At 47.4% G+C, this 54,788-nt stretch carries 49 protein-coding genes and 8 pseudogenes; 25 read left to right on the plus strand and 32 right to left on the minus strand.

What is annotated here, in order from left to right:
* Positions 1-266 precede the first annotated feature (266 nt).
* Genes H6F51_10850 through H6F51_10865 form a run of 4 tightly spaced genes read left to right on the plus strand, consistent with a single transcriptional unit; the run spans position 267 to position 2,768 of the window.
* Positions 267-818, plus strand: a complete 552-nt coding sequence (locus H6F51_10850; protein MBD1822983.1) for a Uma2 family endonuclease — start codon at positions 267-269, stop codon at positions 816-818.
* A 24-nt stretch (positions 819-842) separates the two neighbouring features.
* The gene (locus tag H6F51_10855) at positions 843-1,430 is read left to right on the plus strand and encodes a Uma2 family endonuclease (protein ID MBD1822984.1); all 588 of its coding nucleotides are present in this window, start codon (positions 843-845) and stop codon (positions 1,428-1,430) included.
* Positions 1,431-1,464: 34 nt separating this feature from the next.
* Positions 1,465-2,001 carry a hypothetical protein gene (locus tag H6F51_10860; protein MBD1822985.1) on the plus strand — a complete coding sequence of 179 codons (537 nt, stop codon included), beginning with the start codon at positions 1,465-1,467 and terminating at the stop codon, positions 1,999-2,001.
* The gene (locus H6F51_10865) at positions 1,998-2,768 is read left to right on the plus strand and encodes a hypothetical protein (GenBank protein ID MBD1822986.1); all 771 of its coding nucleotides are present in this window, start codon (positions 1,998-2,000) and stop codon (positions 2,766-2,768) included. The genes H6F51_10860 and H6F51_10865 overlap by 4 nt, the downstream gene beginning before the upstream one ends.
* Before the next feature lie 96 nt (positions 2,769-2,864).
* Here H6F51_10865 and H6F51_10870 read toward each other — a convergent pair.
* The 3 genes and pseudogenes from H6F51_10870 to H6F51_10880 all read right to left on the minus strand — a co-directional run bounded on the left by H6F51_10870 (position 2,865) and on the right by H6F51_10880 (position 4,802).
* A pseudogene (locus H6F51_10870) lies at positions 2,865-3,314 on the minus strand (IS110 family transposase).
* A 197-nt stretch (positions 3,315-3,511) separates the two neighbouring features.
* Positions 3,512-4,378 (minus strand): annotated as a pseudogene (locus H6F51_10875) (transposase).
* 121 nt (positions 4,379-4,499) lie between these two features.
* Positions 4,500-4,802 carry a hypothetical protein gene (locus H6F51_10880; GenBank protein MBD1822987.1) on the minus strand — a complete coding sequence of 101 codons (303 nt, stop codon included), beginning with the start codon at positions 4,800-4,802 and terminating at the stop codon, positions 4,500-4,502.
* Positions 4,803-5,121: 319 nt separating this feature from the next.
* Between H6F51_10880 and H6F51_10885 the strand changes: the two genes are divergently transcribed.
* Positions 5,122-9,339 carry a PAS domain-containing protein gene (locus tag H6F51_10885; GenBank protein ID MBD1822988.1) on the plus strand — a complete coding sequence of 1,406 codons (4,218 nt, stop codon included), beginning with the start codon at positions 5,122-5,124 and terminating at the stop codon, positions 9,337-9,339.
* An 85-nt stretch (positions 9,340-9,424) separates the two neighbouring features.
* Positions 9,425-9,625, plus strand: coding sequence for a high light inducible protein (locus H6F51_10890; GenBank protein ID MBD1822989.1), 201 nt, complete (start codon positions 9,425-9,427; stop codon positions 9,623-9,625).
* A gap of 104 nt (positions 9,626-9,729) precedes the next feature.
* Here the strand turns inward: H6F51_10890 and H6F51_10895 are convergent, their stop codons facing one another.
* The 3 genes from H6F51_10895 to H6F51_10905 all read right to left on the minus strand — a co-directional run bounded on the left by H6F51_10895 (position 9,730) and on the right by H6F51_10905 (position 12,988).
* Positions 9,730-10,608, minus strand: coding sequence for an IS982 family transposase (locus H6F51_10895; protein ID MBD1822990.1), 879 nt, complete (start codon positions 10,606-10,608; stop codon positions 9,730-9,732).
* Positions 10,609-10,713: 105 nt separating this feature from the next.
* Complete coding sequence (locus tag H6F51_10900) at positions 10,714-12,597, minus strand: ATP-dependent metallopeptidase FtsH/Yme1/Tma family protein (protein MBD1822991.1); 1,884 nt, start codon at positions 12,595-12,597, stop codon at positions 10,714-10,716.
* 106 nt (positions 12,598-12,703) lie between these two features.
* Entirely contained in the window at positions 12,704-12,988 is a 285-nt protein-coding gene (locus H6F51_10905; GenBank protein MBD1822992.1) for a DUF1830 domain-containing protein, read from the minus strand.
* 100 nt (positions 12,989-13,088) lie between these two features.
* Here H6F51_10905 and H6F51_10910 point away from each other — a divergent pair, with 100 nt between their 5' ends.
* The 6 genes from H6F51_10910 to H6F51_10935 all read left to right on the plus strand — a co-directional run bounded on the left by H6F51_10910 (position 13,089) and on the right by H6F51_10935 (position 15,888).
* Positions 13,089-13,289: a hypothetical protein gene (locus tag H6F51_10910; GenBank protein ID MBD1822993.1), complete on the plus strand. Its 201-nt coding sequence runs from the start codon at positions 13,089-13,091 to the stop codon at positions 13,287-13,289.
* 275 nt (positions 13,290-13,564) lie between these two features.
* Positions 13,565-14,605, plus strand: a complete 1,041-nt coding sequence (locus tag H6F51_10915) for a chemotaxis protein CheB (GenBank protein MBD1822994.1) — start codon at positions 13,565-13,567, stop codon at positions 14,603-14,605.
* A gap of 242 nt (positions 14,606-14,847) precedes the next feature.
* Entirely contained in the window at positions 14,848-15,057 is a 210-nt protein-coding gene (locus H6F51_10920; protein ID MBD1822995.1) for a hypothetical protein, read from the plus strand.
* A gap of 52 nt (positions 15,058-15,109) precedes the next feature.
* The gene (locus tag H6F51_10925; protein MBD1822996.1) at positions 15,110-15,271 is read left to right on the plus strand and encodes a hypothetical protein; all 162 of its coding nucleotides are present in this window, start codon (positions 15,110-15,112) and stop codon (positions 15,269-15,271) included.
* A gap of 74 nt (positions 15,272-15,345) precedes the next feature.
* Positions 15,346-15,582, plus strand: a complete 237-nt coding sequence (locus tag H6F51_10930) for a hypothetical protein (protein ID MBD1822997.1) — start codon at positions 15,346-15,348, stop codon at positions 15,580-15,582.
* Positions 15,583-15,636: 54 nt separating this feature from the next.
* On the plus strand, positions 15,637-15,888 hold the full coding sequence (locus tag H6F51_10935; GenBank protein ID MBD1822998.1) for a hypothetical protein: 252 nt from the start codon (positions 15,637-15,639) through the stop codon (positions 15,886-15,888).
* A 5-nt stretch (positions 15,889-15,893) separates the two neighbouring features.
* On the opposite strand, the gene H6F51_10940 is transcribed toward H6F51_10935, so the two are convergent.
* Entirely contained in the window at positions 15,894-18,278 is a 2,385-nt protein-coding gene (locus H6F51_10940; protein MBD1822999.1) for an NACHT domain-containing NTPase, read from the minus strand.
* Positions 18,279-18,512: 234 nt separating this feature from the next.
* On the opposite strand from H6F51_10940, the gene H6F51_10945 reads away from it, so the two are divergent.
* Positions 18,513-18,938: a response regulator gene (locus H6F51_10945; GenBank protein MBD1823000.1), complete on the plus strand. Its 426-nt coding sequence runs from the start codon at positions 18,513-18,515 to the stop codon at positions 18,936-18,938.
* Between the two features lie 39 nt (positions 18,939-18,977).
* Here H6F51_10945 and H6F51_10950 read toward each other — a convergent pair whose 3' ends face one another.
* Both H6F51_10950 and H6F51_10955 read right to left on the minus strand, forming a co-directional pair.
* Entirely contained in the window at positions 18,978-19,184 is a 207-nt protein-coding gene (locus H6F51_10950) for a response regulator (protein MBD1823001.1), read from the minus strand.
* Positions 19,185-20,024, minus strand: coding sequence for a fatty acid desaturase (locus tag H6F51_10955; GenBank protein MBD1823002.1), 840 nt, complete (start codon positions 20,022-20,024; stop codon positions 19,185-19,187).
* Positions 20,025-20,338: 314 nt separating this feature from the next.
* Here H6F51_10955 and H6F51_10960 point away from each other — a divergent pair, with 314 nt between their 5' ends.
* On the plus strand, positions 20,339-20,443 hold the full coding sequence (locus H6F51_10960) for a DUF1830 domain-containing protein (GenBank protein MBD1823003.1): 105 nt from the start codon (positions 20,339-20,341) through the stop codon (positions 20,441-20,443).
* Positions 20,444-20,901: 458 nt separating this feature from the next.
* Here H6F51_10960 and H6F51_10965 read toward each other — a convergent pair whose 3' ends face one another.
* Positions 20,902-21,102, minus strand: a complete 201-nt coding sequence (locus tag H6F51_10965; protein ID MBD1823004.1) for a high light inducible protein — start codon at positions 21,100-21,102, stop codon at positions 20,902-20,904.
* A 292-nt stretch (positions 21,103-21,394) separates the two neighbouring features.
* Here H6F51_10965 and H6F51_10970 point away from each other — a divergent pair.
* A pseudogene (locus H6F51_10970) lies at positions 21,395-22,093 on the plus strand (glutathione S-transferase).
* 184 nt (positions 22,094-22,277) lie between these two features.
* On the opposite strand, the gene H6F51_10975 reads toward H6F51_10970, so the two are convergent.
* The 4 genes from H6F51_10975 to H6F51_10990 all read right to left on the minus strand — a co-directional run bounded on the left by H6F51_10975 (position 22,278) and on the right by H6F51_10990 (position 25,776).
* A complete protein-coding gene (locus H6F51_10975; protein MBD1823005.1) occupies positions 22,278-22,826 on the minus strand; it encodes an alpha/beta hydrolase in 549 nt (182 codons plus the stop codon).
* Positions 22,827-22,988: 162 nt separating this feature from the next.
* Positions 22,989-24,137: a transaldolase gene (gene tal, locus H6F51_10980; GenBank protein MBD1823006.1), complete on the minus strand. Its 1,149-nt coding sequence runs from the start codon at positions 24,135-24,137 to the stop codon at positions 22,989-22,991.
* Positions 24,138-24,174: 37 nt separating this feature from the next.
* Positions 24,175-24,864 (minus strand): HAD family hydrolase, encoded by a 690-nt coding sequence (locus tag H6F51_10985; protein MBD1823007.1) that lies wholly within the window; start codon positions 24,862-24,864, stop codon positions 24,175-24,177.
* Positions 24,865-24,972: 108 nt separating this feature from the next.
* Positions 24,973-25,776, minus strand: a complete 804-nt coding sequence (locus tag H6F51_10990) for a DUF2996 domain-containing protein (GenBank protein MBD1823008.1) — start codon at positions 25,774-25,776, stop codon at positions 24,973-24,975.
* Positions 25,777-25,991: 215 nt separating this feature from the next.
* On the opposite strand from H6F51_10990, the pseudogene H6F51_10995 reads away from it, so the two are divergent.
* Positions 25,992-26,618, plus strand: a pseudogene (locus H6F51_10995) (IS6 family transposase).
* A 378-nt stretch (positions 26,619-26,996) separates the two neighbouring features.
* Here H6F51_10995 and H6F51_11000 read toward each other — a convergent pair.
* From H6F51_11000 to H6F51_11010, 3 genes and pseudogenes are all read right to left on the minus strand, one after another.
* Positions 26,997-28,574 carry a B12-binding domain-containing radical SAM protein gene (locus H6F51_11000; protein MBD1823009.1) on the minus strand — a complete coding sequence of 526 codons (1,578 nt, stop codon included), beginning with the start codon at positions 28,572-28,574 and terminating at the stop codon, positions 26,997-26,999.
* A gap of 703 nt (positions 28,575-29,277) precedes the next feature.
* Positions 29,278-29,988, minus strand: a complete 711-nt coding sequence (locus H6F51_11005; protein MBD1823010.1) for an IS6 family transposase — start codon at positions 29,986-29,988, stop codon at positions 29,278-29,280.
* 497 nt (positions 29,989-30,485) lie between these two features.
* Positions 30,486-31,138 (minus strand): annotated as a pseudogene (locus tag H6F51_11010) (IS6 family transposase).
* Positions 31,139-31,425: 287 nt separating this feature from the next.
* Between H6F51_11010 and H6F51_11015 the strand changes: the two are divergent.
* A pseudogene (locus tag H6F51_11015) lies at positions 31,426-32,504 on the plus strand (IS110 family transposase).
* A 341-nt stretch (positions 32,505-32,845) separates the two neighbouring features.
* On the opposite strand, the gene ggt reads toward H6F51_11015, so the two are convergent.
* Both ggt and H6F51_11025 read right to left on the minus strand, forming a co-directional pair.
* Complete coding sequence (gene ggt / locus H6F51_11020; GenBank protein ID MBD1823011.1) at positions 32,846-34,411, minus strand: gamma-glutamyltransferase; 1,566 nt, start codon at positions 34,409-34,411, stop codon at positions 32,846-32,848.
* Between the two features lie 219 nt (positions 34,412-34,630).
* Positions 34,631-35,995, minus strand: a complete 1,365-nt coding sequence (locus tag H6F51_11025; protein ID MBD1823012.1) for an FAD-binding oxidoreductase — start codon at positions 35,993-35,995, stop codon at positions 34,631-34,633.
* Positions 35,996-36,216: 221 nt separating this feature from the next.
* On the opposite strand from H6F51_11025, the gene H6F51_11030 reads away from it, so the two are divergent.
* Positions 36,217-37,341 carry a site-2 protease family protein gene (locus H6F51_11030; GenBank protein ID MBD1823013.1) on the plus strand — a complete coding sequence of 375 codons (1,125 nt, stop codon included), beginning with the start codon at positions 36,217-36,219 and terminating at the stop codon, positions 37,339-37,341.
* Between the two features lie 143 nt (positions 37,342-37,484).
* Here H6F51_11030 and H6F51_11035 read toward each other — a convergent pair whose 3' ends face one another.
* The gene (locus H6F51_11035) at positions 37,485-39,767 is read right to left on the minus strand and encodes a molybdopterin-dependent oxidoreductase (protein ID MBD1823014.1); all 2,283 of its coding nucleotides are present in this window, start codon (positions 39,765-39,767) and stop codon (positions 37,485-37,487) included.
* A gap of 320 nt (positions 39,768-40,087) precedes the next feature.
* Here H6F51_11035 and H6F51_11040 point away from each other — a divergent pair, with 320 nt between their 5' ends.
* The 3 genes and pseudogenes from H6F51_11040 to H6F51_11050 all read left to right on the plus strand — a co-directional run bounded on the left by H6F51_11040 (position 40,088) and on the right by H6F51_11050 (position 43,522).
* The gene (locus H6F51_11040; GenBank protein MBD1823015.1) at positions 40,088-40,351 is read left to right on the plus strand and encodes a hypothetical protein; all 264 of its coding nucleotides are present in this window, start codon (positions 40,088-40,090) and stop codon (positions 40,349-40,351) included.
* 303 nt (positions 40,352-40,654) lie between these two features.
* Positions 40,655-42,436, plus strand: coding sequence for an AAA family ATPase (locus tag H6F51_11045; protein ID MBD1823016.1), 1,782 nt, complete (start codon positions 40,655-40,657; stop codon positions 42,434-42,436).
* 393 nt (positions 42,437-42,829) lie between these two features.
* Positions 42,830-43,522, plus strand: a pseudogene (locus H6F51_11050) (IS6 family transposase).
* 903 nt (positions 43,523-44,425) lie between these two features.
* On the opposite strand, the gene H6F51_11055 reads toward H6F51_11050, so the two are convergent.
* The 5 genes and pseudogenes from H6F51_11055 to H6F51_11075 form a co-directional block, all read right to left on the minus strand.
* Positions 44,426-44,521 carry a pentapeptide repeat-containing protein gene (locus tag H6F51_11055; GenBank protein MBD1823017.1) on the minus strand — a complete coding sequence of 32 codons (96 nt, stop codon included), beginning with the start codon at positions 44,519-44,521 and terminating at the stop codon, positions 44,426-44,428.
* A gap of 134 nt (positions 44,522-44,655) precedes the next feature.
* A pseudogene (locus H6F51_11060) lies at positions 44,656-45,115 on the minus strand (SRPBCC family protein).
* A 22-nt stretch (positions 45,116-45,137) separates the two neighbouring features.
* Positions 45,138-45,692: a pentapeptide repeat-containing protein gene (locus tag H6F51_11065; protein MBD1823018.1), complete on the minus strand. Its 555-nt coding sequence runs from the start codon at positions 45,690-45,692 to the stop codon at positions 45,138-45,140.
* A 15-nt stretch (positions 45,693-45,707) separates the two neighbouring features.
* Positions 45,708-45,905 carry an NblA/ycf18 family protein gene (locus H6F51_11070; protein ID MBD1823019.1) on the minus strand — a complete coding sequence of 66 codons (198 nt, stop codon included), beginning with the start codon at positions 45,903-45,905 and terminating at the stop codon, positions 45,708-45,710.
* Between the two features lie 188 nt (positions 45,906-46,093).
* Positions 46,094-46,495: a fasciclin domain-containing protein gene (locus H6F51_11075; GenBank protein MBD1823020.1), complete on the minus strand. Its 402-nt coding sequence runs from the start codon at positions 46,493-46,495 to the stop codon at positions 46,094-46,096.
* Here H6F51_11075 and H6F51_11080 point away from each other — a divergent pair.
* Positions 46,494-46,634: a hypothetical protein gene (locus tag H6F51_11080; GenBank protein ID MBD1823021.1), complete on the plus strand. Its 141-nt coding sequence runs from the start codon at positions 46,494-46,496 to the stop codon at positions 46,632-46,634. The two genes, H6F51_11075 and H6F51_11080, sit on opposite strands and share 2 nt — an antisense overlap.
* Before the next feature lie 31 nt (positions 46,635-46,665).
* Here H6F51_11080 and H6F51_11085 read toward each other — a convergent pair whose 3' ends face one another.
* From H6F51_11085 to H6F51_11115, 7 genes are all read right to left on the minus strand, one after another.
* On the minus strand, positions 46,666-46,965 hold the full coding sequence (locus tag H6F51_11085) for a hypothetical protein (GenBank protein MBD1823022.1): 300 nt from the start codon (positions 46,963-46,965) through the stop codon (positions 46,666-46,668).
* A 19-nt stretch (positions 46,966-46,984) separates the two neighbouring features.
* Positions 46,985-47,425 carry a response regulator gene (locus H6F51_11090; protein MBD1823023.1) on the minus strand — a complete coding sequence of 147 codons (441 nt, stop codon included), beginning with the start codon at positions 47,423-47,425 and terminating at the stop codon, positions 46,985-46,987.
* Positions 47,426-47,576: 151 nt separating this feature from the next.
* A complete protein-coding gene (locus tag H6F51_11095; protein MBD1823024.1) occupies positions 47,577-48,062 on the minus strand; it encodes an allophycocyanin in 486 nt (161 codons plus the stop codon).
* An 81-nt stretch (positions 48,063-48,143) separates the two neighbouring features.
* Entirely contained in the window at positions 48,144-50,489 is a 2,346-nt protein-coding gene (locus H6F51_11100) for an NACHT domain-containing NTPase (protein ID MBD1823025.1), read from the minus strand.
* Between the two features lie 94 nt (positions 50,490-50,583).
* Positions 50,584-52,992 (minus strand): ATP-dependent Clp protease ATP-binding subunit, encoded by a 2,409-nt coding sequence (locus tag H6F51_11105; protein MBD1823026.1) that lies wholly within the window; start codon positions 52,990-52,992, stop codon positions 50,584-50,586.
* Positions 52,993-53,038: 46 nt separating this feature from the next.
* Positions 53,039-53,416, minus strand: a complete 378-nt coding sequence (locus H6F51_11110) for a pentapeptide repeat-containing protein (GenBank protein ID MBD1823027.1) — start codon at positions 53,414-53,416, stop codon at positions 53,039-53,041.
* Positions 53,417-53,546: 130 nt separating this feature from the next.
* Positions 53,547-53,825, minus strand: coding sequence for an RNA-binding protein (locus tag H6F51_11115; protein MBD1823028.1), 279 nt, complete (start codon positions 53,823-53,825; stop codon positions 53,547-53,549).
* 282 nt (positions 53,826-54,107) lie between these two features.
* Here H6F51_11115 and H6F51_11120 point away from each other — a divergent pair, with 282 nt between their 5' ends.
* The 3 genes from H6F51_11120 to H6F51_11130 form a co-directional block, all read left to right on the plus strand.
* On the plus strand, positions 54,108-54,308 hold the full coding sequence (locus H6F51_11120) for a high light inducible protein (GenBank protein MBD1823029.1): 201 nt from the start codon (positions 54,108-54,110) through the stop codon (positions 54,306-54,308).
* 242 nt (positions 54,309-54,550) lie between these two features.
* Positions 54,551-54,703, plus strand: a complete 153-nt coding sequence (locus H6F51_11125; GenBank protein MBD1823030.1) for a hypothetical protein — start codon at positions 54,551-54,553, stop codon at positions 54,701-54,703.
* Positions 54,704-54,714: 11 nt separating this feature from the next.
* Positions 54,715-54,788: IS1 family transposase (locus H6F51_11130; GenBank protein MBD1823031.1), on the plus strand; the 74-nt coding region annotated here is incomplete at its 3' end.

Genomic DNA, 54,788 nt, shown 5'->3' on the forward strand with positions numbered 1-54,788 from the left:
TACGGTATTATTGCAGTATGGATAAGCATTTTTTAAGAGAAATCGATCTCACATAAAATTGTGAACGCTGAAACATCTATTCTGTTTGGGCTTTGTGGTTTTAGCGTGTAGGTAATCTTGTAATGAATCCTGTGGTGTAAAATGGGCAAAATCCGGTAAAATTTTTGCATAGTGGGGATTTGATGCTCACTTATTCAACCAGGGGCGCGACTACACCATGACTCAAGCTAAACTGCAAATTGACTACGGGACTGTGAGGTAGCATCATGACACTCTCGACATGGAAATGGACGATCAATCGCTATCACCAGGCGGTAGAAGCGGGGATTTTTGAGGATGTGCCTGTTGAATTGTTGAATGGAGAATTAGTAGAGATGTCGCCCGAAGGAGTTCCGCACTCGTCGCTCAGTGATGAAGCGGCTGAATATCTCAGGGAACAGTTGCGTGGTCTTGCCAAGGTGCGAGAAGCTAAACCGATCACGCTGCCTAACCGTTCAGAGCCAGAACCCGACATTTCAATTGTTCAGTTGCCCGTTGAGATTTACCGATCTCATCACCCATACGTTGAAAACATTTACTGGATCATTGAATACTCGAACACGAGCTTGCAGAAAGACTTGGAAGTGAAGTCTAAAGTTTATGCCGAAGCAGGTATTTGCGAGTATTGGGTGGTTAATTTGAAAACCAGAGAGCTAAACGTCTTTCGGAATCCAGTGAACGGGGAGTACCAGGAGCAAACGGTGTTGACTGAGGGTGTGGTAAGTCCGCTTGCTTTTCCAAACGTGCAAATTGGGGTTGCAAGATTGTTACAGCGATAGTGAGCTAGAGGAGGCGCAGGGGGTATGACGCAAACGAAGCCACAGTTTAAGACGATCGAGGAATATCTCGACTACGACGACGGAACGGATACTCGATACGAATTGGTGAATGGGGAGCTAGTTGAATTGCCGAGTGAAGATCCAATTAACCCGACGATCGCAGCTATACTGCTGGTTGCTTTTTCAGCCTTGGGCATTCGTCCGCGTCAGCTTGCAATCGGACATCAGATTGAAGTGGAATCGCGTGAAGTCACAGCCCGACAGCCAGATCTGATGGTTCACACCGAGGAATCGATCAACGCCTTACTATCTGGTGAAAGAATCATCCGACTGGGAATGCCTGTTCCACAGCTGGTGGTGGAAGTTGTGTCGCTCGGCAGCCCGAGCAGCAAAAACTATCAGCGTGATTATGTTGAAAAGCCGAGAGAGTATGCCGCGCGAGGCATTCCTGAACTGTGGCAGGTTGACCCCAATCGAGCTGTGGTGAATGTGCTGGAGCTGGTGAACGGAGCTTATCAATCCCGACCATTCGCAGGGGACGACCCGGTCCTGTCGTCGCAATTCCCGACGCTACAATTGACTGCGGCGGAAATTCTAAATGCAGGGAAATAATCCGAAGGTTTAGTGGCAATTAGGGGAAGTGGGGATGCCCAGGAAAGCACCGCAAAAATGCTATAAGTGCGCGGCACTGGCGATCAAGCAGGTGCATCAACTCCACGGTTCACCGAAAACGGACCCGCAGAATTTCGTGCGCGATCCGAACATCTCAAGCGATGGCTGTTATGACCCGAAGCTTTGCCCACCGAAGCGATCTCGGCTACGAAATTCTGAGATTAATTGTCAGAAACAGGCGATTAAGCAGCGGGAACAAGTCTTCCAACAACTGCAAATTGAGTCGCCCTACACTGATCTCGCTTATGCTGTGCTGATTGTATATCGCGAGGGCGGATATGATTCTCCGGTGCACGCGATCGCAGGCTCAGTGTGGAAGGGCAATGAGCAGATTGTGGAGATTGCTCCGGTTCACTGCGAGGGCATGACCCCAACGGTAGTCAAGGCTTATACTGCCACGCTGCTGCGTGTTCTGCACAAAGAATACGGCATCCGCAAGTTTGCGGCACAGATTCGACGTGACCCGCAGTGCTGCCCGATTCGTCCTTGCTGTCTGGAGGCAACGGGATGATTCGTCTCGATCTGTTTGAGCATCTCCAAGCAGCGATGAGCGCTCCGCAAGAGGCCCAACTGCTGGATCTCTTGCGGGAATTCGATGCGGTAATTTCAGGTCTAGAGGATCGCGCTGTGCTGGAAGTGGCAGCCAATGCCCTGCTTCAACTGGCGACGATCGTCGAAGCCAAGTACGTGGGTGTAATCGAGGCAGTGAAGGCGGAAGTGCAACCGCGTGGGGCGAGAGACCCGGTGGTGTCGATCGACTTCTTCGATGCCTTTGTGCGGCGATCAATGGTGGTGGATTTCGAGGAATTCATCGAGCCGATCCCGCTACTGCCGCTGCCCTGTAATCTTGAGGGAGACTGGTCGGTTCCCCATGACTTGCGATCCAATTACATTTCAGAGGCAGCCGTGGCGCAGGCAATTCGCGAAGCGATGATTGATGACGCGGTTGTCCTGCTTGATGCGTTACCGGATCGTCAGCCATTGATCGATATTGATGCGATCAAAGACCTTTCGCACGGAGAAGAGATTGAGGCTTGGACAACGGAACTTGTCGCGATGATGGAAAAGCTGCAACAACGCAAACGGAAGACAATTTCATTGCTTGATCTGGTTTGCACCTTGGAGATTTCTCGAACTCAATCAGGACGGAAAAGATGTCTAATCGATCTGTGGATGACTTTTTTGCTCGGCAAACACCCTTATCAGTTACGTCGTGCTGCTCATAATTTCTACAGCTTGGTTGGAATCGAAGTTGTGTGTGAACCCGATCCAAATTAATCGAAGAGTTAGGAGGCTGTGAGATCTGCGGGAAGTCGCAAATACGATCTGAGGCGGTACTGATGCTCCTATAGATGTCAAGGTCTTTTTTGTGTTCTAAGCATGACTCACGCCAGACACTTTAAGAGTCGGGCATGTTTTACGAATGAGATGATAGATCTCTCGTGCTACATAGCGTTTGAGACAGCGGATGATCTCTCGTTTCGACAACCCTTGTGCTGTCCGACGGGTAACGTAGTCCTGGGTCGGCTGATGCCATCGCATGCGCACAATCACGACGCGAAACAAAGCAGCATTGGCTTGACGACTGCCGCCTCGGTTTAAGCGGTGGCGCTGCGTTTTGCCCGAAGAGGCTGGAATCGGACAGACCCCACACATCTTTGCAAAGGCAGCTTCGGAATGGACGCGATCAGCATTCTCGCCAAAGGTGAGCAGCATTTCAGCAGCGGTATCCGTACCAATGCCAAACGCTTGCACTAATTCGGGCGCTGCTTCTTGGGTGAGCTTTGTCAGGTGCTGAGTGTGTGCTTCAATTTCCTCATGTAACTGTCAACTGGTTGCGGGTTTGCTTCAGAGTTGAGTTGAAGTAATGAACAGCAAGGTCAAATTGAGCTTTCAAAGCACCAGAACGAGCGAGTTAATCGTTTTTCTACGGCTTTCGCCCCGATTCCCGTTTTCAAAGGACGACAAATCTGGGTCTCTGCCGCAGAGACCTCCAAGAGAATGAAGGACAAACAAAAGGGTTAGCTCTGGCAGAAATGCCGGAGATTGATCATCGTGTAAGCCAAGATTTTCAAGGCGTAGTGCAACCCACTGATCCGCTCGAAGCGCAGCAGTAAGCGCTTAAACTTATCCTCCCACGCGAACACTCGCTCGATTGTGCGAAAGCGTTCTTGCAAGATGGCTGAGTCGAAACTCGGTTTGCGTCCTCGTTTCGGAGTCTTTCTCCCACGCGGATTTGCAGGAATGTTGGGAACCATGCCGCGATTGAAAATCGCTTTGCGGTTGGCTCGACTATCGTAAACTCTATCCAAACTGACGATTGTTTGGCTCAGATCAAGTCCGACCTGCTTGGCAATCCGGGTCACTTGTGGCAGTGCTTCCGGCAATAGCGGTGACTCGTTTCGATTCCCAGGGGCTGCAATAAAAGGCGCAATCACATTGCAGTTGCGGTCACAGAAAGCAACGACTTTATCTCCTTTGAGATGTTTGTGCCCACTGTATCCAAGATTGTCCCCGCCTTTCTTTGCTGAGGTCGTTGTGCCGTCGCCGTGGATCACGCTGATGTCGAGCAACTCCTGCTGATGAAGTTGCAGAACCGAACCTGCGAAAATGGCATCGAAACACCCCTGGGTTTCATAGCGCCGAAAAGCGGAATAGATTCAAGTGTAGTGGATTTCCGGCTGCCCCGCTTTGTTCTGCTGGATCGGCAGTTCTTTCCACTGGCAGCCGAGGTACAAGAGTTTCAGGATGTAGTTGAAGATCGCGTGCAAAGAGAGCTTTGGTTGAGGACCACGACTGCCGAGGTGCAAGTGGGGCAAGACAAATTCTTCAAACTGTTCTCGGGTCAAATGTGTGGGAATCGATTGCCACTGTTGAGATTGAGCCATTCTTGCTCCAAGCGACTGTCAAACGAAAAAGACTTGAGCCATTTTAGTCAGAAACGGTAGAAGCTCAGACAATCAGGAGCTTTCAGACAAATTCACCCAGGCGGGAAAACCCGCAACCAGTTCAAAGATAGTAGAGGGCATAACCTGTTTGGGTTTCTCCATCAACCACGGCAACCAACGACACCTCTAAACCTTTCTCGACTTGGCTGTGGCAACCATTGTAAAATTCATCTAACCCGAAGGTCTTCTTACCGCTTTTGGCGATAAAGGAACAGTCCATCACCGCGATTGTTAGATGGTTCTCAGGAATCGCCGCTTGGATCAGGGCAGCATTGAACGCCGTGAAGTCGAACCGTTTCTTGAACAGTCGGCGGTAGGTTTTCTCGCTCAGGTCACTGTAACGACTCAAATTGGTAAAGTTCACCTTGCCTCAGAATCGTGGCAAATAAGGTCGTCATCACGCTCAATTGCGGTTTGCGAAAACGCCCACTTTGGCAAGTAGGCTCTGTACAATGCTCATACAGCTATCCATCCGGTGCGTTACATTTACAATTCGCGCCCATAAAGGATGGATGGCTTTTCTGTCTACTGCTGATCCTAAAATTATCCGAACCATTGTTTTCATTAACTCATTCTTTAGGAACTTGTTTAAGGTGAAGGATCAAGTTGTGATCTTATACAGTTTGAAATTACAGTCGAATTCCGATCTAAAACATCAGCTTTGCAGCTAAAGGGTTTATTCTATGACCTCCCATCCGTCCGAGCAGCAGAATTCACCCCAACCTTCGATGGAAGCGTCTGATCTAACGCCGCAGCCCGAAATTGATGCTCCCTTCCCGATCGTGGGGATCGCTGCTTCTGCGGGTGGACTAGAAGCGTTCAAACAATTACTGAGCCATCTCCCAACTGATACCGGAATGGCATTTGTGTTGATTCAGCACTTAGCACCCGATGCTAAAAGCTTGTTGAGCGAGATATTAAATCGAGTGACGGAGATGCCCGTCAACGAAGTGCAAGATGGCATGACGATCGAGCCAAATCAAGTCTTCGTGATTCCACCGAATACGAAGATGACGATGGAGGATGGAACACTACGACTGACAGCCCGCGAAAAGGTATATGGCAAATATATGCCGGGTGATGCCTTTTTTGCGTCCTTAGCCGCCGATTGCGGACACAAAGCGATCGCGGTTGTGTTATCGGGGACAGATAGCGATGGTTCAGTGGGCTTGAAGGCGGTGAAAGCGTCGGGTGGTATCACCTTCGCTCAGTGTGAAGGAACCGCACAGTTTGATGGGATGCCAAGTACGGCTGTAGCGACGGGCGCAGTCGATTTTGTGCTGCCGCCCCAACAAATTGCCGAGGAACTGGCAAATCTCAGTCGCAGTCCCTTTGTTGCTCGCCCATTTTCGTCGATTGTGGCTGAGGAATCTCTTGAAAGTAGCGAGGAAGCCCTGTTCACAATTTTCGCGCTGCTGCGATCGACGACGGGTGTTGACTTTAGCCGCTACAAATCCAACACAATTGATCGACGAATTCAGCGTCGGATGCTGCTCTACAAGCTGGAGCGATTGGAGAATTATGCTGAGTATTTACAAGGGCATCCGGCTGAAGTGCAAGCATTATATGAAGAAATTCTGATTCACGTCACTAGCTTTTTCCGCGATCCTGATGCTTTTGAACTGCTGCAAGCGCAAGTTTTTCCAACTATTACGCAAAACAAGTCGGCAGAATTTCCGATTCGTATCTGGGTGGCAGGCTGTTCGACCGGTGAGGAAGTCTACTCGATCGCGATTTGTTTGCTAGAGTTTTTGGCAGATAAAGCGACTCAACCCCCGATTCAGATTTTTGCCACCGACATTAGCGAGATGGCGATCCACAAAGCACGAGCGGGCATTTATTCCGAGAATCAAATGGTGGATGTTTCGCCAGAACGCCGCCGCCGATTCTTCTATACGCTGGAAGGCGGCAATTATCAAATCAACAAGATGGTGCGCGAGCTGTGTGTGTTTGCACGGCAGGACTTAGGTAGTGATCCGCCCTTTTCTAACTTAGATTTGATTAGCTGTCGGAATGTGCTGATTTATCTCGGAGAGGCACTGCAAAAACGGGTCATGCCCATCTTTCATTACAGCCTTAATCCAACCGGATTTTTGCTCCTGGGAACCTCAGAAAGCACCGGGAAATACTCTGACTTATTTACAGTAGTCGATAAAAAGTGCAAACTCTATACCAAGAAGCTAATCGCCAATCGTCCGGCGTTTTCCTTTGTGACCAGCAACTATTCGATCGTGAAGCCCGATGAGCGTTCTCGTGTGAACTCGGTTGCGATCGAGCGATTTGACTTACAGAAAAAGGTGGATCAACTGCTCTTGATTCACTATGCTTCCGTGGGAGTGGTGGTCAATGACAAGATCGAAGTTCTGCAACTTCGGGGAGATATCGATCGCTATCTCAAACTCGTTCCTGGAACTGCCAGCTTCAATCTCTTCAACATGGCGCGAGAAGGCTTGCTGATCGAGCTACGCGCCGCAATTTATCAGGCACAACGGCAAAACGTTCCCGTCACCAAGACTGGGGTACACCTGACACAGGGAGAGCGATCGAGCATTGTGAATCTTCAGGTGATTCCGTTTAAGACCCCAACCGAGGAACGTCACTTTTTAGTGCTGTTTGAAGAAGCGCCTCCGATTGTGAGCAATGCGATCGAGTCGGAGAGCATACCAGGAGATTTAGAGCGTGAAAATGCTCGGCTGAGACAGGAACTCGCCTCCGCAAATCAAGAGCGGATGGCAATACACGAATATCTGCAAGTGGTAATCTCAGAACAGGAGCATATTCATCAAGATCTCAAAGTTGCAAACGAGGAAATCCTGTCGAGCAACGAGGAGTTACAAAGTACCAACGAAGAGTTAGAAACAGCGAAAGAAGAGATTCAAGCCACCAACGAAGAACTGAATACCACGAACGAAGAACTTCGCAGCCGCAATTCGGAATTACACCAAGTTAACAACGATTTAACGAATTTACTTGCCAGCATTAACATTCCGATTTTGATGCTGACAAACGATTTACGCATTCGACGGTTTACCCCGATGGCGCAACGCTTGTTCAATTTCATTCCGGCTGATGCTGGACGACCGCTCAGCGATATCCGAGCCAATCTGAACATTCCCGACTTAGAACCGCTGATTTTAGAAGTTCTAGACACACTGAGCGCCAAAGAGTTAGAAGTCCAAACGCAAGGCGGACATTGGTACACGCTCCGCATCCGTCCGTATCGCACTATCGAAAATCAAATCGATGGCGTGGTGATCGTCATGATTGACATTGACGCGCTGAAACGGAGTGGCACTAAGCTCGAAGCAGCCCGCAACTACGCAGAAGCGATCGTGGAAACAGTGCAAATGCCATTGATAGTGCTGGAGTCGGATTTTCGAGTCAACACAGCGAATCGATCGTTCTATGAAACGTTTCAGGTTTCACCGTCTGAAACCGCACAGTCATCGATTTTTGACCTGGGTAACGGGCAGTGGAATATTCCCGCACTGCGATCGCGCTTAGAAGACGTGCTTGCCGATAATGTCCCGATTCATAATTTCGAGGTCGAGCATCAATTTGAACACATTGGGCAGAGAACGATGTTACTCAATGGTTGGAAAGTTCTTCAAGAAGGTGATGTGCAACGAATTTTGCTGGAGATCGAAGACATTACTGAGCGCAAACAGTTTGAAATCGAGCGATCGCGTCTACTTGAACAAGAGCAAGCCGCTCGTCAAGAATCAGATCTGGCAAATCGTGCCAAAGACGAATTTCTCTCAAATCTCTCCCACGAACTGCGAAACCCGCTCAATATCATGCTGGGATGGTCACAAATTCTTCGCACCCGCAACCTAGAAGAAGAAGCTGCCGCTCGCGCGATCGAACTGATCGAGCGCAGTGCAAAAACACAAGCGCAGTTGATCAATGATCTGCTGGATGTGTCGCGGATTATCAGTGGAAAGTTGAACCTCAACACTCGACGACTCGATCTGGCGATGGTGGTGATAAGTGCGATCGAGGCGGTGCGGCTAGCGGCAGATGCGAAGTCGATTCAACTCGTTTCGCATTTAACTTCGGTCATGGTTGTGGGCGATGTCGATCGCTTACAACAAGTGCTTTGGAATCTTTTGTCGAATGCAATTAAGTTCACACCATCCGGTGGACGAGTGGAAGTCACGTTAGAATGGGTGGAGAATCAAGCGCAGATTCGAGTCAGTGATACAGGGCAGGGTATTCCAGCAGATTTACTACCCTATGTCTTTGATCGCTTTCGTCAAGGAGATTCTAGCAGTACCAAAACCAGTCAGGGACTCGGACTCGGCTTATCGATCGTGCGGTATCTCGTCGAGCTTCATGGAGGCACGATTGAGGCAGCAAGTCCCGGTGAAAACCAAGGTGCGACCCTAACCGTCAAGTTGCCGCTGCACTTCACGCAGAATGCGACTCAGATAGAGCCTTCATCTGAAGAGGGGCGATTGCCGACCGATTTAGAATCAACCGATACAGCAGAACAGATAGATTCATCGATCTCTGAAGTCCCCTCACTAGCAGGGCTGTGTGTTCTAGCAGTCGATGATGATGCTGGAAGTCGCGACTTGATCAAATGGATATTACAAGACCTTGGGGCTGAAGTAGTCGTTGTTACCTCAGCAAGAGACGCGATCGCAGTGTTAACCGAGAATCCTGTCCGATACAACTTGCTGTTAGCGGATATCGGAATGCCAAGAGAGGATGGTTATTCCCTGATTCGTCAAATCAGAGCGCTTGAGGTCGGCGGACAGATTCCCGCGATCGCGTTGACGGCTTATGCTAGCGATCGAGAGCGTCCGCTCTCGATCCAGGCTGGATTTCAGCTCCATCTGACGAAGCCGATTGATTCAGTGCAATTGGCAAACGCGATCGCTAATCTGGCAAGATAAATCAGGAATGGTTCTAAAGGTAGACAGCAAGTGTTGAATGCGCGAATAGTATAGAGATATAACAAAACATTAAGGAATGTTAATCATGCAAGCCAACAAAGCAACTGAATTACCCCCAATCGCTGAAGCATACAATGGAGCTGATCGCAACGCTTTCTTATTTGGTTGGAAGCCTCAAGCTGAACTCTGGAATGGACGCTTTGCGATGATCGGTTTCACCGCATATCTACTTTGGGACTTGGCTGGCTACAGCGTCGTCCGCGACCTGCTGCATCTAGTGAAGTAGAAAGTAAATCTTTTACAATTAGAAGAATGCAAAGCCCTTTTCCAGCGATTGGAAAAGGGCTTTTGACTATGGTTGCCTAGAACCTAAAGTAACCTGAGTTCGGGTTAAGCCGGAAGCAGCAAATTGTGGTTAATCGCAATTGAGGGCTTCTTCGGTTGATGGCAATACGCAATCAGCCCACCGAGAATGTTGACAAAGCAGTTGACCGCAGAGCGATGGCGCGAATGCTCAATCTGCGAAATGTTCTTCAACTGGTCAATGATCGTTTCGATAATGGAACGCTTGCGGAGCAACAGACGGTCGTTGAGAGGCATTAATCGCTGTTTCATCTTGCGTTTGAGTTTAGTGATGAGTTGAATGCCTGCGGTGTTGAGCAGTTGTTTGGCGAGCTTCTGCGACACATAGCCCTTGTCAGCAAATACTTTACCGAACAATTGCCGCAACAGTTGTGGCACAGGTTTGCGGTCATCGGTGTTGCCAGGAGTCAGGATGATGTTGAGCAATTCGCCTCGGTCATTCACCACCAGATGCAACTTGAAGCCAAAGAACCAATCGACCGAGGTTCTGCCCCGCTCGGCAATGTTCTCAAACACTTTGTTGCGCTCAATCCGGCGGTTGTGGCAGACGCTCAACGCCGTGGAATCCATGAAACTAATACCGCTACACGACCCGAAACACGAGCGCAAGTAGGCGCACATCGGGACTAACGTTCCTGGAATCCATTCGATAAAGCGTTGATAGCTCACCAAGCCCGGAAATGCACCTGTCCACTCGCTCTGGACTTTCTCTTGATAGTAGGTTTTGAAATTGCGATAACACGACTGATGAAACGCTATCAGAATCGTCATGATTTCGCTCACGCTCAGACTGCGGCGTCGATTGCGTACTTGGAGTCCACTTCCCAAAAGTTGCTGTTTCCAGCGTGGTTCAAAGCTGTTGCAGAAATCATCGACCGAGCAGAACAGGTCTTCTAGACTAAGCATGAGGGCAAACTGGGCGCGATTTTTAGCAATTTCAGCCTATCGGGTTTGCCCCTTTCTTGTCTCAATCCTTATCCCGAACTCAGGTTAAAGTAGAAGTGATGGAATTCAAACAGCGACTTCTTGTGGTGCAGTTGTTTGGTTTGGAGACTGCACCTTGCCTAATAAACCGCGTAATTTTTCGCCCTCAATCACTTCGGTTTCCAGCAGTTGAGTCGCGATCGCTTCCAGCAAATCTTGATTCTGACGCAGAATTGCGAGGGCGTGTTCGTGCGCGGTTTCCACAATCTCTTTAACTTCGATATCGATCGCTTTTGCCGTATCGTCGCTCACCATCCGTCGAGGATTGGGCGCATTATCTAAGAACATCGCCTGCTGCCCTTGCTGATACGCCAATGGACCCAGTACTTTACTCATGCCGTAGGTCGTAACCATCCGCTCCGCTAAATCGGTTGCCCGTTGCAGATCGTTAGAAGCACCCGTCGTAATGCTGCCAAAAATGACTTCTTCCGCCGATCGTCCTCCTAATAGCGTGGCAATTTGACCTCGCAGTTCAGCTTCGTTCATTAAAAAGCGATCTTCTGTCGGAAGCTGTAAGGTATAGCCGAGTGCTGCCATTCCGCGAGGCACGATCGAAATCTTCTCAACTTGACCACTTCCACCCGTTAAAGCTCCAACTAAGGCATGACCCACTTCGTGATATGCCACAATCTTCTTCTCGGTTTCGTTGAGCACCCGACTCTTTTTCTCAAGTCCAGCTACGACTCGCTCGATCGCTTCTGCAAAGTCCTCTTGAGCTACAGTTAAGCGCTGATTTCGAGCGGCTAACAGCGCGGCTTCGTTGACCAAGTTGGCAAGATCGGCTCCGGCAAATCCAGGAGTGCGGGTTGCGATCGCCTTCAAATCGACATCCGGACCGAGTTTTACTTTCTGAGCGTGAATTCTCAAAATCGCATCGCGACCGGAAAGATCGGGACGATCGACTAAAACTTGCCGATCAAACCGACCCGGACGCAATAGCGCTTGGTCTAAAACTTCGGGGCGGTTCGTTGCAGCTAATACAATCACGGTTGCATCGGTTGCCGCAAATCCATCCATTTCGGTGAGCAATTGATTCAGTGTTTGTTCTCGCTCATCGTTGCCGCCATACATTCCGTTACTGCTGCGAGATCTGCCGATCGCATCGAGTTCATCAATAAACACAATACAAGGAGCCTGCTTTTTCGCTTGATCAAACAAATCCCGGACTCGCGAAGAACCGACCCCGACAAATAGTTCGACAAATTCAGATCCTGAAATACTGAAGAATGGAACCCCTGCTTCACCTGCTACCGCTTTCGCCAGCAGTGTCTTTCCAGTTCCCGGAGGACCTACTAATAAGACACCTTTCGGAATCTTTGCACCAATTGCTGTATATCGTGCGGGAGTCTTGAGAAAATCGACGATTTCAACTAACTCGGTTTTTGCTTCTTCGACTCCTGCAACATCGGTAAACGTAATCTTTTCTGATTCACCTTCAACGTAAACCTTCGCTTTGCTTTTTCCGATCGACAGTGCTCCCTGGGGATTATTAGCACCCCGCGCTAGAAAGAACTGCCAAATTGCTACAAAAATCAGTGGCGGAATCACCCAACCGAGTAGACTAGTAAACCAACCATTTCTCGCGGGTGGTGTCGCCGCAAACTCGACCCCTTTTTGTTCTAAAAGTTTAGGTAACTCTAAGTCAAAAATCGGAGTTGTAGAAAACACTTGCCCTGGAGTGCCATCTTCTGTTTTTAGTTGATACCGAATTTGATTTTGACCGACTGAGACTTGGCTGACCTCTCCTTCCTGGACTTGGTGAATGAACAAGCTATACGGCACAGCCGGGACTTGAGCACCTAACAAGTTGGGTAAAAACAGATTGATGAGCAGAAATGCTCCCGATACGGCTAACAAAATGTTTGCAATTAAGCGAGAACGAGGCGGAGTCGGTTTTTCTTTAAGCGCCATGCGTGTTATCAATCCTTTTGACTTAAAGTCTTCAATGAGTTCTTTAGGCTACAAAATTGTTGAATCAATTCTCAAGTATCAGAAGTTGGAGTTGGGGGCATTGAGTTTAGAATTCTGCTTCGACTGGTCGCAGCGTTTTTTTAACTTGCAATCGCTGACACAAAATTTTGTCAGACAGAACTGCGCTAACCGTTTCGCTCGTAGAAATCTCTAACTGAGCTTCTAGAGGTGCTTTGAACAAGAGCCTTTCTCCAGGAAAAATCACACGCTCGAAATACCAGTTCTCAATGTTCTGAATTCGAGCAATCTGGATTCGAGAAGTAGGGTTCATGTAGTAGCAAAGTACTAAATCGGTCTCATGTCGATCGAGGGAAGAGCTTAGTTGTCTCATAGAAAAATCTCATGGATACAACAATTCAGATGCAACACAGCACTCCATCAACAAGAATCAGTGATTGTAGAGTTTCGAGCTGTAGCAACTAAAAATCAAAATGAGGTATCAGCCTCTACAGAAATTCGTCAGTTTGAAGCTTGGCTTCAAACCAGCATTTCCTCACGACAGTAGCTACAGCGCCAGTAAAGTTGTCCCGATCGCACATGACGAAGTAAAATCCTTGAACAGTAAGGACAAACACACTGGCTGGAAGCTGGCGCATTCGGGGGCGGGAGAGACTGTTGCTCATGACCTGTAATTGTTTCGGTTCTCAATTGTCTTAAATTGATTGATAGCATTCCCATTTTTTTAAAAATCGAATTACAGCGAAAGTTGTACTGGCAGAACTACAGTACAAGTACTTCATTACACTGTTTAGCCGTGATTGTAGACTAAAATTTAGTATCGCATTCTGCTACTGGAAAGTATGTTTTAGTAATTGTCTAATTTGTATAGTTATTGTTTGAATTCCACTAAAACATTCCAAAGACGCAGATGTAATTGAACTGTTTTCACAAGAATAAAAAGAGACTTATGCCTGGACACGACATTATTGTGATTGGAACTTCAGCCGGCGGACTCAAAGCGCTAGGCGCGATCGTTGGCGCTCTGCCTGCTGCGTTAGATGCTGTTTTACTGATTGTTCAACACCTCGAACCCAATAAGCCTAGTATTCTTCCTAAAATTCTTTCAGACGTTGGTTCTCTGCCTGCGGTTCACCCCGTTGATGGTGAAGAAATTCAACCTGGGCGCGTTTATGTTGCTCCGCCTGATTATCATTTGCTGCTGAATCAGGGCTATGTGCGAGTCATCCGTGGACCGCAAGAAAACCGATTTAGACCCGCGATCGACAGCCTCTTTCGTTCTGCTGCTCGCGCTTATGGTCCGAGGGTGGTAGGAGTCGTTCTGACAGGCTATCTCGACGATGGCACGGTCGGCTTGCAGGCAATCAAGAAACGGGGCGGCGTAGCGATCGTGCAAGACCCCAAAGAAGCAGAATATCCCAGCATGGCAAAGAGTGCATTGCAGTTTGTCAGGGTCGATCACTGTCTGCCCCTGGCTGAAATTCCAGACCTTTTAGTGCGTTTATCAAAAGAACCCACCGAATCAGAGGAAGCTTACCCCGTGACTCAAGAAATCGAAGTCGAATCGAACATTGCTGAACAAAGAATGAATACCCAGGAATTTTTGCAGAATGTCGAAGCGATCGGAACTCGAACGACCTACACCTGTCCCGAATGTAGCGGGAGTATTTGGCAGATTGGCAACAATGAGCCGCTGCGGTTTCGCTGTCATACGGGGCATTCATTTACAGCGAATGTCCTGCTAGCAGAGCAAACCCAAAACCTGGAAAATGCCCTTTGGTCGGCGATTCGAGCAATGGAAGAAAAAGTCACGTTTTCGCGTCAAATGGCAGAACGGATGGAAACTCACAACCATCTAGACTCAGCCGCACAATACAACGATCATGCGGATCGCTTGGATGAGGAAGTATCCCTGATTCGGGGAATTGTTCTGAATGGTTTTGCGACAAAACGAACTATTGCTGAAGATGAGGAAGGACAACCCGCTTAATCTGCTCGTGCAGGTGTGAGTCGAGGCACAAATCGTTGATGAATCAATATGCATCGATTTGCATCGATTTGCGATCGCGTTTCAATAGAAGTTTCAATTGTGTTTAAGTTGTATCACTTTGATTAAAAACGCTCAAAAGTTGCAGACTCTAACAGGTTGCTTTCCTCAAAAAGATACAAAACAGGTTGGGTTGCTTTGAGTAAAACAGAAAGCATCAACACCGAATTAGGAGTGTCTCACTTATGGCTACAACTTTGATGGGAGTGCCAAGTTTTCGTAATGCTCAAAGAGTCAGCTTTGTGGGCGGAGAAGGAATTGTACGAAACTACAAACCTGAAGCTGAAACCTGGACTTATTACATTGAGATGGCGCTAGGAGTAGAGCCTGAGTTTGGCAGAATTGGTGCAGAAACAATGGTGGTTCTGGCTGAGTCAGATTTGCGAGCAGCATAATCTTCAAGATGCTTTGGTTTGCGCTTTATACAACAAACTGGAGATCTCTTAAATGCCTATTCCGCAATATGCTTTATTTTGCCTGATGGTGCTTGTCTCGCTCTTGATATCACTAGAGCGAATGGGAACAGCACTGGATGAAGCTGACATTGGAGGTTTCTGCATCTGGACGTGTGTTGCAGGAACGATCGCAGGCTTACCGATTTTGTTGTGATTGAAGGGCTTTAACCCATTCAATGCTGCTGGAAATGCAGATGAACTGCTTTTTTGAAAAATCTCATTACAACCATGAATTCTAAACAGTTGTCGAACTTCTCATTTTTGCTCTCCTTGAAGTACGGCATCTGGATTCTCTGGACTCCTCTCTGGGTATTCGGAACAATCGAGCGAGTTGTAGCTGCCTTTGCTGACCATTCCATCTCGCCTGTAGACTTTCTGCAAATCTCGATCGCTGCTTTTTTTCTATTCGGTTGGCTGCTGTTAAAGCCATCGTTGTACCTTTGCTCTGATATTGAGCAAAGCTGAAATTTGACCAATTCTGTAATTTTTAATCACTATTGAATCAACAAGGAGTTACCCATGTCTGGACAAATGTGCTGGCTATCTAGCTCAAATTATCAGGGTCAATTGATTCTGCATTTAAGAGAACGTTCGTTTGAACCTTGGCTGCCCTACACGGCATGTCCTCAACATAAAGTCCCTGATTATCTCATTCCTGGTGGTTCCAAAGGGTGGAGTACCTACCAAAAGCTGAGGCAAGCAGGCTGGACGTTAATCCCCACTGCTCAAGCCCAAAATGCAGTCATTAGACCAGAAGTTCAACGGGTCTAAAACAGTTAACTCCACTGCCATTCTCTGTCCTCAAGTTCCTTCTGAGGTAACAATAAGGTTACTTCAATTTCCTGCCGAACTGCGGCTGTTAGTGCACAACCCGTATTCAGACAATCTATCAGCAATTGATTCGCAGTATAGTACTGTTGCAACAGGTGCTGCTGCTCAGGACTAAAGTTCCATTGATGCTGAGTGTTACGATGCTCAGAGACGGCTGCTCTAAGCTGCTCTGCCCAACTTAGAGCGCTCGTTTTCCACCATGTCTGAAATTCTTTTCGATCCTTTGCTAGGTCTGGAAGTTGGTCTTTAAGCTGTTGCAGCGATCGGTGTAAATTGGTATCCATGACCAGAATTAGAGCATTGTCGAGAGCATCAACACAGGCACGAGCATGAGTGACATTGCCAGCGTCGGCTCCTTTAGCGTAGCGCTTGGCACTCATCGTACACTTTCGGACAAGATTATCTAATGCCATGTCGAGAAAAACTCCTTGATCTAGTGTTGAAGAAAGTGCGAGAAGTGGCACGAGTTGTGGCTGATGTGCAAGGGCATGGTGAAAGGCGCGAATTGCAGTCGGCGAGGGAGGAGCGGCAAGCGATTTTTGGTGTGCCCAGCCTAAGAATTTTTGTACATCCTGATCTTGAGCCACAAGTGCATCAATCTGCCGCTTCATCAACAGCACAAGCGGATCTGCACTTCGCAGCATCGCCGCCGTTAACAAAAAAATTTCCCGCCAGCGAGGATCGGTAATATGACTGACTAAGCGATCGAGGGGTTGCTCTGTGGCTTGCAGGTTGTAATTTGCCACAATTTTTCGTGCTGTAAAATATTCTTGAAAGGCTAAATCGGAAAACGAGAAAATCCCTCGTACTCGCTCGGTGAGTAGTCCATGTTGGAGTTCGATCGCTTTAAGGATTCCTTCGCTCTCGATTTGCAACTCTTCTAGCTCGATTTCTCCTCCGGGGAACTGCGAAGCAATCGTGCTGCGATTTTCCTCCAGGATCATCGAAGCAGTCGGCAAATCACGAAGATAGTCGCTAATGTATTCCTTAATGCTGTGTTGTTCAAAAAAGCACTTACCCTGCTCGAATGTGATCGCAGCAATCTGACTCAGCAGCTTGAGTTTTTGGGGCAATGAGAATCCTTGATACAGTTCCTCCCGCTCAAATCCTTTTGCTTCATCCCATTTGGACAGCAAAATATCGATACATTGCCGATAAAACTCCGATCGCTGGCTTGGGAATTGGTGCTGGTACTGAAACATCCAGCAGGCGAGATGTAGAAACAAGGGAGTTGCGGCAAGTTGGCGGAACGGTAGATTTTCGGACAGGTTGAGTTTCTCAATAAACTGACCTGCCTGTTCTCGCCCCTCTTGAGGAGTGATTTTTGTCAATGCCTCAAACCACTTCTGTCCAAAGGCAGCAATTTGAGCTTGAGTAAACGGAGCAATTTCAACATCAGTGAAGCGATTCAAGCTGAGTGATTTCGCTGCGGTGCGACAGGTGACAACAAATAGATTCTGTTGATAGTTTTCCGAAAATCTACGAATCTCCTTCACGACTGCCTTACTGTCTTGACCGCATTCATCTAACCCATCAAGCAACAGCAACATTTTTCCCGATCGCAACAAGGCTTCAACCACGTCGGAATCTGAAATGCCAGAGGTGAGAAATTCCTCGCGAATGTAGTGAATTAAACTGAATTCATCCATCGCTCTAGACTCGTCAGCAAAATCCCGCAGCGTGATAAAAATGGGAATCCGATTTGCAGCAAATCGACCCCGGTTGCACTGAATGGCGAGATGCTGCAAGAAGGTAGTTTTACCTGCTCCAGGTTTGCCCAATATCCGAAGCTTCGAGTAGGTTTCGACGGCTCTTGTTCCCTCCGTTTGAGTCTGAGACATCTCGCCGAGTCCAAAGAGATCGAAGTCTTTTGATGTAAAGTTTTGCAGGTCAGAAATTCCTAGCCATTGTTGGCTGACGATTTCTTCCAAGATGTTGACATCAATGTAAAGGTCGTCAATTTTGATAGGACGGCTCACGTTCAATAACTGCAACGTGCCACACTGATTTTGCACTTTGTCCTGACGTTGTACTCTCACCTGACGGACTAGGCTCTCCATTTCCGGAGGAGTTTCATATGCCTGTTTAGGCTCTGATCTTGCGATCGCAGAATGTTCAGCGATGTCTTGCCAATCTAGCCCTAAAGCAGAACACAATTCGATAAAAATATGACGTTCCACCGGACGACCTGTGAAAAATCTCCAAACGGGTTGGCGGGTCCTAAGGTTCACTTCCATTGCCAAGCCTTCCTGCGTCCAGCCCGTGCGATCAAAGGCGCTTTTAGCTTGTTTGATTCCCGCTTCTGTCGCTTGGAACGATCGCTTTGCCATCGGAAAACCCCTGTGCTCAAGATCCATTACCCACAAGCGCCTGGATCTTAATATTTATCTTTAGAATCGTAATCTTTCGGTAGAAGCAGAGTCCGCGAAACTGAAGTGATTTCTGCTCTAGGAAATGCAAGTGCAACGATTGAAAATAAGTCCTCTTTTGGATATCTCTAAGGTAAGAGGTAACTAAGCTGGGTTGTAGAACACACTGAAATTTAACCTTAGTCGAGTTACAAAGTGAACACTTTAACGACTCCATCAATTTCCGTGGCGGATCGCATTCTAGTCGTCGATGACATTGAAGATAACTCTGTTCTGCTTCAAGTCGTTCTAGAGCAAGAAGGCTACGAGGTAGATGTGGCAAACAGCGGTCGAGAGGCATTAGACAAAGTTGAGTACCACCAACCCGACTTAATTTTGCTGGATGTAATGATGCCGGAAATGAATGGGTTTGAAGTGACACAACGGATTCGGCAAAACAATCGTATTCCCTTCATTCCAATTTTGTTGATTACAGGGTATGACCAGTTCAATTCAGCAGAAGAATTTGAATTCGGTGCAGATGACTTCATTCGTAAACCCGTTGACTTTAATCTTTTGCTCGATCGTATTCGCACTATCTTGCCCGAGGACCGCAACGATCAAGCGTTCCGAAGCCGTTAATCGCTTCGAGTGAAATGACCAGCGTTCGTGTTGCTTGCTTTATGCAGATGCGACTAATTCACTAACGATCGCGATTACTTTCTCTGGAACAGCAGGTTTAGTTAGATGACGCTGAAACCCGACGGAGATTGCTTGCTGCTGATCTAATTCTCCAGCGTAAGCGGTTAGCGCGATCACGGGAACTTGTTCACCATTGGGCAGGGAGCGAATCTGATTAAGCAACATATAGCCATCCATCTCTGGCATTCAAACGGGCGGCATGACAACTTTTCGAGCGATTCCTAGCGTTTTGAGCGTCTGAATTGCCCACCAAGTCACATCAATCTGCCACCATTTCCAGCCTGCTTTTGCCACATTCGGATGAGCATGATGATTATTGTGCCAACCTTCTCCAAATGCAAGCAGGGCTACCCACCAGAGATTACGCGACCCATCTTCGGTGTCAAAAGTTCGATTGCCAAATAGATGAGTGGCTGAGTTGATCAGCCAAGTTGTATGCCAAAGCAATACAATTCGAACAAATACACCATAGACGACGAATGACCAACCACCGATCGCATAAAGCAGCAGTCCAATCGGTAGTTGTAAGAGTAGGAAATAGCGATCGAGCCACAGGTAAAACGGATCGCGAGCTAAGTCAGGTGCGTATCGGTAATAGGTTTCAGTCGCAAAGAATTGATCGCGTGGATAAAGAATCCAAAGAATGTGACTCCACCAGAAGCCCCGTCGAGCAGAATAAGGATCTTTCTCGACATCTTCAGTAAAGGCGTGATGTAATCGATGTCCAGATACCCAGAAGATTGGACCTCCCTGCATTGCAAGTGCGCCCAGAAAGCCAAAGGTATACTCTAGTGCCTTCGGAACTTGGAAACTGCGGTGAGTCAATAAGCGATGATAACCCAAACAGATCCCAAGGCTGCCAAATAGCCAATGAAGTGTAAGCATAACTCCGAATGCTGACCAAGAGAAAAACCAAGGCGCAAGGAGCGCGAGCAGATGAACTGTGCTGAAAAAGACGACATTCGTCCAGTTCAGTACGAGCGGTTGCTGTTCTGTTAAAGCAGAACTAGAAGATTGCACAGTCACAAATTTCCTTAGACGTATTAAAGTATTGGTGTAACAAAGCCTGAATTATGCTGCGTACAACTCTGTTTTAGAGAAAGTTGCAGAATGCCATCTACAGCTTTTGAATGTTTTATCAGAATTTGTATAAGTTATACGTAAGTTATACGTAAGTTATACGTTGATTTAGATTGAACAGCAGTTTGCCAAAATTAGCTTGATTAACGAATTCCTAAACTGATGGTTAAGACTCAAATTCTAAGTCAGTTGCCCGCTCACTTTAGCGATCAAGTTCTTTGCTATTATGTCAACGCTGCCGCTAACTCAAGCTTGCCCGAATCGTCAACATTTCAAACTGGTACCTTAAGCAAGTTATTTTGACTGGCGACAAGCCTTTGTTTGAAGTATGTCCGGGAGCTGAACTCGAAATCTATATTTTCTGACGACTCACGCACAACTCGCATTAAGCCTTAATTTTGTTTTACCGCCTCGCTAGTAATGGCTCTTCGTCAGGGATTACAGGTTCATAGTCTTGACAGTTAATTGCTTCTTCTGTCAAAGCTTTGCATGGATAGAGTGTACATTTCAAATTGTACTCCCCTGTAAAGAAAGTACAGTCACTACAGGGAACTTGATGTAATCGTTGAAGATTTGCCCAACCTTGCAGCAAAGCTTGCCACATCGAGATTAAGAAGCCGATAAGAACGAGCCAAATACAAATTGTGAAAATTGCTCTTCCAAGATGTGAAATGTCTTGAAGTAAAGCCGCTATCAGCATGGTAGAACCTTAAGGAGTTTTAATCAGATGTGTGAGAACCCATAGAGAAAAGCGTGATATCTGAACTTGCTACTAATTTAGTATTTTTAGTATTGTTGTCGCCATGAGAAAGAGGTCTGTTGCTTACTTGATCAAGTGCAGAAGACTTCGCAGAACGCTCACGCCTGCCAAATCCCACAATAGATAGGCTGCAAATCCGATCATTGCTAAACGTCCGTTCCATAATTCTGCTTGGGGATTAAAGCCGAACAGAAAAGCATTGCGATCGATACCATTGTATTCTGTAGCGACGGGAGGTAATTTGGTGGCTTTGTTAGTTTGCATGATTTACATTTCTTAATGAACTCCTTTCATGGTATTGACAGAGTTCACGTTTGCTATTGACCTTTAGAGGCATCTCTTCACGATTCGGTTAGATTCGTGATCAAGGCGATGAGTTGAGCATCATTGATCGGTCTTGCAATATGAATCTGAAAGTTAGCCCCGATCGCGGACTGTGCTAAAAAGTTTCCGGCGCTCTGGTCTGTCGAATTAGAGACAGTTCACTCTCATTGATAGAGGAGTAAGCATAAAGAATGAAGTAATCTAATCAAGCTGTAGCACTTTAACCGATTTTATGCTGATTGTTCATCACTTAAATAATTCTCGCTCTCAACGTGTATTGTGGCTGCTAGAGGAACTCGGATTAGAGTATGACATTCAGTACTACCAACGCGACCCCGAAACTTTATTAGCACCAGCATCTTTGCATCAGGTACATCCTCTAGGAAAATCTCCTGTCGTGACTGACGGGGACTTAACTCTGGCAGAATCGGGTGCGATTGTTGAATACTTGATCGATCGATCGATATGGTGAAGGGCAGTTGATTCCTCCACCGGATACATCCGACCGATTGCGTTACACCTATTGGCTGCATTATGCTGAAGGATCGGCAATGCCACCACTACTGTTAAAGCTGATCTTCGATCGCATCGAACAGCAATCGATGCCGTTTTTCATCAAGCCCGTCGCCCGTTTGATCACAAGTCGGACTAAGCAAGCCTTCATCGAACCTCAACTGATGCGGCACCTAGACTACTTAGAAGCAGAACTTGGAAAAAGCTTATGGTTTGCTGGAGATGATTTTACAGGCGCTGACGTTCAGATGAGTTTTTCGATCGAAGCAGCAGTTGCACGAGCAGGTTTAGACAGAAGCCGCCCGAAGTTAATTGAATTTTGCGTTGCCTTTGGCACAGCGTAGCTGCCCGCATTCACAGTCGTCCAGCTTATCAGCGGGCATTAGAAAGTGGCGATGCATACGAGTTTGCAAGTTGATAACAACGCAGTTTCTAGAATCTGTCATCAAGTCAATCGCCTGCGATTTCTGCAAGCAAAGGAGAATCTAAAAAACACAAGCGCTCGCAATAACGCGATCGTTCCATTCTTAAACAACCTGCACAAGCTCTGAAATAGTCCAAACTCTACAATCGCAAGCGTATGTCTATCCTTGAGATCGCGGTTAGTTAATCCGAAAAATATCCGGCAAATTCTGAATGCGTTGGGCAAGCTCAGAGATTTGAGTATAAGTGGTAATCAACTCTTTTCCGTCCACATTGAGTTGACGAGTCGGATACTTCTGAAAGACTTCAATCAGTGAAATTCGATTGTCGCCACTGGCAGACAAGACTAGCGCGGCTCGAAGGGCTTGACGATTTGAGGCGTTTGCAGGTGTTTGAATGGTGCGACCAATGCGATCAAGCGCAAAATCTCCTGCTGGACTGTTTAGCACACGATCAAGCGTAATCAGTCGCACCGGAATTTCTCGGGTGAGGGCGGATCTAACTGCCTCTGGGCTTTGGTTCGTGCGCCGTAGATAGTAACTAATGGTCGAAGACTGCCTACCTGTTTGGGCAAACTCAGCCAGTTCCTGAACGGAAAACGTTTCACTGAACGCACCATATCGAAACACGATTGCGTCTGCTGCGACCGCTGAATGACCCCAAACTAAGGTGCTAACACCAATGACCAAGCCTGCAAGACTGTGGCGAATTGAGGAAAAGAGTTTCATAAATTGCGAATTTATAAGATTGTTCTCACAGTCTACAAAGTGCTTTTTACAATCAGCCCTCTCAAACGTTAGAACACTGGTGAGGATGACGCATCTTTAGACAGGTTTATGAGGAAATGCCTGAGATTCACAAAGAAACCTTTGTGCATGAAGAAGTGACAATTAAACTGAGGCAAGTTGTTTTACTTTCCCTTCCAAGGACTGCATAATTGCCTGGTACGGCTTGATGAACTTATCAATCCCATCTTTTGCAACATCCTCCATCACTTGGTCAAGATTGATATCGATGTCTGGATCTTTCAGATTCTCGATCAGCGTGTGTGCTTTATCTAAATCTGTAGTTAAGCGATCGGCAACATCACAATGATCTGCACAAGCTTCGATTGTTGCGGGCGGCAGTGTATTCACCGTATCTGCACCGATCAGCGCATCCACGTACATCACATCGCTATAGGTTGGGTCTTTCGTTCCTGTGCTTGCCCACAGTAGACGCTGAACATTTGCGCCTTTTGCTTTGAGTGCTTGCCATCGATCACTGTTCACCAGTTCTTGATACTTCTCATAGGCAAGTTTGGCATTTGCGATCGCAACTTTCCCTTTGACCGCACTCAACTGAGCTGAAAATTGCGCTCCATCTGTTCCAACCGTCTTAAGCTTTTCGTCAAGGAGTTCATCAACCCTGCCATCAATTCGACTCAAGAAGAAACTAGCAACGGATGCAATCTTGCTGATGTCCTGATTCTTCGCCACACGCGCTTCTAGTCCACGCAAATAAGCCTCAGCCGCATCAACATAGTTTTTCAGGCTAAATAAAAGCGTGACATTCACATTGATGCCATCTCGGATCACTCGTTCGATCGCTTCAAACCCGCTCAGCGTTCCAGGAATCTTAATCATGACGTTTGCGCGTCCGATTTCCTGATAGTAGCGGTGAGCATCCTCGATCGTCGCTTGCGTGTCATCTGCGATCGTCGGACGAACCTCGATGCTGACATAGCCATCTAAGCCGCCTGACTCTTCATAAAGCGGTTGCAGAATATCACAAGCATTCCGAATATCATCAAAAATTAGCGATTCATAAATCTGCTCAACTGACTTTTGAGCTTGAATGCCTACTTCAATATCAGCATCGTAAAGCTTACTACCAGAAACTGCTTTCTCAAAGATAGCTGGATTAGTCGTAATACCGCGAATACCCCGTTTTTCAATCATGCGTCGTAGTTCACCCGACTGAATCAAATCACGGGTCAAATTATCCATCCAAATACTTTGTCCATAGTCCCAAACTGCCAAAATCTGATTACTCGCCATCATATCCTCCTAAATCGCTATCTGTTCTTGACTTTTTCTACTTCGATTGAACTGCTTCGCGTCGTCCCAGTGGTGACTGTTCGTAGTGTTGTAGTAGATCGGCTGGGTTGTCGTAAATTGCGATCGCATCTACAAGCTGAGCATCATCAAAGTCTCCACAGCGAAACGCAATCACACTTACTCCAGCAGCAGAGGCAGCTTGAATATCATAAGGGGTATCTCCGAGCATAATGGCTTGCTCTGGTTGCAGTTGCACCTTGCTGAGCGCCGCTTGTACCAAATCTGGCTCAGGTTTAGAAGCCTCGGCATCATCAGAAGTTGTCTGCGGTTCCTCACCAAGCAAGTCTTCCACTTCAGCAGCTTTCAGTAAGCTCGATAACTCTTCGCTTGTGGCTGAACTCGCAACCACTAATTTGAAGCCATCTTGCTTCATTCGTTGAATCAGATCTCGTGAACCAGGAGCAGGCGCTAAATCCGCACTGAACTTTTCAATGATCAATTCTTTTCGTCGATCGGCAATCTTTTTACCAACTCCTTCTTTTCCATCGAGTTCTGTAACCATGCGCGGAATCACCTGATCGCTGCCCATCCCAATCAGCGGACGAACTGCTTCAAATTTAATCTCGTATCCCTGCTCTGCAAACGCTTCGACATAAGCATGAGCGTGAGCATCATTACTGATGACCAATGTGCCGTCAATATCGATGAGTACACCTTGAACTGTCATGATTTAACCTTGATTACTACGTTCTTCCATTGCGCAAGATCTAGAAGCACTTACATTTCACAGAAAGCGATCGCTACATTCCTAGCTCACAAAACTTTGTCACGAAGACTAATTGCGACCAATCCACTTTTCAGCATGGAGTCTCTGAACCACGCCCATTACCAAAACATCTAAATTTACTTTACGTTCATCGATCCAGAATGGCTCAAGCGTTGATGAATGCGTTCCAGCGTTAGCCAGCGAAAACCCTCGCTGCCCCTGAACGTCGTCATCAAAAAAGTAAACAATGAATTGGTCTTGTCCTCGATTCCAATGTCCAATCACTTGTGAACACTCGGCGTGAGTATAGCCCGGAAGCAGCATTTTTTGTTTCTGAAACGTGATATTCACGTCTGGAAGCTCTAGGTTATCTAGCATGTTTTGAAGCGCAGGTACATAGTCCTGCTGCACAAAATCTGCAAATGGTTTTGTCTCAGCACCAGGCGCTTTAGACTTCTTCTCTTGTGCTGGCTGTGCCGTTTTCTCTTTCGCTGGTTTTGCTTGAGATCCAGGCTTGCCCTCGATACTCTCTTTAGTCGTTCTGATTCTAGATTCATCTAGATTTAGAGCGTTGGGATTGTCTCCACTCACTGCACTGGGATCAGGAGCATTCGCTGAAGGAATGCTTGAAGCTTGAGCTACCGTTGTACTAACAATATTTTCTTTGATAACATCCTTGGCATTTCTGGCAACACTGATGTTTTCTTCTTCGAGCGAAGGTGCTTCTTCAGGAGAGTTAGGAGCGTCGTCACTAGATTCATCTCTCTCAGCTTGAGGGGCTTTATCTATTTCTGGCTCAACTGCTTCAGGCTGAGATTCACCAGTTTCAGAAGTTTCTTGCTTAGAGAGATTTGTGATTGCTTCAGATGACATGAGTACTTAGCCTGGAACGACTGTTGAAATTCTGTCTATATTTACTAGCGTAGAGCCTCAATCAATTGTTTCGTCCTCCTAATTGCTGAGAAGCGAAAAGCCTCTCGTCAAAGGGTTGTGTCGCAAAAATGGTAGGGTGTGAAAGCTCAATTTTCTCTAGCCCTGCTCTAAATGACGACCGATTCCTTGTTCAAATGGCGGCACTTTTTGCCTGAGATCATCTTGCTAAATGTACGCTAGTACTTCGTTATTCCTTGAGCTACCGAAATTTGGAGGAGATGATGCAAGAGCGCGGAGTCGCCGTGGATCATTCGACCCTCAATCGGTGGGTGCTGAAATTCGCGTCAGAAATAAACAAGCGGATTCGTGGGTTCTTGAAGCCCACGAACGACTCGTGGAGGGTGGGCGAAACCTACATCGAAATCCGAGGAGAGTGGAGATACCTGTACCGAGCGGTGGATTCGGAAGGCAACACGCTGGACTTCATGCTCAGTGCGAAGCGGGCTGCCGCCTTGCCATCCCGCTTTTTTCGCAAAGTGTTAGAAGCCAAGCATACTCAGACTCCCCGAGTGATTACCGTGGATAAAAATGCAGCGTATCCCGTGGCGATGCATGAATTGAAGCAAGAGAAAACATTGAAAGCCGAGACCGAATTGCGGCAGCGCAAATATTTGAATAACCTCATTGAGCAAGACCACCGGAACATCAAACGAATTGTAAAACCGATGATGGGCTTTCAATCGTTTAACACGGCGAGAAGAACCTTGCGCGGAATTGAGGCAATGGCTATGGTTCGCAAAGGACAAGTGAAAGAAATTAGTCAAGGGGACAGTGTATCTTAAGCAAGATTCATCAACGAACTCTTCGGAGTGAGTGCTTAAAACAATACGGACGAGACCAGTTCGTTTGTTACTTTAAAGTCTTTGCGACACAACCTGAATTGGGAGTGCTACAACTCTACTCTCCACACTAGGAAAAATCTTTAAGATGCTAGCTTTAATTACTGTCCCTCTACAATCAACGCCTCAGTTGATGCGAGGTCATGTCTCATCGAACGCGCTCGATCGAAGTATGACAAATCGGCATATTTGCCCATGCTGTTCCTATGTTTTACTTCGACCTATACGATCGGGAAATGTGTACTGGCGTTGTAGCCATTGTTATCAAGAAATGCCTGCCTGGCTGTAACCTATAGCACACTCCAATACCCTATTAGGCTACTATATGAGTATTGGCGCTAGATCAGATGCTACAGCTCTCTGAAGCGGATCATAACCGAGCTGTTGAGTAATCCTCTCTCTCGCTAACGCACGGTACTCCCAAAAATGTTCTCCAGCAGCGCACAATCCCAAATACATATTGAGAACCTGCGGTTTCTTGAGCAAAATAATCCAGAGTTGATACCAGAATTGTCTCCGGATCTCTGGTCGGCATATTCCCTGATGCCAGATTAGTTGGGCAACCAGTGGCAACCCCTTACTCAGCGGAAATTGCATGGTTTGCTTTCGGCTTTTCAAGGAACCGATCTTGAGACATTGCTGTAAACAGCGTCTTAGATAATTCTGAGGCTCATACAGTGTCCAAAATCCTTCAACATACTCTCTAGCAACGTCTGTAATAGGGCGCGTTGGAATGAAATTCATTAGAGTATTCTGGTCACCTGTCGGATGGCTGTTGCCTTCAATTAATCGCTGCTCCTTTTTAAGCCGCTCCCAAAGGGCTGTATTGGGTAAAGCCTGAAGGATGCCTAACATCGGTTGAGGAATGCTGGTTTGTTCGACAAATGCTTGAATGCGATCGCCCGCCCCTGCTCGTTCTCCATCAAAACCGAGAATAAACCCTGCATAGATCAGCAAACCTGCCTCATTAATTTTGTCACAGGCTTCCACAAGCGGATTACGAGTGTTTTGCAGTTTGCGGGTGACTTGTAAGCTATCTTGGTCAGGAGTTTCAATGCCAAGGAAAACGGCAAAGAAGCCTGCTTCACTCATCAATTGGAGCAATTCATCATCCTCTGCCAAATTGACTGAGGCTTCCGTAATAAAGCTGAACGGATAGTTGTGCTGTTGCATCCAGGGAATCAGTTCCCGCAGGAAGCGTTTGACGTTTCGCTGATTGCCAATAAAGTTGTCATCCACAATGAAGAGTGAGCCACGCCAACCCAGGTTATAGAGGGTTTGCAACTCAGCCAAGGCTTGGTCAGGTTCTTTTGTGCGAGGTTTGCGACCATAGAGAGAAATAATGTCACAAAATTCGCAGTTGAAGGGACATCCGCGTGAAAACTGGATTGCCATCATCAAATAGGCATCTCGTTGCAGCAAATCAAAGCGTGGTACAGGGCTTTGGGTGACATCCGGCTTCTCAAGGGAACGAAAGATTCCTTGAGTTTCGCCACGATCAATCGCTTCCAGGAATTGAGGAACCGTCATCTCCCCTTCATCTAGGATCAAGAAATGGGCACCAGCATCGAGGGCATCTTGAGGCACAGAGGTAGGATAGGGTCCACCTACGGCTACTTTCTTACCGAACCGAACCGCTTTGCGAATCAATGCTTGAAAGTCTGGCTTTTGCACCAGCATGGCTGAAAGAATCACGAGATCACACCATTCCCAATCAGCTTCGGTTTCACAGTTAACATTGCGATCGAAAAACCGAATTTCCCAATCGGATGGCAGTAACGATGCAACTGTAATAATTCCTAGCGGTGGGATCACTGCTTTCAATCCAGCCATTTCCATGAAGCGATCGTAAGACCAGAAGGACTGAGGAAATTGAGGATAGAGCAGTAGTACTCTCATAAATTTCTTTAATAATTTATAGTTGACCTTGATGCAGTGAGAAGCATTGTACAAATAAGCAATTTGAAATCTTTTAGATTTCCTTCGCATCTTCTACAGTGACGACAAAGCATTGATCCATGACAGTTAGAACAGTAATACAAAGTCCCAACTGGATAGGATGAAGTAAACCGACGAAGTAAACCAGCAGAACAACGGAGACAAATAGGCTAGTTCGTCACGCTTTGATCAAATGCGGTAGTAATCAGTACACTAGAACTCGGACTCAGTCGGACTCAGTGCAGAAGTTGATTTCAGATGCATAATGATAAACACCAGCATTGCAAGGCATTTACATTACAAGAAACGTAGGTTATATCATTTGTAGTTTTCGTCTATCTAAAGTATGGCAAATTGTAAAATTGATTAGTTCATTACCAGGCTATTTGAGGGCACTTGTACAAATTGACTCAGCCGGTGAATGGATTGAGATGGTCGCTCAATTAGTGAGTCAGGCTTCTCGTCGAGAGTGAAACTTGTAAAATTACCCTTGAAAGCTGTCGAGTCCGATTACCAGGAGTCCATTTTCAGTTTCAGGCAGGAGAAATGGGATGAGCGAGACTGGGAAATCTATACCCGTAGACTGGCTGGTTGTGTCGCAAAAATGATGGTTCTGTTGCAAAGATCTTAAAGTGACAAACGAACGGGTCTCGTTCGCGTTGCTTTAAGCACTCACTCCGAAGAGTTTGTTGATAAACTCGGCTTGAGACACACTATTCCCTCGACTGATCCCTTTCACTTGCCCTTTGCGCATCATCGCCATTGCCTCGATTCCTCGTAGCGTTCTCCTTGCTGTGTTGAACGACTGAAATCCCAGCATCGGTATGACAACCCGTTTGATGTTGCGGTGGTCTTGCTCAATGACGTTGTTCAAATACTTGCTTTGCCGTAATTCGGTCTCAGTTTTCAATGTCTTGTCTTGCTTTAATTCATTCATCGCCACGGGATACGCAGCATTTTTATCCACACTAATCACTCGGGGAGTTTGAGTATGCTTTGCTCCCAGCACTTTGCGAAAAAAGCGTGCCGCCGCCTTCCCATTCCGCTTCGCACTCAGCATAAAGTCCAACGTGTTGCCCTCAGAATCCACGGCACGGTACAGGTATTTCCACTCCCCTCGGACTTTGATGTACGTTTCGTCAACCCTCCAGGAATCATTCGTGGGGTTCAAGAATGGACGGATGCGTTTGTCTATTTCTGGCGCGAATTTCAGTACCCAGCGATTGAGGGTCGAATGATCCACCTCGACGCCGCGCTCTTGCATCATTTCCTCTAAGTCTCGGTAGCTCAGAGAATAACGACAATACCAGCGCACATTCAGCAAGATGATTTCTGGGAGAAAATGATGCCATTTGAACAGAGAGTTCGCCGTCATTTTGAGCAGGATCAGAGAAAATTGGGCTTCCACACCTTACCATTTTTGCGACATAACCGCTGATACACAGTTGGGCTGTGTAGGCTACCGTGTTGGGAATTGAGAGCGGTGCGTCCGGTTTGCCAAAAAGAAGTGGTAGATAGACTGTAAAGCCTGCATCAACAATGCGCCGCGCTAAGTCAACGCATTCTGGAATCATTCCCGGTAGTTCATGCATAAGAATAACAGCAGGTCCATCGCCTTTGTGGAAGACACGACGATTGAGTCCATCATCAGAAAAATCAAACCCAACAAAGTCATGCATTGAAATTTTCCTTGCCTAGCAGTAAAGGTTCAGCATAAAAGCGGCTGTGCTCAAATTATATCTGTAGCAATCTTTAGAGGATATCAAAAACGGTACTGTCAACTTAACCGGGAGTAGTTAAAATTAAGCACGGTCATCCCTCAATCGTCAGTCTCACTCCAGTTTACGCAACATCTTTCACACTAGTGATTTCTCACCAATCCTCTAAGCGTTGGCGCATCTGTTCTCGGTATCGTTTTGCACTCAGGTCATGTTGCTTGGGATGAAAGTGGGATCGAATCGGGTCAGCAGTAGAGACAAATCGTTGCGCTTTCCCTGGAGACTTCGTCGCATTCGTCGTTCTCGCACTCGGGTCGATTGGTAAGAGTTCTCCGCCCGATTGTTCAACCCTTTGTGCTGTCGATGCTCCACACTTGGCATCACTCGTTTCTTTGCCGCTTCGTAACTCTTCAGCTTGTCGGTCACCCGTGGCACGAAGCTCTGTTTCTTCAACAGCTTACGGAAGAATCGCTCTGCTGCCTTCGTGTCTCGATGTCGTTGCAGCAAGACATCCAGCACGTTTCCTTCACTGTCCACCGCCCGCCACAAATAGTATTGCTGCTTTTTGATTGTGACCACCATTTCATCGAGATGCCATTTGTCCCTGATGTAGGAACGCTTGCGCTGTAACTGATTGGCGTATTGCTGTCCGAACTTCTGACACCATTCTCGAATCGTTTCGTAGGTTACCTCGATGCCCCAGTACAGCATCATTTTCTCGATATCTCAGTAGCTCAAGGGAAAAGTGTAATACAGCCAAACACAGTAACTGATGATTTCACCGGGAAATCGATGGCGGGAATACATGGGCAAGCAGATGCGATCAACATTGGATTGGATCAGTCCGATTATTCTACGTTCCGATTAACCTGACTGCGAGGATAGAAGAGTCTTTCTGCTGCCAATCTGACTCATAACCTGACCGGCTTTGTGCCTTTGTATTGATTTGTCGATTGGCAGCAGAAAGACCCTTGTTGTTTGTGTGGCTTGGGCATCGTGACCTGATAGGAGCCTGGCTTGAAAAAGTCCCATCGCAGTCTTGTCCGCTCACCCAGTCCTGCAAGCAGTTCTGCTCTTCAATCAGGCGGTGAACGATGACACAGAACACAATTGATTCGACTCAGATCATCATCGGTGTAGATACACACAAAGACACTCACGCTGCGGTGGCTCTGAATGCCTTAGGCACACGATTAGGAGAGCGCATCGAGCCTGCCACGCCAGCAGGATACCAACAATTGTTGAATTGGGCGAAGACGTTCGGACAACAGGTTGCATTTGGCGTAGAAGGAACCGGATCATATGGCAAGGGTCTGACCCAGTTCCTGCGTCGTCAAGGACTGAAAGTGGTGGAAGTGAGCCGCCCTTGTCGTCGAGGACAGCAACGATTGTAGGGCAAAGATGATCTGCTCGATGCAGAAGATGCGGCTCGACAAGTGCTAGCTGGACAAGCCACAGCAACGCCGAAATCGAGTGAAGGAGCAGTGGAAATGATCCGGATTCTCAAAGCAGCACGAGATACCGCCGTCAAAGCACAGACACAAGTCATGGTCGCACTCAAAGCGATGATTGTCACCGCCGATGCAGCACTACGAGCACAGTTGGAACCCCTGTCCACTCCTCAGTTGATCAAAGCGTGTCAACAACTCGAAGTTGGGACACTTGATACGCCGATAGCGGCAATGCGCTATGCCCTCGCGGCAATGGCAAAACGATGGGCACAGTTGCATGAGGAAATTGAAACGCATACCCAGCACCTGACAACGCTCACTCAAGCAGCAGCCCCTGAATTAGTGCAAGCGTTTGGTATTGGCACCGATACGGCCGCCGAGATGCTGATCACCTTTGGTGAGAATGCCGAGCGCGTCCATTCTGAAGCTGCCTTTGCCAAGATGTGCGGCGTTTGTCTGATTCCAGCGTCTTCCGGCAAAACTCAGCGGCATCGCCTCAACCGAGGTGGGAACCGTCAGGCGAATGCTGCCCTATTTCGCGTGGTCATTGTCCGAATGCGATGCACCAGCCGACCCAGGACTACGTTACCCGTCGCACCGCACAAGGACTGTCGAAACGAGAGATCATTCGCTGTCTCAAACGCTACGTGGCAAGAGAGATTTATCACCTCATTCGCAAGCCACGCTCAACTTCCGAAGTGCCTGACGTGAGTCAGGCTTAAGAACACAAAAAACACTTGACATCTATAGGAGCATCAATACCAGCCGATTGCATTCCCGAACGAGGATGGTACCCACATGGGTAATCTCTGGTGCGATACCGCCACAAGGTTCAGATTGCGCTCTGAGGATTTCCGTTGTAAGTCTACAAGCGGTTTCTAGCATTCGCCCTAGGTACCAGGCTTTAAAGACAACACAGGATACTCAAGAGACGACAGAGGATGAACCTCCGAATCCTGATATCCTGATAATGAGTGGGCTTGACCTAGATGCAACTTAATCTAACAGATGGTAGTTATCAGTTCTCCCCTCTAGATTGCACTGCTGCAATCACGCCCATGATTCAATCCATTAGAATCCCAACCGCTCCGTCTCGCCGTCGATCACCCGCCCCGGCAAACTCTCCACTTTGGCTACGAGTCACGGCATGAACACCACCAAAAAACATATTTTGCTGCTGCCACAGCTCTAGCACTTGATCAAATGGAAAAATGCTGCGGTCAACCACCAGTGACTCAGAGGTTGGTTCCAGGTTAAATACTCCATCTTCCCAATGGATTCGCGGACTGTTCACTGCCTGCTCTACCGACAGGTTGAAATCTAGCAGATTGGAAATCACCTGCAAGATCGCCGTGCGAATTCGATTAGAGCCGCCAGAACCGAGCACAATCTCTGGCTGATGCTGCCGCAGAATCATTGTTGGAGCCATCATTGAGGAGATACGGACGTTCTCCTGCCAGCTGTGAAAGCCATGCGGATGCAGGTCGGCTTCTCCCAGCATGTTGTTGGTCATGATTCCCGTCCCCGGAATCACATAACCCGAACCTTCACCGTTAGAAGTCGTGACGCTGGCGGCGTTGCCTTCACTGTCAATGGCACTAAGATGAGTTGTGCTGCCCCATTTATTGACTGGATGAGGACTTAACTGCTGGGCATAGGTAGCCAAATGGGCAGACGCTAAAAATTGCTTTGCTACGTCAGCCTGATAGAGATTGGCATCAAAACCATCGGCTCTGGCTCGGTTAGTTAGCTGCATAACGCGAGCCAACAGGCGCACTTGTTCAGTCGAGCCAAATTTCAGCTTTGGCAAATCTGTGCCTTCTAGCAATGCTAGCGCAAAAGCAATCAGTGCTCCCCCGGAACTGGGCGGTGGATTGGTGAGAAAAGTTCTGCCGCGATAGCTGGTTGTCAGCGGCTGCCGCTCAATTACCTGATAATGATGCAAATCAGCTAGCGTTAAATAGCCCCCCTGCGCTTGACAGTCTTTCACAAGCTGATGGGCAATCTCGCCCCTGTAGAAGCCGTCGGCACCCTCTGCCGCTAGGTAGGACAGCGTTTCCGCCAAATCGGGCATCGTAATCAGCGCTCCGGGCTGCGGTAACGCTCCTTGCACGGTAAAGACCTGCCGTGAGCCAGGGTTATTGAGCAAAATCGGTGCCAAAATCTGATAACAGTAGCTCTGGAAGGTAGTGACTTCAACTCCAGTTTTGGCGTAGTGAATGGCGGGTTCAGCGACCCAAGCTAACGGCAACCGTCCCAGTCGTCGATGGACGTGCAGCAGTCCGCCGATCGTGCCCGGAACGGCAATTGAACCCAGCCCAATATGAAACTCTTGTGAAACGCTGCCAAATCTGACTTGCGCTGGGTAAAAATCAACTGCATCTCGCGGGCGCTTCTGGCGTGGCGTTTGAGTGAAAAAGTCAAATAGAACGTTTTCTCCAGCCTGCGTATGCGCGAGCAGAAAGCCACCGCCTGCGGGAGAAGTCAAAGTGGGTTCAGCGACAAAAGATGCCATGACTGCTGCCACAACCGCATCAAAGACATTGCCCCCCAGCCGAAACATCTCTAACCCGGCTTCGACGGTTTTGGCGTGTCCTGCGGCGATCGCACCTTGAATTTTTGGGGGCATAGGGGCTGTTTTAACTTTTTTAACTTTTGAGTGTTGAGTTAGTTTACATAAGAAATGCTTTTACAAGACGGCTCTACTTCGCCTCACAACGAAACTTGTCCTCCTCCTGTCGCTGAAGTTCCTTCGGTGTATCTCAAGCACAATTTACCAACGAATTTATCAACGCAATGTTTTGAGTAAGCAATGACTCGATTGCCGCCTCGATCGTCGATTGATTGCTTAGGCAAGTCCACGATCGCCAGGATAAGCAGAAATACTTTGTTCAAAACTAAAAAAGTTACCCGGATCGTATTGCTGTTTTACCTGCTTCAATCGTTGCCAATTACTTCCGTAGTAGGCGGTTTGCCAGTTTTTAATCGAGCGATCGCAGTAATTTACGTAGCATCCCCCGGTGACATACGGCTGCATCGCTGAGCGGAAGTTCTGCACCCAGTTAATGTGAGCAGCCTGCTCCTGCGTTTTTGTCCAATATGCCTGATATTGAATGTTCCACTTCACTTGGCGATGGAAGAAAGCGGTGGCACCAGAGGGAATTTTGGCGATCGCGCCACCATAACTATCAAATTGCAGCACCACATTCTGACTCGGCGCTTGCCTAAGGAATTGAACAATCGTCGCAATGCCCTTTGCATCCAATGGACGAGCAACATAATCAGAAGCATTCTTGAATTTCGTCTGTGAACCATGCCAATGGGCTAAGCGCTTTGGATAATCTGGCTTCAACCCAGCAAAGGCATAAATTGCTCCCAAGTAAGGCAATGTCTCGAACGAGCTTTCTTTCGGTGCGATTGAGAATAAAGGCGCGAGTACATTGCGTAATTCTGCTTCGGTTCCCACAAATTGCCCCACCACGTAGACCGAGCTTCCCGGTGTGAGTTTCAAAATGCTCGTATGGCGATCGTCACTCTCTGGTGCAAAAGCTTGCCACTGTTGAATCACTCGCTCTATCTCGCTAGCATCCCATTTGAGTTGATAGACGGTGACTTTATCGATCGCATGAGTTTGGAACTTCAGTGCCGTCACAATACCAAAATTTCCACCTCCACCACCCCGCAATGCCCAGAACAGATCGCTATTCTGAGTCGCACTGGCGACAATGAGTTTTCCCACAGCCGTTACCATTTCCACAGATTGCAAGCTATCACAAGTCAATCCTTTCCAGCGAGCGAGTAATCCATAGCCGCCTCCTAGTGTCAATCCGGTAATGCCCACCGTTGCACAAGACCCACCTGGAATGGTTACCCCTTCTGCGGCAAGGGTTTCATAAATCGGAACGAGTTCTGCGCCAGCTTGAATGGTTACTTGTCCTGTGGTGCGATCGAATCGAATCTGCTCCATGTCATTGAGATCAATAATCAGCGCATCATCTGCAACCGAAAACGCCTCATAACTGTGCCGTCCGCCCCGAACTCGTACTGGAACTCCGCTCATCTGCGCCCAATTTACAGCGTTGACGACATCTTGCACAGACTGACAGAAGACGATCGCCAGTGGCGAGGCAGCAAATCGCGTATTGAAGTTCAGACGCGCATCTGCATACCCTACTTCGCCTGCGTAAATGACTTTTCCAGTGAGTTCAGCCATTATATTGTCCCAAATCGCTTGCTTTTCATAGACACAAGCAAACTGAGGAGCATTTCAGAAAATTCGCACTGGAGAATAGCGATTCCAATCCGTATTTCCCTCCCTGAGACGAACCAGAAAGAGACGGTAATTACGGTAGTAGAAAAATGAGAAAGTGTTTCACACTTCGTTACATTAAAGAAGAAAGAGCAAAGGCGCTCATAACAGCGGAGGTACCCGATATGAATAACAACATTCGTGTCGGCAGTTTGTTTGGAATTCCTTTCTATGTCAACCCGTCCTGGTTTTTGGTGTTGGGTTTAGTCACCTTCAGCTATGGCTCAGGATTGGCAGCCCAATTCCCAAATTTACCCTCAGGGCTATCTTGGGGTTTAGGGTTGTTCACAGCGCTATTGTTATTTGGCTCTGTGCTGGCTCACGAACTCGGACACAGCTTTGTAGCGTTGAAGCAGGGCGTGGGCGTTAGATCCATTACGTTGTTCCTATTTGGGGGATTAGCAAGTTTAGAAAAAGAGTCGGAAACCCCAGCCGAGGCATTTCAGGTCGCGATCGCAGGCCCCTTAGTCAGTTTGCTCCTCGCTGGCTTAGCGACGCTTTTTGCAGTCGGTACTGAGGTATCTGGCGCACCTGCCGCAATCTTGGGCGTCTTGGTCTCGGTTAACTTAGCGTTAGCGCTCTTTAATCTCATTCCGGGTTTGCCGCTTGATGGTGGCAACATTCTGAAAGCATTGGTTTGGAAAGTGACGGGCAGCCCTTACAAAGGGATGAAGTTTGCAGGTCGGGTGGGTCAACTGATCGGTTGGCTGGCGATCGCATCAGGACTTCTGCCGCTAGTTGTCTTTGGCAGTGGGCTGAACTTCTGGAATATCCTGATTGGCTGGTTCTTACTCCAAAATGCTAGTCAAGCTGCCCAATCTGGTGTGGTCTTGGATAAATTAGCAGGGCTGACGGCATCTGATGCAGTTAGCGCAAGTAGTCCGGTTGTTGCTGCTTCGTCAACATTGCGAGCGTTTGCCGACCAGCGGATTCTGGATCAGCGGGTATGGCAGAAGTTTTTAGTCACGAATTCTGATGGGCAACTCATTGGTACTCTTGCCATCGACGATTTGAAAGCAATTCCGAGTGAGCTCTGGTCTGAAACCTTGGTTCAATCCCTTGTAAAACCGCTTGATCCATCCTTAATGGTGCAGAGCGATCGTCCCCTATCAGAAGTGGTGACCTTCTTGGAAGAACGTAAGTTAACGGCACTCTCTGTTATCCAAGAGGACAATGTCTTAGTGGGCTTGCTGGAAAAAACTGCGATCGTGAATCTGCTACAGAATCGCGTACAAACTGCTCCGGCTTAGACTCAGCATAAACGGTACGGTGATCATCCGATGACCCGTATGGATGACAGACCTGAAATCAAGAACAGTCAGCATGGTGAAACTTCAGGGGAGTGGGCAACTGCTCTCCTGAAGTTTTTTGCATACCTTAGCTTGATGGCGGCTCAGGGTGATGCGGGTTTCAAGCGAACGGGCACATACTTGTGAAACGGTGTGGCACTAATGGGGTCACAGTGCTTGGCATCGGTGAGAAGGTTAATCAAAGGACCGTGTGAAGTGCGCTGTCCGGTTGCATCGGGATAGTCAAGACCATACCCATGCGGCAAGCTAACCACGCCGGGACGGAGCTGATCGCTGATCTGAACCCGAACCTGGATACTTCCGCGAGATGATTCACAAGTTGCGATCATACCCTCCTCTAATCCGAAACGAGCCGCATCCGATGGATGAATGTGCAATGCCCCATCGGAATCCTCCTTTCTCCAGGCAGGATCGCGATAAATTGTATTGGCGTTGTAGGCACGTCGCTCTCCCGCAATTAGGATCAGTGGATAGTCTTCCGAAGTTGCATCCGATTGATTGGGAAGGGCTTGAAGTGCTTCGATCATCCCAGGAATGAGCAGATGTACCCGACCATCCCGATGATGAATAAACGACCATGTGTCTTCATAGCGGTGATGACTCAACACTGTCCCACTAGGACTTGTCATAATTCGCTCAAAGAGGGCTTCTGCCAGTGCTTTCCCTCGTCCTTTGAGTCCGGTGCGAGCGACGGCTGCACTATGTTGCCGAACATAGAGGTGACTTGCACCCCAGAAGGGAGCCGCTGCATCTGCGCCATCGGGTAACGTTTTGCCCAGCGATCCTTGCAAGACAAAGGGAACAATCTGATTCAGCTTGGGTCGGAGTGAGATCGCGCTAATCAGCGCATAGTAGTAGATGCCGAGATTGGGGAATCGACGATGCAAACGAGCGGCTGCTGTGAGCAGGGGAAATGACGTGGGTACCACTCCGGCCGCAATTCCTAAGCGTCGGTAGATCTCTGGCTCCGGTAGTGTGTCAGATTGGGGAGCGAAGAGGGGCTTGCGGAGATGAAATCCATTCTTCGGGAAATCTAAAGTGAAAAATGAAGCTTCCCATTTCTCAAATTGGGAAGGGGCTGGCAGGATGTAGTGAGCATATCGAGCGGTTTCCGTCATTGCGACATCAATGACGACGAGTAGCTCTAATTTCTCAAAAGCTTGACGATAGGCTTGTGTGTCTGCGGCTGAAACGATCGGGTTTGCACTATCGACAATCAGGGCACGAGTTCTCTGAGGATGGTCGGTGTCGATCTCTGCTGGAAGGACGTTCGGGGGAAACAGTTCGGCAATTTCAGCGACACCCGTGACAGCAGTCTTGAGCAGCGATCGCGCTTTACCCTTGGGTTCAGAGTGCCCGACGATCGGGAGAAAGAAGCTATGAAAGGTATTGCCTCCTCGCTTACCCAGATTTCCGGTGAGTAAGAAGAGCAACTTCTCTAGATAGGAGTTCAGGGTGCTGTTGCGGCTCTGCTGCAATCCCAAATCTACCCGAACACAGGCGGATTTTGCTCTAGTTAGCCGTTGAACAGTCTCAAAGACTTGTTCTGGTGCGAGTCCGGTTTGTGCAATGTATTCGTCGATCGGAACCTGCAACAGCACCTCACGCAGTTCTGAGAATCCCACGGTGTGTTGCTGCAAGAATTGGCGGTTTTCCAAGCCTTCACGCACGATCGTTGCTAACATCGCTGCGAGTAGAAAGGCATCGGTACCTGGACGCAACTGAAGATGGATATCCGCGAGTTGTGCAGTTTCAGTCCGACGTGGATCGATAACAATCAGAGTACGCGACGGGTCCTTCGCAATCTGCTTCAAAGTTCGACGAGCATTGCGGATGCCATGAGATTGCCAAGGATTAGTGCCAATAATGATTGCACAGTCGGTATGCTCGATATCCTCCGTGATGTGGCAACTCTGTCGCCCGAAGAGTTTGCCATTGATCCAGAAATCGCCTGTTTTTTCCTGAGCTAGGGCAGAGTAGTAGTACCGAATTCCCATTGCCTGACGAAATGCACTGCTGTACATCGCGCCCAAATGGTTCCCTTGACCGCCGCCGCCATAGTAAGCGAGGCAATCCGTACCATGTGCGTCTCGGAGTGCGATTAATCGATCAGCAATCTCGGCAATAGCAGTGTCCCAAGAGATGGGTTCAAACCTTCCATCTGGGGTTCGGCGCAGCGGTTGATGCAATCGATCAACGTGATTCTGATAATGATCTAGTTGCGCCGCTTTCTGGCAAAGGTAGCCAGCACTAATCGGGTGATTTTGATCTCCCCGAATTTTGACTAAGTGCCCCGCTTCGACCTGGACAAGAAGACCACAATTTCGTGAACATAAAATACACGCTGTGGGATGCCAGTTGCTCATAGTAGGAATTCCTCTCTCTTCAGAAGTTTTGACGATCGCACCCGCAGTTGAGAAATCGGATTCGATCGCTCAGCTAATCCCTAAGCCATTAGGAGTGCTCAAAGGGTGTACTTTGTCAGATTCACTGGCAGTGTAGATATGAGCTTGAGGGATCAGCAAGACTTCTACACAACCTGTCGCGATCGAGGGTACTTCCATCAGCAGAGAGAGGAGCGGTTCTAACTAAATGGCGACAACGGTTCTAACCTTCGATCGAACATACCGCTTTCACCTTCACGCTAAGGTGTTTACAAAAGTTAAACATTGAAGTGATTATCGCGATGATTCCCAATTTAATGGAATCAACCAACGAATATTGGTGCAGGTTGAACGAGCTAGAGGCGGCATACCAACGGGGTGAAGTTTCTTTAGAAGAGGTAGATGCGAGAGTAAAAATCTTGATGGCAGAGTTGGGTCAGGAACGTCGTGCCACAGTTCGTTTTCTACTAGGTAGTGTGAGTCGGATTTGGCAGGAACAACGGGAACTTGTGGTTGGCTTAGGGGTGATTGGCGTTTTGACCTACGCTTGGATTGTGACTTGTTAATTGCGGCGCGGGTTATCGTGTGTTGATTGAGATCGTTACAATGCACATTGTCTTAGACTTTCTCTCAATGTTTTCCTTGGTTTAACGATCGCCAGTTTCTAGCAACACCTCATTGGCAATTCGATGTTGCAACAGTGTTCTGACTTCTAGCAATCTGATCTCTTGCACGATCGTGGCTTCTATCTACCGAGGTGAGCCATTGGAAATCTGTACTCTAACTTTTTTATCTCATTAAGGCTTTCATCCAACGTCCACCGACTCGATCGCAACTCTCTATACTGAAGATAGAGGTAGGCAAGGTGTATGGATAACTTTTTTGCAGAGCTGGAATCCCTCGTCGATCAAGGTTTTGAAGAGCTGCTGGATATCGTCCGAGTGATCGAAGGGCGCGAACCGAAAGAGCCTGACATTCGCGTGACTGAGCGGAGCCGTCCAACCCACGAGCCATCAACGGACTCCATCTCTACAGTTCCCATCACGCCACCGAGTACCGATGATAGTCCACCCACGCTTACTGGAGTGGGTGGACTATCATCGGTACTGGGCGAGTTGCGCGAACTGGTGGAGCTTCCCCTTAAGCGTCCTGAACTATTAGCAGCCCTGGGGTTAGAACCGACGACGGGGGTATTGCTCACAGGTCCTCCTGGAACTGGCAAGACGCTCACAGCGCGAGCATTAGCTGCTGATCTTGATATCAACTACATTGCGCTTGTGGGTCCGGAGGTAATGGGCAAATACTATGGGGAAGCAGAAGCTCGACTGCGGAGCATTTTTCAAAAAGCGACTCGCTCTGCCCCCTGCATTATTTTTATTGACGAAATCGACAGCCTTGCGCCCGATCGCGCCAAAGCGGAAGGGGAAGTCGAAAAACGAGTTGTCGCGCAACTGTTAAGCCTGATGGATGGATTCGCAAAAACGAAAGGCATTATTGTCCTGGCTGCAACGAATCGCCCGGATCATCTTGATCCCGCACTGCGCCGTCCTGGACGCTTTGATCGCGAGATTGCATTTCGGGTTCCTGATCGGGCGGGACGCTTGGAAATTCTCGAAATTCTAACCGCTGCCATGCCGTTACATGAATCCGTAGATCTCGATGCGATCGCAGATCTAGCAGGCGGCATGGTTGGCGCAGACCTCAAAGCTTTGACGCAAAAAGCTGCTTACCTTGCCCTGCGGCGACTATTACCAACCTTAGAGGGTCCCTTGCCTGATCGCATGACCGTCACGCAAGCGGATTTTTTTCAGGCGATCAAAGAAATTAAACCTGCGGTGCTGCGATCGATTGAGATTGAAGCGCCTAAAGTGACCTGGGATGAGATCGGTGGACTTGATTCTGTTAAGCAAACCCTGCAAGAATCCGTCGAAGGGGCGTTACTCTATCCCGAACTGTATCATCGCACAAAAGCCAAAGCACCTCGCGGCATTCTGCTATGGGGTCCGCCTGGAACGGGAAAAACGTTGTTAGCGAAAGCCGTTGCCGCTCAAGCGCGGGCGAACTTCATTGCAGTGAATGGTCCAGAATTGCTGAGCAAATGGGTTGGAGCCTCCGAACAAGCGGTGAGGGAATTGTTCACTAAGGCACGGCAGGCAGCGCCTTGTGTCGTATTTATGGATGAGATTGATACGCTTGCGCCTGCACGAGGGAGATATCAAAGCGATTCAGGCGTCAGCGATCGCGTGGTGGGTCAACTCCTCACCGAACTCGACGGCTTGCATGACTATATTAACGTGCTTCTCATTGGAGCGACCAATCGCCCAGAAATATTAGATCCTGCTTTATTGAGAGCCGGACGATTGGATTTGCAGATCAAAGTCGATCTACCCGATCAAGGGAGCCGTCTTGAGATCTTGCAAGTTCATAATCACGATCGTCCATTAGCGGATGTGGATCTAGAATCGTTTGCGGTGCAGACCGAGGGATGGAACGGTGCAGATTTAGCACTGCTCAGCAATCAAGCAGCGCTGGAGGCGGTTCGTCGCTATCGTGTTCAAGGCTTGAGTGATCCTAGTGCTTTACAAATTACAGTGGAAGACTTTGCGATCGCCTACCAGCGACTATTGCTACAGCGCGAAATGACTCGTTGAAGCCCTCCTATAATAGTCGTCCTTGAAAAAATCGAATTTTGGCAGATTTGACGAAGAGCCCCTAAAGGCCCGATGCAAGCATGATCGAGCGCAAACCAGATCAGATAGATCTCCCTGAAATAGCTCAGCATAGTTCATCTGATCGACGGGATTTACAGTTCTTCCAGGCTGAAATTGCGATTTAACTGCAATTTTTTGATTGTTTCTATCGGCTACAAATGTTGATTTTATTAGGCTTTTGAGTTTTTCAAGGACGACTATAATATGTTTGAAAGGTACTGTCAGGTTAACCGGACTGTAGAATTATCCTACTGGTTCAACGTTGGGCATTGTCAGCTTAACCCGAGTGTAGAATAATCGTACTGGTTCAGCGTTGACCTTGCCTGCTTGCCCATGTACTCCCGTCATCGATTTCCTGGCGAAATTATTAGCTACTGCGTTTGGCTGTATTACACTTTTCCCTTGAGCTACCGAGATATCGAGAAAATGATGTTGTACCGAGGCATCGAGGTGACGTACGAATCGATTCGAGAATGGTGTCAGAAGTTTGGGCAGCAATACGCGAATCAATTGCGTCGTAAACGACCTTACATTGCAGATAAATGGTATCTCGATGAGGTGGTCGTCAACATCAAAGGGCAGCAATATTATTTGTGGCGAGCGGTGGACTTAGAGGGGAACGTGCTGGAGGTGTTTCTGCAACGCCATCGAGATACAAAGGCAGCAGCACGGTTTTTCCGTAAGCTGCTGAAGAAACAAGGTTTCGTGCCGCGGGTGATGGTCACCGACAAACTGAAGAGCTATGAAGCGGCGAAGAAACAAGTGATGAAGCGTGTGGAGCATCGACAGCATAAAGGACTGAACAACCGGGCAGAGAATTCGCATCAACCCACCAGAGTGCGAGAGCGACGAATGCGACGATTCAAATCTCCAGGGCAAGCGCAACGATTTCTCTCCAGATTTGGACCCATCCGAGGACACTTTCACCCGAAGCAACATGAACTGAGTGCGAAATGATATCGAGAACAGCTACGCCAACGATTTGAAGATTGGCGAGAAGTTGCTGGGCTAAATTCTGCTGCGTAATCAGAGGGATCAAGACTGCTCAGGAATTATCGTGCCTAATTTTGAATCTGCTCCGTTAAGTTGATAGTGCCTCGAGGGGACAGTGTATCTCAAGCAGCATTCATCAATGAGAGTTTTGGAGTTACTGCTTAAGAAATACGAACAAGACCAGTTTGTTTGTCACTTAAAAACCTTTGCAACAGAACTCACCAGACTGGCATTTCTGCATGACAATGACTACAGTGCCAGTACACTCCGTCTGATCTGACATGGCGGAGGAGAACATAGGAGCAGCAAGGACAGATATGCTGGCTCGTTGTACTGCGATCGAACGTAGTTTTGCCGGAAAGACTAAGATTGGATCGGGACAGAACTCTTGGAGAAATATGGGTTGAAGTAGGCATATTAAAAGTCATTTTCTACGTGGTAGCTACAGAGCCTATGAACTTGAAAGTTATGTGGACTTGGTAGTAAAAGGGTGCGATCGTGGTAAAAATAAAGTCTCTAAGACGACTAATAGCTTTAGACTTTGAATTGCAAAGCACAGAAAAAACCTCCATCTACTGATTGTCAAATTAGTAGTGGAAGTTAGAAGCAAGCTAGTCACCCTGACTTACTGGAAAAGTAGGGAATAGAATCAGATTCTACTTTAAGTTCCGAAATTGTTCAGTTGTATTCCATCGTACCTTTTCGGGTCTTTTTTCTGTTTCTTCGTATCTTGAGAATTTGCCTTCGGCTTTTTAGCTTCTCTATTGCCTTTTTTCTCTTTCGTCATCTTCTTCCCTCCACTTAAAAGTTCTTGTATTTTAGTAGCTAATTAAGTACCCAAGTCATTAGCAGATTCCAAAAAATCGTTGTAAATGCTGCCAATGGCAGCATAGCTCCTTTTAAGGTTGCTTCGCTCGTTAGTTCTTTCAAAGTTACCTAATTCAAATTGGTATAGTTTAGGTCTGCATCAGTCAAATCTGCTCCAGCTAAACTTGGCTCTGTAAAATCAGCCCCGCTTAAATTTGCTCTCATAAGGCTCAAGTTCTTTAAACCTTGCGTTCTGAAACTTCTTTGCCCGTCTGCCTACCGTTTGAGGACTTCATTAGCGTTCATATTGTCGCCTCGCGACGCGTAGTACGATCGCTGTATCTCTATTCTAGACTTTCCTAACTACCCGATCGAACAGTCTGTCGAAGTACTTCTGCTTCAATTTGGATTTGAAACTGATTCAAGCTTTCTACTAAATTTGCTTCTAACCAACGATCCACACCGATTCTCTCTAATAAGGCTCCCACGATTCCTCCGGGTAGGTCGAAAGCAAGCGTGACGTAAACGACAACCGCGATCGCTCGGAAAGAATTCGGCACAACCGCGATTTGATAGCCCAGAAATCGATTTTCAGACAATTAAGTGTAAAGGAATGCGTTGAGTAATGCGCGAAGTCCATTTAGTTAGAAGTGGAAAGCCTAAACCAAACGTCCAATGCCATAGTTCTTCATCTCCGGGTAAGCGTCTGACCCTTTTGACAAGGGGCATCCAGCGTGGAACATTTTCTAAGTTTGCCCAGAGGTCGTAAACCTGTTCTATAGAACAATTCACATCTACCTCTACACTGCGCTCAAGCATGGGCTCACAATCATTCTGAAATCTAGTCATGGATGCTGCCATCGGGCATTATCGTTCTACTTAACCCCGCTTTGTCCATATTGGCTCCGTCAAGTGTTGCTCCCGTTAGATTTGCTTCGCTTAGATGTGCTCCACTCAGGTCTGCATCACTCAAATCTGCCTCACTCAAATCTGCTCCCGTCAAATTTGCGCCCCGGAAATCGGCCCCGCTTAGATCTGCCTTACTCAAGTCTGCTTTCTGCAAATTTGATCCACCTAGCTTCGCTTCACTGAGGTCTGCACCACTTAAATCTGCATGGATCAAATTTGCCCCGCTGAGATCTGCCCCGCTCAGGTCTGCGTGCATCAAACAAACTTGAATCATTTCGGCATCGGCTAAATTTGCTTGATTTAGTCTTGCTTGGTTAAGATGAGCCTCAGTTAGGTCAGCTCCGCGTAGATCGGCACCCACTAACTCAGCTCCAATTAGCTTTGCCCCAACCAGCTTTGCCTCTGTCAAGCAGGCTTGAACAAGCTTGACATGGCTAAAATCTCGTTGTCCTGTTGCATAGAGCTCTACAATTTCTTGAGCATTCATATCTTCCGTCCTGGCTTAACCATTAGTGAGAGTTGGCTCCAATTTCCATTCCTGCCTTAGAAGCCCTAAATACATCGTTTTCTGAACTAGCATAAGCCGATACTGCACAATCAGAAATGCTTGAGCTTGCTCACGGGGCATCTGATGAACTTGATCGGTGAAATCTCTGAGACTGAATTCTTGCTCTAGCGTGAGTTCGATCGATGGATTCATACTGACCTCTGATAACCCTAGTTAAGATAAAAACTGTGAGCCAACTGACTAGGCAACGTGAAGTCGTAGTTCTAGAGTGATTGAATGGATAGAAAACTCTCACCTGGTTACGTGAAGACAAAGGTGAGAGCTGAAAGTAATTCAGCTACTATGGCTGAATCTCTGGATGTTTACTCCTCAACATTTGCTTACGCAGGGATAAGTACCGTATCGATGATGTGAATGACACCATTGTCTGCCGCCACATCGGGGGCTGTTACCTGAGAGTCATTGATCTTAACTCCGTTCGAGGCATCAATTTTTACGTCTGAACCTTGAACTGTTTTCGCTGACTTCAGCTTAGTCACATCAGCCGCCATGACTTTACCAGAAACGACATGATACGTGAGGATTTTCTTGAGTTGCGGAATGTCTTTTAGCAATCCATCTACAGTGCCTTCTGGTAATTTGGCAAACGCCTCATCTGTGGGTGCAAACACTGTGAATGGACCTGCACCTTTGAGAGTTTCGACTAGACCCGCAGCTTTGAGAGCAGCAGCTAGAGTATTGAAAGAACCAGCTTTGACAGCAGTATCAACGATATCAGCCATGAATTCCACCTTTTACTTGTTAATTGCTAACGCTGATTACGCCAACAACATTAAGTCTGTCAGCCTGGTGTTTGAGTTCGTGTTTGAATTGTTGCTTCAGCCATCTTTTACGACTTATGACTCAGCGCGTAATGGATGAGTCTCTCTAACGATAGAGCTAATCAATAGATTCAATCAAATAATTCTTCTACTGTTTGACGAAATGCAATCAGAGCACGAGTTGATTGATATTGCTTCAGATCTTCTAGTAATTGGTCAGAAATTTCTGAGGTGACGATCGTTTTGAGTTCAATGTTGGTGTTGTATCCTGCGATGTCTCCCATTCTTTTACCATGACTTCCTCCGCCTTGTGCTGGAATGATCGTATAGCCCGACACTCCTAGTTTTGAGAGCAGACGGATTAGTCTCTCCTGCAAAACAGCTTCACCGATGATTGTGACCAGAACACCCTGAGATAAAGAAGCAGACATATCATTTTTCTCCAATGTTTTAATTGAGCCAGCTGATTTCGGGAAGTCTTGACCCTTGTGTCAGGTTCCAAACCTCATCCACAAGATCGTCTAACTTCACGGGTTTGAGTAAATACGCTTCAGTCTTGAATCTTGGTTGTTGAGTAAATTCTGCAATGGAAAAAGTTGAAGTAATCAAGATTGGGATGCTGCTGCCATGCTTAAGCGCAAGATATTTAACTCGATGAATGAGTGGATACACACTTTCGCCCGGAAATCTCGTTTCACAAATCAGAACTCTAGGCATCAATTTGTTGATTGAAGCTAATCCATCCTCGACCGAACTTGCTGTGGTTACCCGCGCCCCACAGCCGTCCAGTACAAAAGCATATAAGTCTCTGCTGTCTCGATCGTTATCCACAATCAGAATCGGGACATTTTTGAGAATTTCAGGGTTCAGAAGTTTGTTCGAGTTCAACATAGTAACAGTCTCGCAATAGAAGTCTCGTAAAAACACAACATCGCTTTCAAGACATTTCTAAATGGGTGATGCTTGACTTTTCAGTTGAATTGATGGATTACGAAACAAATCGTTACCTAAACCTCTACCAAAGGGCGGATGAAAGCCTAAATCACAATAGTCCAGCAATCAAGTAGTCAAAATAAGCACCGACTTCCCTTGCTTCTTCTGATGACATGAGGGAAGTCGTCATTGCTTTCATAGCACGAACGCTCTCAGCAACGCCCTCAAGCGGTGTACCGAGGGAATTGTACATCTGGCGTACTCCAATCAATCCAATGTCCTCAAGCGGGGTCGCTTCTCCAGCCGCAACGCTGTAAGTGATTAAGCGCAGGTAGTAATCCATATCTCGCAGACAGGTTGCGGTCATTTCCTCGCCATAAGCGTTGCCACCAGGAGAGACTAAATTGGGACGACGCTGAAACAATTGACTCGCGGCTTGTTTAACAATGCGATCGCGGCTTTCGGTTAAAGTTTTGACCAATCGTAATCGGCGATCGCTGCTCATCATAAAGCCTTTGATCTGCTCCATTTCTCCCGGCGTAAGATAGCGGCACTCTGCATCTGCATTCACGATCAATTTCTGAATCACACTCATGGTTAAATTCCTTTTCTTTTACCCCCACCTTGACACAGTGATGTTTGATTTCATGTATGTACTGTTTGATTTCGGTACAATTTATTCCCCTTGCCATTCTCGATCTTCTAACTCTTTCTGAGGTAAAAGCAACGTTGCCTCAATCTCTTGTCGAATTGCAGTTGTGACTTCACAGTTGCTATTCAAGCAATCAATCAGGAGTTGGTTGGCATCGTAGTACCGTTGTAGGACTTGCTGTTGCTCAGGGCTAAACTGCCAGGAATGCTGAATGTTGCGATAATGCGCGATCGTACTGCGTAACTGTGCTATCCAAGCCGGATAGTTTGTCTGCCACCAGTCCTGAAGCCGTTCTCGGTTTTGGCTTGGAGCGGGCAACTGATCTCTTAACTGTTGCAGAGATTTGTAGAATCCAGCATCCAGAACCATCGCCAGAATGTTGTTGAGCGCTTCACTACACGCATTAATATAAGCAAAATCCTGGCTCTGGTCGGTGGCAAACTCCAGCAGCAAGTTCTCTAATGCCGCATCTAAAAATATTCCCTGATCTAGAGTGCTGGCTAAGGCGAACTGTGCTGCTGCGTGTGGGGCTTGGGCAAGCGCAAGGTAAAATGCGCGAGTGGTGGCAACTTTTGGTTCGATTGGGATTGTTTGAGATTTTTGGCTGACCCACACTAGAAAATCTTGTAGATAAGGGTCTTGAGCCACTAGCGCATCAATTTGTTGTTTCATCAACTGCACGAGTGAATCCGCACTTCGCAACATTGCAGCTGTTAGCAAGAACACTTCGCGCCAGTGGGGATCGGTAATGTGACTCACCAATCCTCCTAATGCTTGCTCTAATGCTCGTAGATTATGACTCGCGACGATTTTTCGAGCTGTGAAATATTCTTGGAACGCCAAGTAGGAGAATGAAAAAATGCCTCGTGCCCGTTCGATTAAGAGTCCGTGCTGTGCCTCGATCGCTTTTAGTATCGCTTCGCTTTCAAGTTGCAGTTCTTCAGGTTCTAACGACGCATCCGGTAAGTTTCGTAGATAGTCTCCGATGTACTGTTCAATGATACGTTGTTCAAAAAAATATTGTCCTTGTTCAAAAGTGACGGCAGCTAATTGACTCAGTAATCTGAGCTTCTGGGGTAATAAAAAACCTCGGTAAGCATCATCGCGTTCGACTCCTCTGGCTTCATCCCACTTTCCCAGCAGCAGATCGAGTCCCTGCTTGTAAAATTCAGTCCGCTTGGTTGGAAATTTGTCTTGACCATGAAACACCCAGCAGGCGAGATGCAGAAACAAAGGAGTCACAACCAGTTGGCGAAACTGCCAGTTCTCCGGTAAGTCTAGTTTCTGCATAAACTCAACAGACTGATTTTGCTGCGGTTCCTTCGGAGTTGCGCTCTGCGCTAATCGCGGCATTGTTCTGCTGAATACGGCGAACCACTTCTGCGCGAATGCTGTAATTTGCGCTTGGGTGAACGGTGCAATCTCAACATCGGTGAAGCCTCGAAGTTGCAGCTTTTGAGCCGCTGTCCGACAGGAGACAACAAATTGATTGCGATGATACTTGTCTGAGAATTGGCGAATTTCTCGTAGAACTGATGCACTGTCCTGATTCAGCAGTTCATCGATACCATCCATTAACAGTAAAACTCGACCCGATTGCAGCAATGTTTCAATCACTGCGGAGTCTGAAATGCCAGAAGGAACAAAGCAAGCGCAAATATAATTAAAAAGGCTAAAATTGCCGCTGTTTCTCGATTCTTCTGCAAACTCTCTCGTCACCATAAAGAGCGGCACTCGATCGGCAGCAAATTCTCCCCGATTGCATTGAATAGCTAGATGTTGCAGAAAAGTAGTTTTCCCGACTCCCGGCTTCCCTAGCACTCTCAGCTTTGAATAGTTTTCGACTGCCTGCATTCCTGGGATTTGCTTTTGCTCAACGGCTCCCAAGCCCACGCGATCGAACTCAGTTGGTTCTAAGTTCTGGAGTTCAGCGATCTCGAACCATTGTTGGCTGGCAACTTCTTCTAGAATATTGACATCCACATAGATGTCATCAATGCTAATGGGACGGTTGATATCCAGTAATTGCAGGATGCCGCACTGATTTTGAATCGTGTCTCGATGCTGCGATCGCACTTGCTGTACCAGACTATCCACATCTACAGGGGCTGCTTTTGTTCGTCCGCCCGGTGCTGGAAAATCTACAGGTGGATCAAGCGCAATCTCGCGCCAATCCAAATCTAAAATCGAACAAACTTCCAGGAAGATCTGGCGATCGACAGGTTGCCCGGTGAAAAAGCGCCAGATGGGTTGACGGGTCTTTAAGTTCACTTCTCCCGCCAAGTTTTCCTGCGTCCAGCCTTTGATTGCAAATGCACGTTTAGCCTGTTGAATGCCAGTTGGCGATGCCTGAAGTGAACGTTTGACCATAAAGCAAAAGAGTTTTATTAAAACTCAAAGCGTACCCTCCTAGAAACATTAGATGTTTGATTTCGTTACTATCTCGTTCGATCGGCTGAATTCTTTAAACAATCTTGAGCTGCCCCTGCTCATCTAAATCAACTTTTACAGAATCACCAGGCTTGACTCGACCAGAGAGAATTGCCTCAGCCAAACTATCTTCGAGGAGACGAGTGATGGCTCGTCGCAACGGACGTGCGCCTTGCTCTGGGTGATAGCCTGCTTCGACGAGGCGATCTTTAACGCGATCGCTGACTTCCAGTTTGATGCCCTGTTCTAATAAACGGTCTGAGAATTCATTCAGTAAGAGATTCGCAATTTGTTTGATTTCGTCGTGTGTCAATTGTCGGAACACAATGATGTCATCTAACCGATTCAAAAATTCTGGACGAAAGTACTGCTTCAATTCTTCATTGACTAACGTTACAGTGCGTTGATAAGAGGCTTCTGGAACATTCGTTGATAGTTCAAAGCCGAGCCCGCCACCCCCTTTCTGAATCACCTTAGAGCCAACATTCGAGGTCATCACGAGCAAAGTATTCTTAAAGTTCACGACCCGCCCTTTTGCATCGGTGAGGCGACCATCTTCTAGAATTTGCAACAGTAAATTAAACACATCAGGATGCGCTTTTTCGATTTCGTCAAATAGAACAACCGTGTAAGGCTTACGTCGAACTGCTTCCGTTAACTGTCCGCCTTCGCTGTAACCCACATATCCAGGTGGAGAACCAATCAGCTTAGAAACAGTATGGCGCTCCATAAATTCAGACATATCCAATCGAATCATTGCTGATTCAGAGCCAAAAAAGCAGGCGGCTAATGCTTTGACTAATTCGGTTTTGCCAACTCCCGTTGGGCCTGAGAAAATAAACGAGGCGATCGGGCGGTTCGGATTGCTCAATCCCACTCTTGCCCGTCGAGTGGCGCGAGCAACCGCATTTACCGCTTCCTCTTGTCCAATCAGTCGTTGATGTAAAACCTCTTCCATCTGCATCAACTGTTCTGACTCTGCTTCGGTGACTTTGTTCACCGGAACACCCGTCCAAGCTGAAACGATCTGTGCAATATCGACCTCATTCACCACAATTGGGGAGCCAAAGGCTGGAGTCTCAGTTTGAACCTCTGCTTGCAATGTCAGTTCGCTTGATCGCACTTCACCAGCGCGTGTAAAGTTCTGTTGTGCGATCGCGCTGGCTTTAGTGAGCAAAATCTGTTTGAATCTTGCACTCAAGCTTTTATCGAGTGTGAATTGTTTGCCATGAAGAATTCGAGCGCGAGATCCCGCTTCATCGATTAAATCGATCGCTTTATCTGGAAGCAATCGATCAGGAATGTATCGATCGGCAAGTTTCGCCGCCGCTTCTAGCGCCAAATCCGAAATTTCTAATTGATGGTGCTGCTCGTAGCGACTGCGTAACCCCTGTAGGATCAAAATTGTCTCTTCAACACTGGGTTCATCAATCATCACAGGTTGAAATCGCCGCTCAAGTGCCGCATCTTGCTCAAAATACTGACGATATTCATCGAGTGTCGTCGCTCCGATACAGCGGAGTTCGCCTCGCGCCAGAGCAGGTTTCAGAATATTCGCAGCATCAAGCGACCCTTGAGTAGAACCTGACCCTAGCAGGGTGTGAACTTCATCGATTACTAAAATGATGTTTCCTGATGCGCGAACTTCCTTCATGATGGTTTTGAGGCGTTCCTCAAATTCACCTCGATACTTCGTTCCCGCTAGCAATGTCCCGATATTCAATGTTAGAACTTGCTGATCCTGGAGCGATTCGGGCACATCTCGATCGACAATGCGCTGCGCCAATCCCTCTGCTAAAGCAGTCTTTCCGACACCCGGTTCGCCAATCAAAATCGGATTGTTCTTCGTACGGCGACCCAGAATCTGAATCATCCGTTCTACTTCCTGAGTCCGACCGATCACCGGATCAAGCTTTCCCAACGCCGCTAGTTCAGTCAAGTTCGCGCCGAACTCATTCAAAATCGGCGTAGTCTTGCGACCGGAACTGTTACCTTGTAGAATTGGCTTCGCTTCAGAGATGGCTTGCAGCACATTAATCCGAACCTCAGTCCGCTCCACACCCAATCGTTCTAAAATCTGAGTGGCTAGTCCTGCATCATCTTGCACGATCGCAAGCAACAAGTGTTCTGGCTCTACTCGACCATACCCTAGTCGCTCTGCCTCCTGTAAGGACTGTTCTAAGACACGCCGACTGCGGGGAGTAAAAGGTATCTCAGCACGCGACAATCCAGTCCCTCGACCAATCACTGCCTGCACCTGCTCTTGTGCTTCCTCCAAAGTGACATCTAGATCAGCCAACACTTGTGCAGCAATGCTCGGTCGAGTCGCAATTAAACCGAGTAAAAGCTGCTCTGTGCCAACATAGTTATGTTCAAGACGACGGGCTTCACCTTGCGCCGCATTCACAACTTTGATAGTTCTCTCTGTAAATTTATCAAACACAGGATTAAGTCTCTTGGGTAATGCAGGTTACTAAGAATGCGCGTTTCTAGACCGTCAGTTTTTGAACCTGTGGTGCTTTAAGACGATTTGAGAGTGTACGAGGATTAGTTCCGGTGGGTAAGATTGCCCCTTTGAGATGGGTTTGGCTCAAATTGGCTTCACCTAAGTTGGTGTCGCTTAAATTAGCCCCCGTGAGGTTTGCTCTAGTAAACTTCGTTTCGGTTAACGTCGCCCCAGTCAAAATTGCACCTGTAAGATTGGCGTAACTTAAGTTAGCCTGAGTCAGGTTTGCCTTAGTTAAATTCGCCCCACTGAGATTGATACCTGCAAGATTTACATTTCTGAAATTGACTGCAATTAGGTTCAGATTTCGGAAATCTCGTTGTCCCACCGCATACCGACTCAGAATTTCTTTGGTATTCATTTGTTTTCCAAGATAAGTAAAAACCGACGATCGCAAAATCGCAAAATAGGATCAGCGATCGCGAAAGGTAGACGTTATAGATTTGTCTGTAAGACTTTAGGAATGGTGCTAAATTCTTGCTGAACCCAAATTAGCGTCGGGAATATCCACCCGAAGAACCTTTCTCTTCACGCGGTTTCGCTTTATTGACGGTCAAATCGCGCCCCATCCACTCTGCTCCATTGAGCGCTTCGATCGCGGCTTCCTCTTCTGCCTCAGTCGCCATTTCAACAAACGCAAAGCCTCGAACCCGTCCAGTCTCCCGATCAGTCGGTAATTGAACTCGCTTGACCGTTCCATGCTCAGCAAAGATTTCGCTGAGATTGTCTTGCATCACTTCGTAAGAAAGATTGCCAACATAGATCGACATAAAAAAGCTCCAGAATCACAACAATGTAGAGAGATTTAGGTTCGGAGCAACACTTACAGAAAAATAAGAAATTACAACAATCAAAAATATCGCTTCAGCCTTCAGCCTAACACAGCTTTAAAGAGTTCAACGATCACGCGGGGCAACAGAGAAACCAGGACTTTATCGGTCTAGTGAGATCGCGACTTCAAGCACAACATTCAGAAATGCCTCTAAAGGTACAGAGCCAATCGGAACACTAGCTGTACTGTGAGAGATAGGAGTTCATTAAGAAGTGTAACAATGCAATCGAACAAAGCGACTAACTTACCTCCTGTTGCCACCGAATACAATGGTGTCGATCGCAATGCTTTTCTTTTCGGCTTCAATCCCCAAGCGGAACTCTGGAATGGACGTTTGGCGATGATTGGATTTGCTGCTTATCTATTGTGGGACTTAGCAGGCTTTAGTGTTCTGCGAAACGTTTTGTATTTGATCAAGTAAACTCGGCATTGTCAAATTAACGAAGCTTTGTTGCATGAATCCAAAAAGAGCAGGAATAGCCCTTGCGATCGCCAACTCTAAGCATTAGTTTGATAGCTATCAGACTTGGCAATCCGGATCATGCAATAGGGTTGGAGTAGTAACCGTAAGTTCTCTCTAGGCAATATAAGCACTCACCACTGTAGACAGACATCAACAGCAAAATGTCTACCTAAAGTGAAAGTGTATTCAATGGAATTTTCATGACTTCCAACATCGTTGACGCTAACCCTAAGAACACTCAGCCGTTTGAGTTTAATTGGGTAAGCGTTTGTTTTTTTGCAGTCGTTCATGCGCTAGCGTTATTAGCTCCCTGGTTTTTCTCCTGGGCGTTGCCTAATGGAGAGATGAATTAAGGTGACTCTCAATGCAGTGCCCTGAATGCCAATCCACTCATATTCGCAAGAATGGAAAACGCAAAGGCAAGCAAAATCATATTTG

The sequence above is a fragment of the Cyanobacteria bacterium FACHB-DQ100 genome (assembly GCA_014695195.1).
Taxonomy (GTDB): domain Bacteria; phylum Cyanobacteriota; class Cyanobacteriia; order Leptolyngbyales; family Leptolyngbyaceae; genus Leptolyngbya.

What these genes read in the sequence shown, in the direction of transcription:
- H6F51_11125 (MBD1823030.1), top strand. Translation starts at nt 54,551, where the DNA reads ATGACTTCCAACATCGTTGACGCTAACCCTAAGAACACTCAGCCGTTT.
- H6F51_10855 (MBD1822984.1), top strand. Translation starts at nt 843, where the DNA reads ATGACGCAAACGAAGCCACAGTTTAAGACGATCGAGGAATATCTCGAC.
- H6F51_11080 (MBD1823021.1), top strand. Translation starts at nt 46,494, where the DNA reads ATGAATTCCACCTTTTACTTGTTAATTGCTAACGCTGATTACGCCAAC.
- H6F51_11040 (MBD1823015.1), top strand. Translation starts at nt 40,088, where the DNA reads ATGATTCCCAATTTAATGGAATCAACCAACGAATATTGGTGCAGGTTG.
- H6F51_10950 (MBD1823001.1), bottom strand. Translation starts at nt 19,184, where the DNA reads ATGCCAGAGATGGATGGCTATATGTTGCTTAATCAGATTCGCTCCCTG.
- H6F51_10990 (MBD1823008.1), bottom strand. Translation starts at nt 25,776, where the DNA reads ATGTCATCTGAAGCAATCACAAATCTCTCTAAGCAAGAAACTTCTGAA.
- H6F51_10975 (MBD1823005.1), bottom strand. Translation starts at nt 22,826, where the DNA reads ATGAAACTCTTTTCCTCAATTCGCCACAGTCTTGCAGGCTTGGTCATT.
- H6F51_11065 (MBD1823018.1), bottom strand. Translation starts at nt 45,692, where the DNA reads ATGAATGCTCAAGAAATTGTAGAGCTCTATGCAACAGGACAACGAGAT.
- H6F51_11085 (MBD1823022.1), bottom strand. Translation starts at nt 46,965, where the DNA reads ATGTCTGCTTCTTTATCTCAGGGTGTTCTGGTCACAATCATCGGTGAA.
- H6F51_11035 (MBD1823014.1), bottom strand. Translation starts at nt 39,767, where the DNA reads ATGAGCAACTGGCATCCCACAGCGTGTATTTTATGTTCACGAAATTGT.
- H6F51_10965 (MBD1823004.1), bottom strand. Translation starts at nt 21,102, where the DNA reads ATGCAAACTAACAAAGCCACCAAATTACCTCCCGTCGCTACAGAATAC.
- H6F51_10910 (MBD1822993.1), top strand. Translation starts at nt 13,089, where the DNA reads ATGAGGTATCAGCCTCTACAGAAATTCGTCAGTTTGAAGCTTGGCTTC.
- H6F51_11030 (MBD1823013.1), top strand. Translation starts at nt 36,217, where the DNA reads ATGAATAACAACATTCGTGTCGGCAGTTTGTTTGGAATTCCTTTCTAT.
- H6F51_10905 (MBD1822992.1), bottom strand. Translation starts at nt 12,988, where the DNA reads ATGAGACAACTAAGCTCTTCCCTCGATCGACATGAGACCGATTTAGTA.
- H6F51_11070 (MBD1823019.1), bottom strand. Translation starts at nt 45,905, where the DNA reads ATGAATCCATCGATCGAACTCACGCTAGAGCAAGAATTCAGTCTCAGA.
- H6F51_11055 (MBD1823017.1), bottom strand. Translation starts at nt 44,521, where the DNA reads ATGAGAGCAAATTTAAGCGGGGCTGATTTTACAGAGCCAAGTTTAGCT.
- H6F51_11110 (MBD1823027.1), bottom strand. Translation starts at nt 53,416, where the DNA reads ATGAATACCAAAGAAATTCTGAGTCGGTATGCGGTGGGACAACGAGAT.
- H6F51_10865 (MBD1822986.1), top strand. Translation starts at nt 1,998, where the DNA reads ATGATTCGTCTCGATCTGTTTGAGCATCTCCAAGCAGCGATGAGCGCT.
- H6F51_11045 (MBD1823016.1), top strand. Translation starts at nt 40,655, where the DNA reads ATGGATAACTTTTTTGCAGAGCTGGAATCCCTCGTCGATCAAGGTTTT.
- H6F51_11025 (MBD1823012.1), bottom strand. Translation starts at nt 35,995, where the DNA reads ATGGCTGAACTCACTGGAAAAGTCATTTACGCAGGCGAAGTAGGGTAT.
- H6F51_10935 (MBD1822998.1), top strand. Translation starts at nt 15,637, where the DNA reads ATGTCTGGACAAATGTGCTGGCTATCTAGCTCAAATTATCAGGGTCAA.
- H6F51_11090 (MBD1823023.1), bottom strand. Translation starts at nt 47,425, where the DNA reads ATGTTGAACTCGAACAAACTTCTGAACCCTGAAATTCTCAAAAATGTC.
- tal (MBD1823006.1), bottom strand. Translation starts at nt 24,137, where the DNA reads ATGGCGAGTAATCAGATTTTGGCAGTTTGGGACTATGGACAAAGTATT.
- H6F51_11005 (MBD1823010.1), bottom strand. Translation starts at nt 29,988, where the DNA reads ATGACGGCGAACTCTCTGTTCAAATGGCATCATTTTCTCCCAGAAATC.
- H6F51_10920 (MBD1822995.1), top strand. Translation starts at nt 14,848, where the DNA reads ATGGCTACAACTTTGATGGGAGTGCCAAGTTTTCGTAATGCTCAAAGA.
- H6F51_10940 (MBD1822999.1), bottom strand. Translation starts at nt 18,278, where the DNA reads ATGGCAAAGCGATCGTTCCAAGCGACAGAAGCGGGAATCAAACAAGCT.
- H6F51_11115 (MBD1823028.1), bottom strand. Translation starts at nt 53,825, where the DNA reads ATGTCGATCTATGTTGGCAATCTTTCTTACGAAGTGATGCAAGACAAT.
- H6F51_10860 (MBD1822985.1), top strand. Translation starts at nt 1,465, where the DNA reads ATGCCCAGGAAAGCACCGCAAAAATGCTATAAGTGCGCGGCACTGGCG.
- H6F51_10900 (MBD1822991.1), bottom strand. Translation starts at nt 12,597, where the DNA reads ATGGCGCTTAAAGAAAAACCGACTCCGCCTCGTTCTCGCTTAATTGCA.
- H6F51_11095 (MBD1823024.1), bottom strand. Translation starts at nt 48,062, where the DNA reads ATGAGTGTGATTCAGAAATTGATCGTGAATGCAGATGCAGAGTGCCGC.
- ggt (MBD1823011.1), bottom strand. Translation starts at nt 34,411, where the DNA reads ATGCCCCCAAAAATTCAAGGTGCGATCGCCGCAGGACACGCCAAAACC.
- H6F51_10895 (MBD1822990.1), bottom strand. Translation starts at nt 10,608, where the DNA reads ATGCTTAGTCTAGAAGACCTGTTCTGCTCGGTCGATGATTTCTGCAAC.
- H6F51_11075 (MBD1823020.1), bottom strand. Translation starts at nt 46,495, where the DNA reads ATGGCTGATATCGTTGATACTGCTGTCAAAGCTGGTTCTTTCAATACT.
- H6F51_10985 (MBD1823007.1), bottom strand. Translation starts at nt 24,864, where the DNA reads ATGACAGTTCAAGGTGTACTCATCGATATTGACGGCACATTGGTCATC.
- H6F51_10890 (MBD1822989.1), top strand. Translation starts at nt 9,425, where the DNA reads ATGCAAGCCAACAAAGCAACTGAATTACCCCCAATCGCTGAAGCATAC.
- H6F51_11000 (MBD1823009.1), bottom strand. Translation starts at nt 28,574, where the DNA reads ATGAGAGTACTACTGCTCTATCCTCAATTTCCTCAGTCCTTCTGGTCT.
- H6F51_11100 (MBD1823025.1), bottom strand. Translation starts at nt 50,489, where the DNA reads ATGGTCAAACGTTCACTTCAGGCATCGCCAACTGGCATTCAACAGGCT.
- H6F51_10915 (MBD1822994.1), top strand. Translation starts at nt 13,565, where the DNA reads ATGCCTGGACACGACATTATTGTGATTGGAACTTCAGCCGGCGGACTC.
- H6F51_10925 (MBD1822996.1), top strand. Translation starts at nt 15,110, where the DNA reads ATGCCTATTCCGCAATATGCTTTATTTTGCCTGATGGTGCTTGTCTCG.
- H6F51_10850 (MBD1822983.1), top strand. Translation starts at nt 267, where the DNA reads ATGACACTCTCGACATGGAAATGGACGATCAATCGCTATCACCAGGCG.
- H6F51_10930 (MBD1822997.1), top strand. Translation starts at nt 15,346, where the DNA reads ATGAATTCTAAACAGTTGTCGAACTTCTCATTTTTGCTCTCCTTGAAG.
- H6F51_10885 (MBD1822988.1), top strand. Translation starts at nt 5,122, where the DNA reads ATGACCTCCCATCCGTCCGAGCAGCAGAATTCACCCCAACCTTCGATG.
- H6F51_11120 (MBD1823029.1), top strand. Translation starts at nt 54,108, where the DNA reads ATGCAATCGAACAAAGCGACTAACTTACCTCCTGTTGCCACCGAATAC.